General features: G+C 35.7%; 52 protein-coding genes and 4 tRNA genes (2 of these 56 running past the window's edge). 31 read left to right on the top strand and 25 right to left on the bottom strand.

The genetic code is table 11. The features are described 5' to 3' along the window. From ACST15_RS01315 to ACST15_RS01270, 10 genes are all read right to left on the bottom strand, one after another. Positions 1–524 carry the beginning of a hypothetical protein gene (locus tag ACST15_RS01315; protein WP_459452847.1) on the bottom strand. 775 nt of this gene lie to the left of the window's left edge, so 524 of the gene's 1299 nt are visible here — the first part of the coding sequence; the start codon lies at positions 522–524; its stop codon lies off the left edge, out of view. Positions 525–579: 55 nt separating this feature from the next. Then, positions 580–653, bottom strand: a tRNA-Arg gene (locus tag ACST15_RS01310). A gap of 60 nt (positions 654–713) precedes the next feature. Then, positions 714–787 (bottom strand) — tRNA-Pro (locus ACST15_RS01305). An 11-nt stretch (positions 788–798) separates the two neighbouring features. After that, positions 799–885 (bottom strand) — tRNA-Ser (locus tag ACST15_RS01300). A 63-nt stretch (positions 886–948) separates the two neighbouring features. Continuing rightward, positions 949–2445 (bottom strand): glutamate synthase subunit beta, encoded by a 1497-nt coding sequence (locus ACST15_RS01295; RefSeq protein ID WP_459452846.1) that lies wholly within the window; start codon positions 2443–2445, stop codon positions 949–951. 9 nt (positions 2446–2454) lie between these two features. After that, positions 2455–7023, bottom strand: a complete 4569-nt coding sequence (gltB, locus tag ACST15_RS01290; protein ID WP_459452845.1) for a glutamate synthase large subunit — start codon at positions 7021–7023, stop codon at positions 2455–2457. Between the two features lie 202 nt (positions 7024–7225). Continuing rightward, on the bottom strand, positions 7226–7663 hold the full coding sequence (locus ACST15_RS01285) for an STAS domain-containing protein (protein ID WP_459452844.1): 438 nt from the start codon (positions 7661–7663) through the stop codon (positions 7226–7228). Then, positions 7653–8600 carry a phosphoribosylaminoimidazolesuccinocarboxamide synthase gene (locus tag ACST15_RS01280; RefSeq protein ID WP_459452843.1) on the bottom strand — a complete coding sequence of 316 codons (948 nt, stop codon included), beginning with the start codon at positions 8598–8600 and terminating at the stop codon, positions 7653–7655. The genes ACST15_RS01285 and ACST15_RS01280 overlap by 11 nt, the downstream gene beginning before the upstream one ends. A 2-nt stretch (positions 8601–8602) precedes the next feature. Beyond that, positions 8603–9145 (bottom strand): hypothetical protein, encoded by a 543-nt coding sequence (locus ACST15_RS01275; protein ID WP_459452842.1) that lies wholly within the window; start codon positions 9143–9145, stop codon positions 8603–8605. A 1-nt stretch (position 9146) separates the two neighbouring features. After that, complete coding sequence (locus ACST15_RS01270; RefSeq protein WP_459452841.1) at positions 9147–9536, bottom strand: hypothetical protein; 390 nt, start codon at positions 9534–9536, stop codon at positions 9147–9149. Positions 9537–9901: 365 nt separating this feature from the next. On the opposite strand from ACST15_RS01270, the gene ACST15_RS01265 reads away from it, so the two are divergent. Continuing rightward, complete coding sequence (locus ACST15_RS01265) at positions 9902–11113, top strand: pyridoxal phosphate-dependent aminotransferase (protein WP_459452840.1); 1212 nt, start codon at positions 9902–9904, stop codon at positions 11111–11113. Then, positions 11110–11847 carry a queuosine precursor transporter gene (locus ACST15_RS01260; protein ID WP_459452839.1) on the top strand — a complete coding sequence of 246 codons (738 nt, stop codon included), beginning with the start codon at positions 11110–11112 and terminating at the stop codon, positions 11845–11847. Before ACST15_RS01265 ends, ACST15_RS01260 begins: the two co-directional genes overlap by 4 nt. Here ACST15_RS01260 and ACST15_RS01255 read toward each other — a convergent pair. Further along, on the bottom strand, positions 11844–12572 hold the full coding sequence (locus ACST15_RS01255) for a TrmH family RNA methyltransferase (protein WP_459453232.1): 729 nt from the start codon (positions 12570–12572) through the stop codon (positions 11844–11846). The two genes, ACST15_RS01260 and ACST15_RS01255, sit on opposite strands and share 4 nt — an antisense overlap. Positions 12573–12575: 3 nt before the next feature. On the opposite strand from ACST15_RS01255, the gene tamL reads away from it, so the two are divergent. Next, positions 12576–14858 (top strand): translocation and assembly module lipoprotein TamL, encoded by a 2283-nt coding sequence (tamL, locus tag ACST15_RS01250; RefSeq protein WP_459452838.1) that lies wholly within the window; start codon positions 12576–12578, stop codon positions 14856–14858. 1 nt (position 14859) lies between these two features. Here the strand turns inward: tamL and ACST15_RS01245 are convergent, their stop codons facing one another. Genes ACST15_RS01245 through sucC form a run of 5 tightly spaced genes read right to left on the bottom strand, consistent with a single transcriptional unit; the run spans position 14860 to position 18946 of the window. Further along, on the bottom strand, positions 14860–15810 hold the full coding sequence (locus ACST15_RS01245) for a transketolase family protein (RefSeq protein WP_459452837.1): 951 nt from the start codon (positions 15808–15810) through the stop codon (positions 14860–14862). A gap of 9 nt (positions 15811–15819) precedes the next feature. Then, a complete protein-coding gene (locus ACST15_RS01240; RefSeq protein WP_459452836.1) occupies positions 15820–16677 on the bottom strand; it encodes a transketolase in 858 nt (285 codons plus the stop codon). Positions 16678–16686: 9 nt separating this feature from the next. Next, entirely contained in the window at positions 16687–17133 is a 447-nt protein-coding gene (gene bcp, locus ACST15_RS01235) for a thioredoxin-dependent thiol peroxidase (protein ID WP_459452835.1), read from the bottom strand. A 1-nt stretch (position 17134) separates the two neighbouring features. Next, a complete protein-coding gene (locus tag ACST15_RS01230; RefSeq protein WP_459452834.1) occupies positions 17135–17746 on the bottom strand; it encodes a fumarylacetoacetate hydrolase family protein in 612 nt (203 codons plus the stop codon). Between the two features lie 9 nt (positions 17747–17755). Next, positions 17756–18946 carry an ADP-forming succinate--CoA ligase subunit beta gene (gene sucC, locus ACST15_RS01225; protein ID WP_459452833.1) on the bottom strand — a complete coding sequence of 397 codons (1191 nt, stop codon included), beginning with the start codon at positions 18944–18946 and terminating at the stop codon, positions 17756–17758. Positions 18947–19041: 95 nt separating this feature from the next. Between sucC and ACST15_RS01220 the strand changes: the two genes are divergently transcribed. The 11 genes from ACST15_RS01220 to ACST15_RS01170 all read left to right on the top strand — a co-directional run bounded on the left by ACST15_RS01220 (position 19042) and on the right by ACST15_RS01170 (position 29047). Beyond that, a complete protein-coding gene (locus ACST15_RS01220) occupies positions 19042–19695 on the top strand; it encodes an ABC transporter ATP-binding protein (protein ID WP_459452832.1) in 654 nt (217 codons plus the stop codon). 52 nt (positions 19696–19747) lie between these two features. Beyond that, positions 19748–21166 carry a tRNA (N6-isopentenyl adenosine(37)-C2)-methylthiotransferase MiaB gene (gene miaB, locus ACST15_RS01215; protein WP_459452831.1) on the top strand — a complete coding sequence of 473 codons (1419 nt, stop codon included), beginning with the start codon at positions 19748–19750 and terminating at the stop codon, positions 21164–21166. 1 nt (position 21167) lies between these two features. After that, positions 21168–22478: a sigma-54 interaction domain-containing protein gene (locus ACST15_RS01210; protein WP_459452830.1), complete on the top strand. Its 1311-nt coding sequence runs from the start codon at positions 21168–21170 to the stop codon at positions 22476–22478. Then, positions 22456–22962, top strand: coding sequence for an LptE family protein (locus tag ACST15_RS01205; RefSeq protein WP_459452829.1), 507 nt, complete (start codon positions 22456–22458; stop codon positions 22960–22962). The genes ACST15_RS01210 and ACST15_RS01205 overlap by 23 nt, the downstream gene beginning before the upstream one ends. Positions 22963–22965: 3 nt before the next feature. Then, positions 22966–23508 (top strand): hypothetical protein, encoded by a 543-nt coding sequence (locus ACST15_RS01200; RefSeq protein WP_459452828.1) that lies wholly within the window; start codon positions 22966–22968, stop codon positions 23506–23508. A 7-nt stretch (positions 23509–23515) separates the two neighbouring features. Continuing rightward, a complete protein-coding gene (gene secG / locus ACST15_RS01195; protein ID WP_459452827.1) occupies positions 23516–23842 on the top strand; it encodes a preprotein translocase subunit SecG in 327 nt (108 codons plus the stop codon). 134 nt (positions 23843–23976) lie between these two features. Beyond that, entirely contained in the window at positions 23977–24255 is a 279-nt protein-coding gene (locus ACST15_RS01190) for a co-chaperone GroES (protein WP_109322939.1), read from the top strand. 46 nt (positions 24256–24301) lie between these two features. Next, the gene (groL, locus tag ACST15_RS01185) at positions 24302–25933 is read left to right on the top strand and encodes a chaperonin GroEL (protein WP_109322938.1); all 1632 of its coding nucleotides are present in this window, start codon (positions 24302–24304) and stop codon (positions 25931–25933) included. 61 nt (positions 25934–25994) lie between these two features. Next, positions 25995–26519, top strand: coding sequence for a 5' nucleotidase, NT5C type (locus tag ACST15_RS01180; RefSeq protein WP_459452826.1), 525 nt, complete (start codon positions 25995–25997; stop codon positions 26517–26519). 3 nt (positions 26520–26522) lie between these two features. Next, positions 26523–27668, top strand: a complete 1146-nt coding sequence (locus ACST15_RS01175; protein ID WP_459452825.1) for an MFS transporter — start codon at positions 26523–26525, stop codon at positions 27666–27668. A 65-nt stretch (positions 27669–27733) separates the two neighbouring features. Next, positions 27734–29047 carry a sugar porter family MFS transporter gene (locus ACST15_RS01170; protein WP_459453231.1) on the top strand — a complete coding sequence of 438 codons (1314 nt, stop codon included), beginning with the start codon at positions 27734–27736 and terminating at the stop codon, positions 29045–29047. A 13-nt stretch (positions 29048–29060) separates the two neighbouring features. Here the strand turns inward: ACST15_RS01170 and ACST15_RS01165 are convergent, their stop codons facing one another. Both ACST15_RS01165 and ACST15_RS01160 read right to left on the bottom strand, forming a co-directional pair. Then, positions 29061–29519, bottom strand: coding sequence for an N-acetyltransferase family protein (locus ACST15_RS01165; RefSeq protein ID WP_459452824.1), 459 nt, complete (start codon positions 29517–29519; stop codon positions 29061–29063). Further along, positions 29500–30543, bottom strand: coding sequence for an RluA family pseudouridine synthase (locus ACST15_RS01160; protein ID WP_459452823.1), 1044 nt, complete (start codon positions 30541–30543; stop codon positions 29500–29502). The genes ACST15_RS01165 and ACST15_RS01160 overlap by 20 nt, the downstream gene beginning before the upstream one ends. On the opposite strand from ACST15_RS01160, the gene ACST15_RS01155 reads away from it, so the two are divergent. Further along, positions 30536–31405 carry a 1-aminocyclopropane-1-carboxylate deaminase/D-cysteine desulfhydrase gene (locus ACST15_RS01155; protein WP_459452822.1) on the top strand — a complete coding sequence of 290 codons (870 nt, stop codon included), beginning with the start codon at positions 30536–30538 and terminating at the stop codon, positions 31403–31405. The two genes, ACST15_RS01160 and ACST15_RS01155, sit on opposite strands and share 8 nt — an antisense overlap. A gap of 1 nt (position 31406) precedes the next feature. On the opposite strand, the gene sufB is transcribed toward ACST15_RS01155, so the two are convergent. Together sufB and ACST15_RS01145 are read right to left on the bottom strand one after the other, a co-directional pair. Then, complete coding sequence (gene sufB, locus ACST15_RS01150) at positions 31407–32855, bottom strand: Fe-S cluster assembly protein SufB (protein WP_459452821.1); 1449 nt, start codon at positions 32853–32855, stop codon at positions 31407–31409. A gap of 81 nt (positions 32856–32936) precedes the next feature. Then, positions 32937–33401 carry an Lrp/AsnC ligand binding domain-containing protein gene (locus ACST15_RS01145; RefSeq protein WP_459452820.1) on the bottom strand — a complete coding sequence of 155 codons (465 nt, stop codon included), beginning with the start codon at positions 33399–33401 and terminating at the stop codon, positions 32937–32939. Positions 33402–33808: 407 nt separating this feature from the next. Here ACST15_RS01145 and ACST15_RS01140 point away from each other — a divergent pair, with 407 nt between their 5' ends. The 3 genes from ACST15_RS01140 (at position 33809) to pgi (ending at position 36891) form a co-directional block, all read left to right on the top strand. Then, the gene (locus ACST15_RS01140; RefSeq protein WP_459452819.1) at positions 33809–34444 is read left to right on the top strand and encodes a peroxiredoxin; all 636 of its coding nucleotides are present in this window, start codon (positions 33809–33811) and stop codon (positions 34442–34444) included. Between the two features lie 114 nt (positions 34445–34558). Further along, entirely contained in the window at positions 34559–35239 is a 681-nt protein-coding gene (locus tag ACST15_RS01135; RefSeq protein WP_459452818.1) for a glycoside hydrolase family 25 protein, read from the top strand. A gap of 5 nt (positions 35240–35244) precedes the next feature. Then, the gene (gene pgi / locus ACST15_RS01130) at positions 35245–36891 is read left to right on the top strand and encodes a glucose-6-phosphate isomerase (RefSeq protein WP_459452817.1); all 1647 of its coding nucleotides are present in this window, start codon (positions 35245–35247) and stop codon (positions 36889–36891) included. 61 nt (positions 36892–36952) lie between these two features. Here pgi and hisS read toward each other — a convergent pair whose 3' ends face one another. Beyond that, complete coding sequence (gene hisS / locus ACST15_RS01125; RefSeq protein WP_459452816.1) at positions 36953–38308, bottom strand: histidine--tRNA ligase; 1356 nt, start codon at positions 38306–38308, stop codon at positions 36953–36955. Positions 38309–38397: 89 nt separating this feature from the next. Between hisS and ACST15_RS01120 the strand changes: the two genes are divergently transcribed. The 11 genes from ACST15_RS01120 to ACST15_RS01070 all read left to right on the top strand — a co-directional run bounded on the left by ACST15_RS01120 (position 38398) and on the right by ACST15_RS01070 (position 49076). Next, complete coding sequence (locus tag ACST15_RS01120; protein ID WP_193495299.1) at positions 38398–38541, top strand: hypothetical protein; 144 nt, start codon at positions 38398–38400, stop codon at positions 38539–38541. 87 nt (positions 38542–38628) lie between these two features. After that, positions 38629–39384, top strand: coding sequence for a 3-keto-disaccharide hydrolase (locus ACST15_RS01115; RefSeq protein WP_459452815.1), 756 nt, complete (start codon positions 38629–38631; stop codon positions 39382–39384). Between the two features lie 61 nt (positions 39385–39445). After that, positions 39446–40210 carry a class I SAM-dependent methyltransferase gene (locus ACST15_RS01110; protein WP_459452814.1) on the top strand — a complete coding sequence of 255 codons (765 nt, stop codon included), beginning with the start codon at positions 39446–39448 and terminating at the stop codon, positions 40208–40210. Between the two features lie 4 nt (positions 40211–40214). After that, positions 40215–41510 carry an aminopeptidase P N-terminal domain-containing protein gene (locus tag ACST15_RS01105; protein WP_459452813.1) on the top strand — a complete coding sequence of 432 codons (1296 nt, stop codon included), beginning with the start codon at positions 40215–40217 and terminating at the stop codon, positions 41508–41510. A gap of 204 nt (positions 41511–41714) precedes the next feature. After that, a complete protein-coding gene (gene lepA, locus ACST15_RS01100; protein ID WP_459452812.1) occupies positions 41715–43502 on the top strand; it encodes a translation elongation factor 4 in 1788 nt (595 codons plus the stop codon). Positions 43503–43573: 71 nt separating this feature from the next. Continuing rightward, positions 43574–45181 (top strand): 2-oxo acid dehydrogenase subunit E2, encoded by a 1608-nt coding sequence (locus ACST15_RS01095; RefSeq protein ID WP_459452811.1) that lies wholly within the window; start codon positions 43574–43576, stop codon positions 45179–45181. 61 nt (positions 45182–45242) lie between these two features. Then, a complete protein-coding gene (hisG, locus tag ACST15_RS01090) occupies positions 45243–46106 on the top strand; it encodes an ATP phosphoribosyltransferase (RefSeq protein WP_459452810.1) in 864 nt (287 codons plus the stop codon). Between the two features lies 1 nt (position 46107). After that, positions 46108–47379 (top strand): histidinol dehydrogenase, encoded by a 1272-nt coding sequence (gene hisD / locus ACST15_RS01085; protein ID WP_459452809.1) that lies wholly within the window; start codon positions 46108–46110, stop codon positions 47377–47379. Next, positions 47376–48425 (top strand): histidinol-phosphate transaminase, encoded by a 1050-nt coding sequence (gene hisC, locus ACST15_RS01080; RefSeq protein ID WP_459452808.1) that lies wholly within the window; start codon positions 47376–47378, stop codon positions 48423–48425. Before hisD ends, hisC begins: the two co-directional genes overlap by 4 nt. Positions 48426–48429: 4 nt before the next feature. Next, positions 48430–48951 (top strand): hypothetical protein, encoded by a 522-nt coding sequence (locus ACST15_RS01075; RefSeq protein ID WP_459452807.1) that lies wholly within the window; start codon positions 48430–48432, stop codon positions 48949–48951. A gap of 48 nt (positions 48952–48999) precedes the next feature. After that, positions 49000–49076, top strand: a tRNA-Ala gene (locus ACST15_RS01070). A 140-nt stretch (positions 49077–49216) separates the two neighbouring features. Here the strand turns inward: ACST15_RS01070 and nspC are convergent. The 4 genes from nspC to ACST15_RS01050 all read right to left on the bottom strand — a co-directional run bounded on the left by nspC (position 49217) and on the right by ACST15_RS01050 (position 55465). Continuing rightward, complete coding sequence (gene nspC / locus ACST15_RS01065; protein ID WP_459452806.1) at positions 49217–50365, bottom strand: carboxynorspermidine decarboxylase; 1149 nt, start codon at positions 50363–50365, stop codon at positions 49217–49219. After that, positions 50355–51569, bottom strand: coding sequence for a saccharopine dehydrogenase family protein (locus tag ACST15_RS01060; RefSeq protein WP_459452805.1), 1215 nt, complete (start codon positions 51567–51569; stop codon positions 50355–50357). The genes nspC and ACST15_RS01060 overlap by 11 nt, the downstream gene beginning before the upstream one ends. Positions 51570–51630: 61 nt before the next feature. Beyond that, positions 51631–52146: a C40 family peptidase gene (locus ACST15_RS01055; RefSeq protein ID WP_459452804.1), complete on the bottom strand. Its 516-nt coding sequence runs from the start codon at positions 52144–52146 to the stop codon at positions 51631–51633. Then, on the bottom strand, positions 52139–55465 hold the full coding sequence (locus ACST15_RS01050; RefSeq protein WP_459452803.1) for a UvrD-helicase domain-containing protein: 3327 nt from the start codon (positions 55463–55465) through the stop codon (positions 52139–52141). The genes ACST15_RS01055 and ACST15_RS01050 overlap by 8 nt, the downstream gene beginning before the upstream one ends. Positions 55466–55566: 101 nt before the next feature. Here ACST15_RS01050 and ACST15_RS01045 point away from each other — a divergent pair, with 101 nt between their 5' ends. Continuing rightward, entirely contained in the window at positions 55567–57216 is a 1650-nt protein-coding gene (locus ACST15_RS01045; protein ID WP_459452802.1) for a CTP synthase, read from the top strand. A gap of 16 nt (positions 57217–57232) precedes the next feature. Next, positions 57233–57671: the 5' end (the start) of a membrane protein insertase YidC gene (gene yidC, locus ACST15_RS01040; protein ID WP_459452801.1), read on the top strand. It continues 1382 nt past the right edge of the window; only the first 439 of its 1821 coding nucleotides appear in the window; it begins with the start codon at positions 57233–57235; its stop codon lies beyond the right edge, outside the window.

The following is a 57671-nucleotide window of genomic DNA, read 5'->3' as shown; positions in this document are numbered from 1 at the left end:
CCATTTCTACTGTAGATATAGGGATTCCCTGTAAAGTTTTCGGTTGTTTTACTCGTGTATTGTACGGTAGCGCGCGTACCAAATACGTAATTGGGATTTGTAGCTACGGAGTAAATTAAGGCACAGCTCGTTAAAAAGGTAATCATTAGAATAAGCACAGGTAAATACTTTTGCACTTGATTATCAACCCTTAATAAAGAAAAAAGAAAACCAAAAATTAAGGCAAAATTAATGAGGTCGGTATTGAACATGGTCATTTCTTTATTCATTAAAAAGAAATAAATCATGGCTACACTAAAAAATGTTCCTCCTAGTAATAATAGAAAGGTATTGGGTCTATGCCCGACTTTGGCATGAAAATGATTGAGCATTAAAATCAAGCCAAAAACATATACAGCTCCAGTGAATACAGATCCACCGCCGAAGCCTAGCGTTTCTTTGAAAAAATAAATTAATGGAGGAGCAATCCAGAATATCAATATTCCTATCGCATTTTTAACCAAGGTGATTTGCTTAATGGTCAACGCTTTGAAGGAAGGCTAGAAATGATTGATACGATTTGAAAGTCTAAGACTTTTGTGATTCCGTTTGGATTCGAACCAAAGACCTACTGCTTAGAAGGCAGTTGCTCTATCCAACTGAGCTACGGAACCTAAAAATAAATAGTCAATTTATTCTTGGTGCAAGCACTGTTAAATAAATTGACTATGTTGTCGGGGTGGCAGGATTCGAACCTACGACCTCTTGGTCCCAAACCAAGCGCGATACCGGGCTACGCTACACCCCGAAAAAACACTGCGGAGAGAGAGGGATTCGAACCCTCGGTACCGTTACCAGTACGACAGTTTAGCAAACTGTTCCTTTCGGCCTCTCAGGCATCTCTCCTAGCATTTAAGAGAGCACAAATGTAGTAATTTTTTTTGAATATCGAAATTCAAAAATGAAATTTTATTTAAAAATATCGAAACTTGAAACACTTTTTCCTTCCAAGCTAGTTTGACCCATTAAAAACTGATCGATATTTCTTGCAGCTTCTCTTCCTTCTGAAATAGCCCATACTACAAGTGATTGTCCACGTCTAGCATCACCTGCCACAAATATCTTTTCTTGAGCAGATTGATAGTTTCCATTGGCTACAATATTTCCTCTTTCGTCAGCCGAAATTCCAGCTTCAGTTAATTCCTGAAATAAATTACCATGGTCAGTGTGTAAAAATCCAGCTGCAATTAAAGCTAAATCACAAGGGATTTCACGGATATTTTCTACTTTTTGTTCCATCTTTCCCTGGGACATATCGTAGGTGATATCACCAATTTTGAGGGCAACTAATTCATTTTTATCATTGGTGATAAATTCTTGTAAAGATATAGACCAAAGACGATTAGCTCCTTCTTCATGTGAAGTAGAAGTACGTAACATATTGGGCCAATTTGGCCAAGGTGTATTTTCTGCTCTATCCACAGGCGGTTTTGGCATTACTTCAATTTGAGTAATAGAGGCAGCTTTATGGCGATTAGATGTACCGACACAGTCAGACCCTGTATCTCCTCCCCCAATAACCACCACATGTTTGCCTGTGGCCATAATATTATGGTTGGTATAAGGTTCTCCTTTATGATTTACCTCAAGGGCAAGTTGAGCATTACGCTTATTTTGTTGAGATAAAAATTCCATGGCTGGATAAATACCAGAGGCATCACTTCCTTTTGTTGAAATTAAACGTGGTGTTGTAGACCCCGTTGCAATCAAAATGGCATCAAATTCACTGATAAGCTTGGAAACTTTATAATTTACTCCAATATGAACATTGGTCTTAAATTCTATTCCTTCCTTTTCCATAACCGCTACACGGCGGTCAACCACAGATTTATCTAATTTAAAATCAGGAATACCGTAGCGTAATAATCCTCCTATACGGTCCGCTCTTTCGAATACCGTTACCGAGTGTCCTACTTTATTCAGTTGAGCAGCGCCTGCTAGACCAGCTGGACCAGAACCTACAATGGCAATTTTCTTTCCTGTCCTTTTTGTAGGAACAAATGGAACTACCCAACCTTCAGAATACGCTTTTTCAATAATTGATTTTTCAATCAATTCAATTGTTACCGGAGGTTTATTGATGCCTAATACACATGCAGATTCACAAGGTGCTGGACAAATACGCCCTGTAAACTCTGGGAAATTATTGGTCGAACTCAAAATTTCGTAAGCATATTTCCAATTTTGCTCATAAACTGCATCATTGAATTCAGGTATAATATTACCTAAAGGACACCCGCTATGACAAAAAGGCGTTCCGCAGTCCATGCAACGGCTTGCCTGCTTTTCAGTCTCTTCGGATGAATTTATTAATTCAATTTCTTTATAGTCATTGATACGCTCTGAAACATCTCTCTTCGCAGAGGTTTTTCTATCAACTTCTAAAAAACCTGTTGGCTTCCCCATTTTCAATAATTAGTTTAATTCTACTTTAATATTTTGATATACTTTGTCTTTATCATTCAACACATCTGTGATACTTAAGTGTCTACTAGATAAGGCATTTCGGTAATCGATTGGTAATACTTTTTTGAACAAACTGGTCATAGACTTGAAGTTGTCCATGACATATTTGCCTTTCACCGATCCCGTTAACTCCACATGTTTTGCCAAATACATTGAAACAATTTGAACATCCTCTTGATTTAAGTCTGATATTTCAACCATTTCACGGTTTACTTTAGCTTCAAAGTCATTCTTTTCATCTAAAATGTAGGCAACTCCTCCGGACATTCCTGCCCCAAAGTTTCTTCCAGTGGATCCTAAAATTAATACAAGTCCACCAGTCATATATTCGCATCCGTGATCACCTATTCCTTCCACCACGACTTTAGCTCCAGAATTCCTAACACAGAATCGTTCACCTGCCATACCAGCTAAATAAGCTTCTCCTGATGTTGCACCATAAAATGAAACGTTTCCTACAATGGAATTCTCAGCTGCAATAAATTTAGCTGCCGGAGAAGGGTATGCAATTAAAGTTGCGCCGCAAAGACCTTTTCCTATGTAATCATTGGCATCGCCTTCAATTTCAAATTTTAAACCTTTGACAGAAAATGCACCAAAAGACTGACCAGCAGTTCCTTTAAACTTAATATGAATTAAGCCCTCTGGCAATGCTTTATCACCATATTTTTTAGTGATTTCATTGGAAAGAATAGTTCCTACCGAACGATTGACATTAATGATGTTAAATTCACCATTAACTTGCTTTTTCGAATCGATGGCCGCTTGAGCGATTTTTAAAATTTCCCAATCCAATTGATCCGCCAATCCATGATCTTGCTCTTCAGATTTATATACGGCTACTCCTTCGCCTGGATTGGATGGTTTTAAAATGGGTGATAAATCCACATGTTTGAATTTCCAGTGCGAGGAAACGTCTGCCATGCTTAAATAATCTACCCGACCAATCATATCTTCAATCTTACGGAAACCTAATTCAGCCATAATTTCACGTAGTTCTTGCGCCAAGAAATGGAATAAATTAACTACGTGTTCTGGTTTTCCTGTATATAATGCCCTCAATTCTGGATTTTGCGTGGCAACTCCAACTGGGCAGGTATTCAAGTGACATTTACGCATCATAATACAACCCGCAGTAACCAAAGCAGCTGTGGCTACTCCAAATTCTTCAGCACCTAATAAAGCCGCAATGGCTATATCACGCCCAGTTTTTATTTGACCATCGGTTTGAATAGTAACACGTCCTCTCAACTTATTTTTCACTAAAGTTTGATGTGTTTCTGCTAAACCTAATTCCCAAGGTAAACCTGCATGACGAATAGATGATAATGGTGAAGCACCTGTTCCTCCATCGTATCCAGCAATCAAAATATGGTCAGCATGAGCTTTGGCAACACCCGCAGCAATCGTACCCACACCAGCTTCTGAAACTAATTTAACCGAAATACGAGCAGCTCTATTGGCATTTTTTAAATCAAAGATCAGCTGAGCTAGATCCTCAATTGAATAAATATCATGGTGAGGCGGAGGTGATATTAAACCAACACCTGGCGTCGAATGACGGGTTTTACCAATCCAATCATCAACTTTATGACCTGGTAATTGTCCACCTTCTCCCGGTTTAGCTCCTTGAGCCATCTTAATCTGAAGTTCAACGGCATTGGTTAGATAATTGGCTGTAACACCAAATCGACCAGATGCGACTTGCTTAATGGCGGAATTCATAGAATCCCCATTCTTCATTTTTTCGAAACGAATTGGATCTTCTCCTCCCTCTCCAGTATTTGATTTTCCTCCAATACGATTCATCGCTATGGCCAAGGTAGTATGGGCCTCATAAGAAATTGAACCAAATGACATAGCTCCTGTTGCAAAGCGCTTCAAGATATTTTCGATCGGTTCAACCTCATCAATTGAAATTGATTGGGTGTTTTTGAAACGTAACAAACCTCTTAAAGTAATTGACTTCCTACTTTGGTCATCAATTAACTTGGAATATTTCTTGTAAGTAGCATAGTCGTTCACCTTGGTTGACTGTTGCAACAAGTGAATTGTTTGTGGATTAAATAAATGCTCTTCTCCACGTTGCTTCCATTGGTAAATACCACCCACTTCTAATTTTGGGTGATCTGATTTCAGCAAAGCAAAACCCGACTGATGCTTGATTAGGGCTTCTTTCGCAATGGTATCTAAATCTACCCCATTAATTCTGGAGATAGAACCACTGAAATAATTATCTACAACATCTTTTCCAAGGCCCAATATTTCAAATATTTGAGCTCCTTGATACGATTGTAATGTAGAAATACCCATTTTAGAGAAAATCTTTAATAATTCCCCATTAACGGCTTTTATGTAATTGTATTCTAGCTTTTCGTATGATAAACTTTGGTCTACTAGGCGATTATCCTTCATAGCCTTAATGGTCTCAAATGCCATGTAAGGGTTTATAGCTGAAGCGCCATATCCAATTAAAGTTGCAAAATGATGCGTTTCCCAAACATCTCCCGCTTCAATAATGATACCAACTTTAGCTCTTTTTTTAGTACGTATCAAATGGTTATGTACTGCTCCCAAGGCTAAAAGTGAAGGGATTGGCGCATGTGAAGAATCAATACCTCGGTCGGTTAATAAAATGATGGAATAGCCATCATCCACAGCATCCTCAGCATATTGACAAATTCTATTTAACGCCTTTTTCAATACACCAGTTTCTTCCGAGGCACGGAATGTCATGTGTATGGATTTAGTTTGAAAATTAGCGTGATCAATCCAACGAATCTTTTCAACCTCTTTGTTACGCAATACAGGTTGTTGTATTTCAATTTGTCTACAATGACTCGGAGTTTCATCCAATAGGTTTGAAAGCCCGCCAATGTCTGTCAATAAAGACATAACCATTCTTTCACGAATAGGGTCAATTGGTGGATTGGTTACTTGAGCAAATAGTTGTTTGAAATAACTAGATAAATGCTGTGCCTTATCTGATAAAACAGCTAAAGGCGTATCAATACCCATGGAACCCAAGGCTTCCTTACCTGTTTCAGCCATTTGAGCTAAAACCACCCGGATATCTTCCGTAGTAAATCCAAAAATTTGTTGGCGAGAAATTAACTCTACCGGCTTAGGCTGGCGGTATTCACTTCCTGCCTCTGGTAAATCTTCTACGCGTATTTTATTTTCACGCAACCATTGACCATAAGGTTGTTGCTGACAAATCTTCTCCTTTAATTCTTCATCCGGAATAATTCTCCCCTGCTCCATATCCACGACAAACATCTTTCCAGGTTGTAAACGACCTTTTGAAACAATGGTAGCTGGATCCAAATCCAATACACCTGCTTCAGAAGCCATTATCACATGGTCATCTTCCGTTACCCAATACCTAGATGGTCTTAATCCATTTCTATCTAAGGTTGCTCCAATCATTTTACCATCTGTAAATGAAATAGAAGCTGGACCATCCCATGGCTCCATCATGGCAGCATGATACTCATAGAAATCTTTCTTATAGCTTTCCATGGATTCATTGCCATCCCATGCCTCAGGGATCAACATCATCATAACATGAGGCAAACTACGACCACTCAGGTATAAAATCTCAATAGCATTATCTAAAATAGCTGAATCGGACTGCCCCAAGCTACATACTGGCAAAATCATGTCTAATTCTTCTTGAGTAAAGTACTTACTCGAGAATAAAGCTGATTGTGCTTGCATCCATGAAGAGTTTCCTTTTACGGTATTAATTTCTCCATTATGAGCAATGTAACGGAATGGTTGAGCTAATCTCCATTCTGGGAATGTATTGGTAGAAAAACGAGAGTGAACAATAGCCAAAGCTGATGTAAAATTCTCTTGGAATAAATCTTCAAAATACCCTGGAACTTGCATGGTTGTCAACATACCTTTATAAATAATGGTACGACAAGACAAGGAAGCAAAATAAAACTTGCCGTTTAATTGAACAATTGTCTCATTCAATAAACGAGTCACATATTGACGGAAAACATAAAGTTTTCTCTCAAAATCAATTTCACTTAAACAAGATTCTGGTCTTTCTATAAATAATTGTTGAATAGAAGGCTCCTCATTTCCAGAATCAGCCCCTAATATTTCAGCATTGTTTACAGGAACTTGTCGGTAACCAAGGATGCGTAGGCTTAATTTCTTGGCTTTTCTTTCAATAATCTCTTTACACTCTTTAATAAGCGTCTCATCCTTTGGAAAGAATACCATACCTACACCATATTGGCCTAAGGATGGTAAAGCAAAACCTAATTTGGCTGTTTCTTCAAAAAAGAATTCATGGGGCAATTGAACCAATACACCAGCTCCATCACCCGAGTTCGGATCACAACCACAAGCACCACGGTGGTCCATGCGAATCAACATCTTGATTGAATCCTGTACAATTCGATGCGATTTAATGCCTTTCATACTAGCTACAAAACCAATACCACAAGCATCGTGCTCAAATTCTTTCCGATACAATCCCTCTTCATTCATGACTTCCATAAGAAACTATTAATATTCTAATAATAAACTAAAAATTCTTAACAAAATTAAATATCAGTAATGCTTAACATTTTGATATTTATATAGGCAATATCAAATTTAATCAAAAATATATTTGGCAATTCATTGAATAAACAAAATATAATATTGTTATTAAAATATCACTAAACAAGTATAAATTATCTTGTTAGAGTGCAATTATTTAATAATCATCACCGTAATCTGAGGAATCTCCACCAAATTCATTATCCTCTTCACCGTCTTCATCGCCAAAATCATTTTCCAAATCATTTAGATAAATGGCATCAACTCCTTCTCTTACTGTATTCAGAATCGTTAGATTTTCAATTTTCGCTTGATCCAAGCGATCTACAACTGATTCTTCTTTCGTCACTACCACAAATAAACCTGATTCATTAGAACAAATTTTGGTTCCTTTTCGAATAGCCGATACGCCATATCCATCCAATTCGCTTACCTTGGAGATATTCAATATCATATTGGTGTATTCTTTCTTGAAAAGCAATCGAACGACATTTTCTAATTCTTCATAATTGCTTTGAACTAAGGTTTCTCCTTTCCAATCAATTAAAGCATAACTTTCGTTTTGATCTAGTTGAAATAAAGCATTAGTTGACATTTTCTAAATATTGGTTTACGTGATTAAATATACGTTCTTCTAAATTTTCTTGTGGTTCCTTTTTGAATTTTTGACCAGTTATCTCTTCAAATAGCAAGATATATCGCTGGGAAATTTCTTCAACAAAGGCATCCGTAATGGTCGGAACTTGTTGACCTTCTTTTCCTTGAAATCCGTTAGCAATTAGCCATTCTCTGACAAATTCCTTGGAAAGTTGTTTTTGTGCCAAGCCCTTTTCTAGTAATTCTTGGTAGGTATTCGCATAAAAATAGCGGGATGAATCTGGCGTGTGGATTTCATCCATCAGCATAATTTCTCCGTTTAGCATACCAAATTCATATTTGGTATCAACCAAAATCAATCCCTTTTCCTTGGCCATTTGGGTTCCACGTTCAAATAATGCTAAGGCCTTTTGACTTAACTGATTCATGATATCAGGAGAAACTATTCCTAATTCTAATATTTTCTCAATTGAAATATCCTCATCATGACCTTCACTGGCTTTCGTAGTAGGAGTAATAATTGGATTAGGTAAACGGTCGTTTTCTTTTAACCCTTCAGGTAGTGATACACCGCAAACTTCTCTTTTTCCTGCTTTATATTCTCTCCATAAATGACCCGCTACATATCCACGAACTACCATTTCAATAGGAATGGGCGTGCATTTATATCCATAGGCTGCATTTGGATCTGGAGTATCAATTAACCAATTGGGAATAATATCTCTAGTTTTATTTAAAAAATAGGTTGCTATTTGATTTAAAACTTGACCCTTGAAAGGAATAGTTCTAGGTAAAATAACATCGAAGGCAGAAATACGATCCGAAGTTATCATCAATAAACGATCATCTCCGATGCTGTATACATCCCTTACTTTACCGCGATAAAAAGCCGTTTGGTTTTTAAAATTAAACTGACCTTGAGCCTTATTTTCCATGCTTAATATGTTAAAATTCGTTCCTTCTTTTTCATTAAATCCAATAAACCCAAGGCTTCCTTGGTATTTACCCGATTCATATTTTGTTGTTCTTGCAACAATTGATTTTGCTTAGCCATTTTTAAAATGGGAAGTAGCTTCCTCCATTTGTAGGCATAAATTTCAAATTGTTTAATGAGGGTATCTGAAACTGGGTTTTCTTTAATTCCATTTTCAATCAAAGTAATAGCCTGGTCAATATTCCCTTGTTTTTCTAATATAGCAGCCTGAATTAATAATTCATTTGAATCTGTACTAGAAAAACGAATCCTGTTTTCTACCGTTTGATTCAAGCGAATATTTAATAAAGCCTGCGTTTTCTCTAATTCTTTGTTGATGAAAATATCTTTACCCTTAGCTTTTTTAATCCAATACAATGCTTCTGCATTTCGTTTGTTTTTGATTAAATAATTAACCTGTTGTATGTCTTTATTGTATACGCTCGCTCTATTGGAGAATAAGCCTTGATAAATCAACAAGAAAATGTACAAATAAGATGTAAACAAACTATATCTTAATTATATGCAGAATAAAGAGTAAATCCGTTGTGATTAAAATCAATAACAAAATTAATAAATATACCTTCATATCGACTAATTCAGTCCAATTATTCGAGCTAAGAAAAGTAAAATAAGATGTTTCTTGATTACTTAAGATGAATTCTTTACTATCCTTTCCAATTTGGACCTTTTTGCTAATGGGTCTAAAAACCTGATTCCCCCTACCCTCTGTTTTGTTTCTTTTCATTTCAGCATGGTGATGAAAATTCAATACTTCAGGATTTTCTATTAAACCTAAAAAGGATTCGATGGGAGTATTGGGAATCAAAGTCTCTTTAGCGTCCAATTGAGCAGAAATTATTTCCAAGGATACAAAGGCTGCCGTGTTCCTTTTCAAATCTTCACTTATTAAATTTTGGGCTTCTTGCCAGCGGTCTTTTGATTGAGTATAATTTTCAGGTACCCAATAACTTACTTTGACCGGTTCTGATAAGGAGATTGAAGTATTGGAAGGTTCCAAAAAGTATATGAATAGCCAGAAAAAGAGCAGAAATATACTTAACCTAGCCAATAATTTAAAAATAAATATTCCCGAAATGCGAAAAATACCTCGTGAATTACGCCAATACTTCCATAGTATTAATAGGTAAATACTTGAAAATAAACTCAATAGAATGATAAAAAGCTGGGTGAAATTCATTGAGTGTGCTTAAAAACAATTCAAAAGTAAATTACTATTTTTACAATTCTTATTTTTTTTCAATGGATATATTAAAAAGTAGCAGGTTAGAGCATTTGAAGTATGAAATCAGGGGGCCTGTTTATGACAAAGCTTTGGCACTTCAGAATCAGGGTTATAAAATTACTTCCCTCAATATAGGCAATCCTGCTGCATTTGGTTTTGAAACACCCGATGAAATAGTTCATGATATCATTGTTAATATCCGTAATGCACAAGGATATACTGATTCTCGAGGTTTATTTGCTGCCCGAAAGGCAGTTATGCAATATTACCAGAACAAGGGCGTCAAAAATATCCTAATTGAAGATATTTATATAGGAAATGGGGTTAGTGAATTAATTTCTTTGGTCATGATGGCATTATTGAACCCTGATGATGAAGTTTTAATTCCATCGCCTGATTATCCATTATGGACTACCGTAGTAGGCTTAGCTGGTGGTAATTCCATACATTATGTATGTGATGAAACTTCAGATTGGCAGCCCGATTTAGCTGACATGGAAGCTAAAATTACAGATAAGTGCAGAGCCATTGTTTTGATTAACCCTAATAATCCTACAGGCGCTGTTTACTCTAAAGATACAGTAGATAAAATTGTTCAATTGGCGATTAAACATAAGTTAATCCTATTTTCTGATGAAATATATGATAAGATTTTGTTTGATCAACATGAACACTATTCCGCCGCAGGATTAAGTGACGAAATCTTAATTGTTACCATGGGTGGCTTATCTAAAAACTACCGGGCTGCCGGATTTCGTGGTGGATGGATGATATTAACAGGTGCAAAACATAAAGCCAAATCATACATTGAAGGACTTAATTTTTTGTTTAGTACTCGTTTATGCGCCAATGTAATTACTCAATTTGGCATTCAAACTGCTTTGGGTGGTTATCAATCCATTAATGATTTAGTTGCACCGGGTGGTAGGTTGTATAAACAAATGCAATTAGCTTACGAAAAATTAAATGCCATTGATGGTGTTTCTTGTGTCAAACCTAAAGGGGCATTATACCTCTTTCCCAAAATCGATTTAGGCAAATTCACCTTTGAGGATGATGAACACTTTGTGATGTCTTTATTGGAAGAGCAAAAAATCCTTGTGGTAGCTGGCCGAGGCTTTAATTTCAAACAAAGAGATCATTTTAGGATTGTGTTTTTACCTCATGTAGAGCAGCTTTCTTTAGCATTAGATAAGATTGCCTTGCATTTTGACAATTATAGAAGATGATTTTTAACCAATTTTCTCGAAAACAAAAGTTATTTATTTTCCTATTCGGAATATTTTTAACCAATGCTATTATAGCCGAGATTATTGGAGTTAAAATTGTCAGCATAGAAAAATCTTTAGGTTTCTCCCCATTGGGATTATTAACTCCTTGGGGTGACAAGTGGGATTTTAATCAAACGGCTGGTGCATTAAATTGGCCAATTGTATTTATTACGTCTGATATAATCAATGATTATTTTGGAAAAAAAGGAGTTCGTTTCATATCCTATACGACTGCCCTATTTATTGCTTATTCATTCCTAATTATCTATTGGGCCACATTATTAGTTCCAGCCGATTTCTGGCTACAAGTAAACAATTCCAATGGATTTAATATCAATGATTCATTTGCTAGAATATTCAGGCAAGGTTTAGGCATTATAACAGGTTCATTGACTGCCTTTTTAGTTAGTCAAATGCTGGATGCCTTAGTATTTGAAAAAATTAAATCCAGAACAGGCCAAAAACACATTTGGCTGAGAGCAACAGGATCTACCCTAATCTCTCAGTTGATTGATAGTGTATTAGTTATTGGAATCGCCTTTTATTTCTTTGGAAATTGGAGTTTTGGTCAGTGGATGAATGTATCATTCAATAATTACCTCTACAAATTCATTATAGCCATTCTTTTTACTCCAATGCTATACTTGGCACACTACTTCATTGAATTATATTTACGACCTGAAAAAGATTAAAATCGTCTTAGTTGGTCTAATATAATACCTGTCGAAATAGCCACATTTAGAGATTCTGCTTCGCCAAAGCGAGGAATTGTGATTTTTTGCTGAATACTTGCACTAATTTCTGGTCTAATACCATGCGATTCACTTCCCATCACAATAAAAGCTTTGTTAGGGAATTGGAAGTGATGTAGATTTTCCCCAGATAAATCCGCAGCAATTACCTTATGATTAGGATGAGATCTAAAGAATTCCAGTAAATCTACATAAATGCATTTTACCCGTTTAAATGAACCCATTGTGGCCGAAATAACCTTTGGATTGTAAAACTCTGTACAATCATTAGAACAAACGATTTGTTTCACACCATACCAATCACATATCCGAATGATGGTACCTAAATTTCCTGGGTCCCTAACACCATCTAAAACCAATACAATATCATCTAATGTATTGAATTTAAGAGCTGATTTACTTTGAACTACCGCTAATCCGAATTGATTAATGGTTAAGGTACTTAACTTGGTTATATCCTCTTTAGGTACAAAATATATAGGAATCGATGTATTAGAAAATAGATGTTGATATTCGACGTTAACTACTAGAAATTCTACCTTAAAATCAGAATCCATTACTTCTTGTATACCTTTCTCTCCTTCCACCAAAAATAGTTCGTTCTCTGATCGTCCTTTTTTAGAATGTAGAGAATTAATTAACTTTATTTGTTTATTCGTTAGCATCATTTGAAATCTAGAAATATACTTATTGGATTAATACTCACTCAGGCACTATTTTATTCCTGCACGGGTTATCGCCAATTCAAATTTTCGGAGTACAAAGTAAACCGAATCGACATTCAAGGTAATAAGTTAATCTCGAAAGAAGATTTAAGAACAAATATACTTGGTTTAAAGGAATCCTACGCTAGAATATTTTCACCGAAAGTATATGGATATTTTGAAGTTAAAAGGAAATTAAAGGATTCTTTAGGTAAATCTCCCGCCTTTATACAATTTTTCAATACCCCCAATCCTAGCTTAAATAAAGCCTATATAGAAGTTACCAAAGAGGCCATATATAAATATTATCGAAATAATGGTTTTTTAAGAAATCGAGTCACTTTGGATGTTGATACGATTAAAAAATCCGAAAAATTGGTCAACGTAACTTTTCACATTGATGAAAATGCCCTCAGCACCTTTTCTAAAAAAGATTCATTTTTAGTAGACAATCCTCAGTTAGGAAAGAAAATTGATGCCTATTATGCCAATGAAAGTGTTATTTCTAATAATGATCGACTAAACCTTGATTTATTAAAAAAGGAGAAAGAAAATATTACCCATTATTTAAAGAATCAGGGTTATTTTTATTTTTCCAATGAAGCTGTAGGCTTAAAGCTCAATGACTTACAGGATTCTAGCTTATTACGGGTGGGGATTATATATAAAATACCAGATTTTAAAGAAGTCAACACCAATCGCCAATATGATCGCTTATTTCGTTTTGGAAAGGCTAGTTTTGTCAACAATCAATATACTGATTCCAGTAATTTGGGCATTTTAAATACAACTGCACTAAGTAGACTGGTTACCTTTAAGGAGGGTGATTTATATTCCGTAGATCAATTAAATCAAAGCCTTCAAAATATCTATGCATCTGATCAATTTAAATCAGTTTCTATCAAATTTGATACCTCCTCTACCCGTGTATTTCCTAAAGTAGAATTAGTTCCCAATGAAAAGTTTAATTTCTCATCTGAATTAGGTGGAAGTGTTTTTCGAGGAATTCCAGGTCCCTTTCTAACTAATTCATTTAAAGTTCGACGCGTCTTTTCTAGTTTGGATTATTTAGATTTTTCCGCGCGCATAGGTTTTGAAGCTCAGGCAGGATTCATCAATACTGATCAGGCAAGAAAAAACCTAGAAGTTAATCTTAGTACCACATTGAATTTCCCTAGATTGTTTTTACCAAGCAATATAAAACAACAATTGGGACCATTGTATGCTTCACAAACGCAAATTGGCTTTGGCTATGACTATATCAATCGACCGGAATATTTAAGAACTAATTTTAAAATATTTCAGCGATATCAATGGCGAAAATCCCCTTTTAAAACTTTTCAATTTTCTTTGGTAGACCTCAATATATTAAACACCAATTATCCAGAAACCTCCACTGCAAGTGCCTTTAAAAGTTATTTGGAGGAATTACGCTTACAAGGAAACAATTTGTACCGAAGTTTTAATCCTAGTTTTGTCTCCAGTATACATTTTACTTATGCCTACCGCAGTTTCTTACCCAGTAATGAATTACAAACTGGAGAATCCTTTCAATTGGGGCTTGAATCTGGAGGAAGTACTTTGAACTTAATTGGATCCAAGAGAATTGCTTTTATTGAAAATATCTTGGGTAGTAATCAAAATATTCAATTTTATCGATTTGTACGATTTAATTTCGACTACAGGAAATATAAGATGTTAGGCATGAATCGAAAATCCCAATTAGCCTTTAAATTCATCGGTGGATTAGCGTATTCATATGGAGAAGAAAATGATTTTCAATTACCCTATGAGAAAAACTTCTTCATTGGTGGCCCTAGTAGTTTACGCGCATGGAAACCTCGTCGATTAGGTCCAGGTGCCTATAATGCCATTAGTAATTTAATTGAACAACCAGGTAGTATTTTATTGGAATCTTCAGTAGAATACCGTTTTAGGATGTTCCAGTTGTTTGGTACTATGAATGGTGCATTCTTTATTGACGCAGGAAATATCTGGACTTTTGCCAATTCTAAAGGTGAAAAAGATGGATACTTTGCCTTAGATAATTTTTATAATCAAATAGCGGTGGGTACAGGTTTTGGATTACGATGGGATTTCTCGTATTTTCTATTAAGATTAGATTTAGCCACCAAAGTAATCAATCCAGCAAAACCCCTAAATGAAAAATGGGTTCTCTCCAAGACTTCGTTCAGCAGTGGAGAAAACCCAATTGAATTCAATATAGGAATTGGTTATCCTTTTTAATTTATTTTCTTGCAATTGCTTTGATGGATTTCTCCACAATAGCCGCCGCATTTAAACCATATTTTTCCATTAGATCAGCAGGCTTACCTGATTCACCAAAAGAATCATTTACCCCTACAAATTCTTGAGGTGTAGGGTGATTTTGAGATAAAAATTGTGCAACAGAATCACCTAAACCACCATTTATTTGATGTTCTTCAGCCGTTACCACACAACCTGTTTTACTTATAGAGGCTAAAATAGCTGCTGTATCTAAAGGCTTAATGGTATGTAAGTTCAAGACATCAGCTTTTATACCTTTTTCTTCTAGAATTTCAGCTGCCTGAATAGCTTCCCAGACAAGGTGTCCAGTAGCTAGAATAGTTACGTCAGTTCCTTCGATTAGATGAATGGCTTTACCAATTTCAAATTTTTGATCTTCAGGAGTAAATACTGGCACCACTGGACGGCCAAAACGTAAATAAACAGGACCTTCATATTCTGCAATGGCGATAGTAGCTGCTTTTGTCTGATTGTAATCACAAGGATTAATAACAACCATACCTGGCAACATCTTCATTAAGCCGATATCCTCTAATATTTGGTGAGTAGCACCATCCTCTCCTAGTGTTAGACCTGCATGTGAACAGCAAATTTTAACATTTTTACCTGAATAGGCTACCGACTGACGAATTTGATCATATACACGACCCGTTCCGAAATTGGCAAATGTAGTAGCAAAAGGAATGTATCCACCAATAGCTAAACCAGCTGAAATACCAATCATGTTAGCTTCAGCAATTCCTGTTTGGAAAAAACGCTCTGGACTATTTTTAATAAAAGCTTCCAATTTTAAAGAGCCAATTAAATCGGCACATAAAGCCACAACCTTAGGATTGTTTTGACTTAAATATTCCATTCCAGCTCCAAAGCCTGAACGAGTATCTTTTTTTGTTTCGTAAGTAAACTTCATTGTAAATTATTAATAGTCGCCTAAAGTTTCATTTAATTGTGCCAATGCATCAGCTAATTGCTGATCATTTGGAGCCACTCCGTGCCATTTATGACTGCCCATCATAAAATCAACCCCTGCTCCCATTTCAGTTTTCATCAATATCATGATTGGAGATCCTTGACCTAATAATGATTTAGCATGCGCCAAGGTATTGATAACCTCTTCCATGTCATTACCATCCATGCGCAATACCTGCCAACCAAAAGCCTTATATTTTGCTTCTAAATCACGGTTACTCATGACTTTCTCAGTAGGTCCGTCAATCTGTTGACCATTTTCATCAATAAAAGCGATTAGATTATCCACTTTATGATGTGGGGCATACATGGCTGCTTCCCAAACTTGACCTTCATTTTGTTCCCCATCTCCCATCAAGCAATAAACCGTTGAAGTGTCATTGGATAATTTTTTAGCCTGAGCAGTACCTATGGCCACACTTAAACCTTGTCCTAAGGAACCTGAAGCAATTCTAATTCCTTCTAAATGTTCATGTGGGGTTGGATGACCTTGCAATCTAGAATTTAATTGTCTGAATGTAGCCAGTTCTTTTACAGGAAAATAACCTCTTCTAGCTAAAACACTGTACATAACGGGAGAAATATGTCCATTGGAAAGGTAAAAGACATCTTCTTGATTACCTGACATATTGAAAACAACATTTCCATTGGCATCTTGAGCCAATTTCATGGCATTAAAATATAATCCTACCAATAAATCTGTACAACCTAATGACCCACCAGGGTGGCCTGACTGACAAGCATGAACCTGACGAAGAATATCTCGACGTACTTGGCTAGCTACATTTTTTAATTCTTGTGTTTGCATAAAAATATATTAGTGGATCTGTGACGTATGATTTTTGGTATCCACCTTGGCTATAATATCTGTAATAATTCCGTTTTCATCAATTAAAAAAGTAGTTCTGGCTGTTCCCATGTAAGATTTGCCATACATAGACTTTTCTACCCAAACTCCATATTTATTGACTAATTCATGCTCAGTATCTGCTAAAAGAGAAAAATTTAACTGATACTTTTTCTTAAACTTAGTATGTGCAGCATTAGAATCAACACTAACACCAATCACGCGGTATCCTTTAGAGGATAAATAATCTAAATTTTCATTTAAATTACATGCTTGGGCAGTACATCCTGGAGTGTCATCTTTTGGATAAAAATATAAAACTACTTTTGTCCCTTTTAAGGCTGCTAAATCAACTAAATTACCATCAGAATCGATCATGCTGAATGCAGGAGCTGATTCACCTATTTGTAAACTCATATTAAGAGATGTTTAAATCAAATATTTTTTCGTCATACAAGAAGCCTCTCAATTTGTCTCCTATTTTCACAGGCCCTACCCCAGCAGGTGTTCCAGTAAAGATGTAATCACCTGTTTTAAGAGTAAAATATTGAGAAATATCGGCAATTAATTCACTAATATTCCAAATCATCAGATTGCTTTCACCTGATTGCACTGTACTACCATTGATGTCCAATCGGAAAGGGATAGATTGCTCTAATTCTCCTTCTCTCAATGGACGAATAGCTGAAACAAAGGCAGAACCATTAAAAGCTTTGGATTTCTCCCAAGGTAAGCCCTTTTCTTTTAGTTTAGCTTGTAAATCACGTGCTGTAAAATCAATGCCTAAACCAATGCCATCAATGTACTTGTAGGCAAATTTGGATTCAATATTCTTGCCCACTTTAGAAATACGAAATACCAATTCGATTTCATGGTGGACATCTTGTGAAAAACTCGGATAATAAAAATCCGAGTTTTGATCTAATAGCGCCGTGTCTGGCTTAAGAAATATGACAGGATCCTTCGGTTTCTCGTTAGATAATTCCTTGATATGATCTACATAATTTCTTCCTACACAGATAATTTTCATGTGAAAAAATTATTTCAATACTTCTGAAACCAATTTTGCTGCATCTTTTAATAATACCGCCGAAAATACTTTCAAGCCTGAATTATTGATAATGGCAGCACCTTCTTCTGCATTAGTACCTTGTAAACGTACAATGATAGGCACATTGATTTCTCCTATATTTTTATATGCTTCAACCACACCATTGGCAACACGGTCACAACGTACTATACCACCAAAAATGTTAATCAAAATGGCTTTTACATTCGGATCTTGTAAAATGATGCGGAAACCAGCTTCTACAGTTTTGGCATTCGCTCCACCCCCTACGTCAAGGAAGTTAGCGGGCTCACCACCAGATAATTTAATAATATCCATGGTCGCCATGGCTAAACCAGCACCGTTAACCATACAGCCAACGTTTCCGTCTAATTTAACGTAGTTTAAATCATTTTCAGATGCTTCAACTTCCAAAGGATCTTCTTCAGAAATATCGCGCAATACAGCTAAATCCTTATGACGATACAAAGCATTATCATCTAAATTAACCTTAGCATCAACTGCTAAAATTTTATCATCAGAGGTCTTTAGCACCGGGTTAATTTCAAACATGGAAGAATCTGTTTCCACATACGCTTTGTAAAGCGATTGAATAAATTTCACCATTTCTTTTAATGCTTGACCACTTAAGCCTAACATAAAAGCAATTTTACGTGCTTGAAAATCTTGTAAACCTACACGTGGGTCAATCCACTCTTTAATGATTTTTTCAGGACTATGCTCAGCAACCTCCTCTATATCCATTCCACCTTCTGTAGATGCCATGATAACATTGCATGCACGTCCACGATCTAATAAAATCGATAAATAGTATTCCTTAGGTTCTGAATCGCCAGGATAGTATACATCCTCACTAATTAAAACCTTGTTTACCTTTTTACCTTCAGGACCTGTTTGGTGTGTAATTAATTGCATTCCCAAAATTTGAGAAACGCGCTCTTTTACTTCATCCATGTTCTTGGCAAGTTTTACTCCTCCCCCTTTTCCACGACCACCCGCATGAATCTGAGCCTTAACTACAAACCAACCTGTGCCAGTTTGTGCCTTTAAAGCTTCAGCTGCTGAAGTAGCATCTTCTAACTTGTCAACAACAATACCCTCTTGAATCCTTACCCCGTAACTTTTTAAAATTTCTTTTGCTTGGTATTCGTGAATATTCATTTATCAAAATTTTTATTTCGTGAAATTACTATTTATTTGCCAAACTTTTAAAATCTTATTGTATCAAACGTATTTTCTAAAAAAAAGACAAAAAAATGTTAGAATTAAAAAATATTTCCAAATCCTATGGGACTCAATTAATTCTGGACAACATATCTTTTACCATCAACAACAATGAATTAATTTCCATTTTAGGTCCTTCTGGCTCAGGTAAAAGTACCTTACTTCAAATCATTGGTTTACTTACAAACTACAATTCAGGTGAAATCTACTTAGATGGAATTTCATATACTAGTTTAAATGAACAAGAACAAAGTTTCTTCCGAAACAAAAAAATGGGATTCGTATTTCAATTTCACCATTTGTTAGGTGAATTCACCTGTGAAGAAAACATAAAATTCCCTCTTTACATTCGAGGTGGACAATTGACTGAAGAGGATGAAGAGTTCTATCAAAAGATTGTTCAAAAATTGGGGATCACTTCTATATTAAAAAAATTTCCAGGACAAATTTCAGGTGGAGAACAGCAACGGGTAGCTGTGGCAAGAGCCTTGATCAATCGCCCGAGCCTGTTATTGGCAGATGAACCAACGGGAAATCTGGATAAAAATAATGCTGAGAATCTCTATGATTTGTTTTTAGAATTAAAGCAGGATTGGAATCAACGTATTATCATGGTTACGCATAACGAAGCCCTTACCTATCAATCAGATCAGGTAATTATTTTAAATTCTGGCAAGATTCAATAGGCATTGTCTGACAAAATGTCATAAATTTGTGAATTAATTCAATTATTAATTCATGCAAGATTTAAAAGTACTCTCACCAGAGGAGATAAAAGGATTGGATGAACCAAGAATTTCACCCAGCCAGCAGCAGACGGATTATTCGAAAAAAATCTATTTAGAGAGCTATGGCTGTCAAATGAATTTTGCTGATTCAGAAGTGGTGACGTCCATTTTAATGGAACAAGGTTATTCTACAACGTCTAATATTCAAGAAGCTGATACTATTTTATTAAATACCTGTGCCATTCGTGAAAACGCGGAACAGAAAATCCGTCATCGTTTACAAAGTTTTAAACCACTAAAGGCTAAGAATCCTCATCTAACAGTGGGTATTTTAGGGTGTATGGCGGAGCGTTTAAAAACAAAATTACTAGAGGAAGAAAAAATAGTTGATTTAGTGGCAGGGCCTGATGCATATCGAGATCTCCCTCGTTTATTAGAGGAAATTGAGGATGGCAATAAAGCAGTTAATGTATTTTTATCCAGAGAAGAAACCTATGGTAATATTGAACCTGTAAGACTACATACCAATGGAGTAACGGCATTAGTTAGCATCATGCGTGGATGTAACAATATGTGTTCATTTTGTGTGGTTCCTTATACTAGAGGGCGAGAAAGATCTAGGGATTTACATTCAATTTTGAAAGAATGCTCCAATTTATTTGATTCTGGCTATCGAGAAGTAACACTTTTGGGGCAAAATGTAGATTCCTATCACTGGCAAAATCCTGATACAAAAGAGACCATTAACTTTGCTCAACTATTAGAAAAAGTAGCTCAATTAACCCCTGAACTCCGCGTTAGGTTCTCTACCTCGCATCCCAAAGACATTACTGACGAGGTATTACATACCATGGCAGCCTATGATAATATTTGTAAAAATATTCATCTTCCGGCGCAAAGTGGAAATAATAGAATTTTAGAATTAATGAACCGTACCTATACCCGCGAATGGTATTTGGATCGAATTAAAGCTATAAAGCGAATTTTAGGTGAATCATGTGGTATATCACATGACTTAATTGCCGGTTTCTGTTCTGAAACCGAAGAAGAGCATCAAGATACTTTAAGTTTATTAGAAGAGGTAAAATATGACTTTGGTTATATGTTTTCCTATTCAGAAAGACCAGGAACGCCGGCGGAAAAGAAATTGGTCGATGATGTTCCTGAAGAAATAAAAAAAAGAAGGTTACAAGAAATCATTGATTTACAAAGAATCCACTCTGCTTATAGAAATCAATTGATGTTAGGGACCATTCAACGTGTTTTGGTAGAAGGTGATTCAAAAAAATCAGCTGCTCATCATTTTGGAAGAACTGATAACAATAAAGTGGTTGTTTTTCCAAAAAAAGAAGAAATGAAAGGGAAATTTGTGGATGTTAAAATTACTCATTGTACCTCAGGAACCCTATTAGGTGAATTAATCAATTAATATGGAATCAAATCATCTGAATGCGATCAAAGCCCGTTTTGGGATAATAGGAAACTCCTCTGCCCTATTAAGAGCCATTTCTGTTGCTGAGCAAGTAGCTCCAACGGATATGACGGTATTAATCACGGGTGAAAGTGGATCAGGAAAAGAATCATTTTCAAAAATTATTCATTCCTTGTCGAAAAGAAAACATGGTCAATTCATTGCTGTTAACTGTGGAGCCATCCCAGAGGGGACTATTGATTCAGAATTGTTTGGTCATGAAAAAGGTTCATTTACAGGTGCCATTGAAGCTAGAAAGGGTTATTTTGAGGTAACTGATGGAGGCACTATTTTTTTAGATGAAATAGCTGAAATGCCTTTAGGTACACAAGCTAGGTTGTTGCGTGTCTTAGAAAATGGTGAATTTTATCGAGTGGGTTCTTCTAAAGTACAACGAACCAACACACGTGTGGTAGCTGCCACCAACGTTAACCTTCAGGATGCTATTTCCAGCGGTAAATTTAGAGAAGATTTATATTATAGACTTTGTACTGTGCCTATCTACGTGCCACCTTTAAGAGAGCGTGGCGACGATATTGAATTGTTGTTTAGGAAATTCACCACAGATTTTTCTGAATTGCACCGAGTGAAACCAATTATGCTAACTCGAGAGGCAAAGGATTTACTCCAAAAACAGCGTTTTCCTGGAAATATTAGACAGTTGAAAAATCTAGCTGAACAAATTTCTGTATTAGAGGTCGGTGATCGGATTGTAGATGATTCCAAGCTTCAGTATTATTTGGAATTTAATGAGCCTAAAATCAACTCTTCGGTGATTAAAGGAGACTTTTTTACCAGTCCGGAAGGAATTAATGAAAGAGAAATTCTTTATAAAATTCTATTTGATTTAAAAAGAGACGTCACTGAATTAAAAAAAATATTGTTGAAAGTTATTGAATCTGGCAATGCTAATGCCTACGATATTATTTCAAACAATATGTCTATTTTTGAAGACATCAAACCTGAATTTACTGACCTACAAAAGAATTTAGCGCTTCCTTCTACCCCAAGTGCGGTTGAAGTAAGTCCTAACCCCATTGAAATACATCCTATTAGTAATTCCACACTAGAGGAAGATGTTAATTTCGAAGATGTCAGTGCGCAAGTACAGGATGTAACTTTATCTTTGGAGAAGCAAGAAAAGGAAATTATTATTCGTGCTTTGAAGAAAAATAGAAATAAGCGTAAATATGCGGCTAAAGATTTAGGGATTTCAGAAAGAACCTTATATCGAAAAATTAAACAATATGATTTGGAAGATATTGCCTAAATTGGCTTGGATACTATGTTGCGTGCCTTTATTGAGTGGATGTTATAGTTTCAAAGGAGCTAGTCTTTCTCCAGAACTTAAAACGATTCAAATAAGTAACATTCGCATGGAAACGGCCGGTGGTCCTGCCAATTTAAGTTTGGATGTAAATGAGCGTTTAAAGGAATATTTTCAACGAAATACTTCATTAAAATTAACCAGTCAAGCACCCGATTTATTACTAGAAGGAACTATTGTAGGCTATGAATTAAGTCCTCAAGCACCTACTTCTGATGATAAGGCCGGATTAAACCGATTAACATTAAGAATTCAATTTAGATTGACCAATCGTTTGGATGAGAATAAAAATTTCGATCAAGAGTTTTCATTTTATCAGGACTTTCCTCAGAATCAGACTCTGAATCAAGTTGAAAAGACATTGATTCCCAAACTATTGGATCAAATAATCTTAGATTTATTTAACAAAATAGCGGGAGATTGGTAAGCGATGGAAAATAAGGCACAGGATTTATGGTTTCTCTTAAATAAAATTGATCGAAGCAATTCGAGTCTTCAGCATTCATTTGATGGGGATAAAGAAGCATTCCCCTATTTTTATTTATTGTTTTGGAATGAAAAATTCAATCCTAATCACCAAAAGAAAATTGCCTTAATGTCTTCTTCGAGAAAGCAATATTTTGAATCCATTTTTGACATAGAGGAATTGGCTTCTCCTTATTTTGAAAAAGATAATTTTAAAACGGCCATACCAGATGTCAAGGAGCAATTACAAGTAATCGATGACTTTTTACAAAATCTACCTAGCATTGCTCGTCCTAAAAAGAATTCAAATGATACAGATACTGACATATTGGATTTAGCAGAACTAAAAAATGCCACCCCTATTTCAGAAACTTTTGCCAAAATTCTCGAAAGACAAGAGAAATACGAAAGAGCGATTGAGATGTATGAAAAATTAAGTTTGATTAAACCTGAAAAAAGCCCTTACTTTGCAGCTCGAATTTCCGAATTGAAACATAAATTAAATTAAATAAACAATGTTCACCGTATTAATTTCACTTATAGTATTATTTTCTGCACTTTTAATCATCTTGATTTTGGTTCAAAATCCAAAAGGTGGTGGTATTAGTGGGGAGTTTTCATCTGCAGGTGCCACTCAAATGTTTGGTGTTCAAAAAACAGGTGATTTAGTAGAACAATTAACTTGGGGATTTTCAATTGGTATTTTGGTATTAGTTTTATTGACCAATTTTACTCTATCCTCAGGTACTACCGATGCTACACAGTCAGTTAACGTAGAAAAAGCTGCCGGTAAAACTTTACCAGCTGCCCCTGCTCCTAGCCCTGCTGCACCAGCAAAATAAGTATACTGACAAGAATTGTCGACATACTGACAATTTTACAGCTTATATTTTTTGGCACACATCATGCTGATAAATGGAAAGTCCTTAGATGATAAGGACTTTTTATATGTTAATAACTTAAAATCTATATTATTATGTCAAAATTAAGTATCAAGCCCTTAGCAGATCGGGTTGTTGTTGAGCCTGCTCAAGCTGAAGAAAAAACTGCTTTTGGTATCATTATTCCAGATACTGCTAAAGAGAAACCACAAAAAGGAACGATTGTTGCCGTAGGAAATGGCAAAAAAGATGAGCCTATCACTGTCAATGTAGGTGATTCTGTTTTGTATGGTAAATATTCTGGAACCGAAATTACTATTGACGGTAAAGATTATTTAATCATGCGTGAATCTGACATTTTTGCAGTTTTATAGTTTTCATACTTTAAAATATTTCAACCAGTAAAATTTATTTAACAAAATGGCAAAAGAACTATATTTTGACACCGAGGCGAGAGAAAAAATGAAAAGAGGGGTTGATACCCTTGCAAACGCCGTAAAAGTAACATTAGGACCTAAGGGACGTAATGTTATCATTGATAAAAAATTCGGATCTCCTTCTATTACCAAAGATGGTGTATCTGTAGCAAAAGAAATTGAATTAGAGGACGCTGTTGAAAACATGGGTGCTCAATTGGTGAAGGAAGTAGCATCTAAAACGGCTGACCAAGCTGGAGATGGTACTACTACGGCAACGGTATTGGCTCAATCTATTTACACGATTGGTTCTAAAAACGTAGCTGCAGGTGCTAACCCAATGGATTTGAAGCGTGGTATCGAAAAGGCGGTTGAAGCTATCGTAGGAAACTTGAGAACTCAATCTCGTCCTATCACTACTTCTACTGAGATTGCACAAGTGGCAACTATTTCAGCGAATAACGATGTTGAAATCGGTCAAATGATTTCTTCAGCCATGGAGAAAGTTGGTCGTGAAGGCGTAATTACTGTTGAAGAGGCGCGTGGTACTGAAACTGAAGTAAAAACAGTAGAGGGTATGCAATTCGATCGTGGATATTTATCTGCCTACTTTGTAACTAATACAGACAAAATGGAGGTTGAATTAGAAAAACCTTTCATTTTAATTTCTGAGAAGAAAGTATCTTCTATGAAAGAATTACTTCCTGTATTGGAAGCAGTAGCTCAAACTGGTCGTCCTTTGTTAATCATTTCTGAAGATGTGGATGGTGAGGCATTGGCTACTTTGGTAGTTAATAAAATCCGCGGTGCGCTGAAAGTAGCTGCTGTAAAAGCTCCAGGTTTTGGTGATCGTAGAAAAGCTATGTTAGAAGACATTGCTATCTTAACAGGTGGTACTGTTATCGCTGAAGAAAGAGGTTTCAAATTAGAAAATGCTACTTTGGAATACCTTGGACAAGCTGAGAAGGTAATCATTGACAAAGACAACACTACTGTTGTTAATGGAAATGGTTCTAAAGATGATATCGAAAATCGTGTTAACCAAATCAAAGCTCAAATTGAAAACACGACTTCAGATTATGATCGTGAGAAATTACAAGAGCGTTTAGCTAAGCTTTCTGGTGGTGTGGCTATCCTTTACATTGGTGCTGCTACGGAAGTGGAGATGAAAGAGAAGAAAGACCGCGTAGATGATGCTTTGCATGCTACTAGAGCTGCTGTAGAAGAAGGTATTGTAGCTGGTGGAGGTGTAGCCTTAATTCGTGCTATTAGTGCTTTAGATACGCTTACTGGTGAGAACGAAGACCAAAATACAGGTATCAATATCATTCGTCAAGCGGTAGAATCTCCATTGCGTACTATTGTTTCTAACGCAGGTGGTGAAGGTTCGGTTGTTATCAATGCTGTTAAAGCAGGTAAGGATGACTTCGGATACAATGCACGCGAAGATAAATATGAAAATATGATTGCTGCGGGTATTATTGACCCAACGAAAGTGACTCGTTTAGCTTTAGAAAATGCTGCATCTATCGCAGGATTATTATTAACTACAGAATGCGTTATTGCTGATAAACCAGCAGCTGAACCTGCACATGGTCACGGACCAGGTGGCGGCGGAATGGGCGGCATGATGTAATTTAATTAGATTTTTTAGTGAAAACTCCCCATCTTTGGGGAGTTTTTTTATTACCCAAACTATGAAAAGAATTGCCATTGATATGGATGATGTGCTAGCAGATACATCCTTAAAAATCATTGATCAAATAAATCTACGCCTCCATAAAAATTATAATCATGCTGATTTATTGGAAAGTGATGCCTTAAAATTAGCTTTTTACCAAGATTATCAATCCAATAACCAATTTCTATGGGAACCAGGATTTTTCTTGGACATTGAGGTAAAAGAAGATGCTATCGAAGTTGTCAAACATTTGCAAAAGAAATATGAAATTTTTATCGTTTCGGCGGCTACTGAATTTCCTGAATCCATGAAGGAAAAGTTAATTTGGTTGGATAAACATTTCCCTTTTATTGGCTGGCAACATACGGTATTCTGTGGGCATAAGCACCTTATTCAGGCCGATTATTTAATAGATGATCATGAAAAGAATTTGGTTAGCTTCACAGGAAAACCCATACTCTATTCAGCCTTACATAATCTTCATATACACGAGTACGAACGTGTCAATACTTGGAAGGAAGTGGGTCAAATGTTTTTGTAGTTTATGAATTCTATGCTTCAAGCTAGACTTGCCATTAGTGTTTTATTTTTACTGTGCGGATTAAATTTTGCTTCTTGGGCAATTAGAATTCCCGATTTTAAAGAATTCTTATCCATGTCAGATGCGGAATTAGGTAGTATTCTCATGGGATTACCAATTGGTTCCATGGTTTCTCTTCCAATTGCAGGTTTGTTAATTGCGCGCTTTAATTCCAAGGTAATTTGTCTTTTGGCTGTTATACTTTATGTTATCATTATACCAGCCCTAACGTTTATTTCAAGTTCTTTATTTCTGTTTATTGGTTTATTCGCTTTTGGAATGGCTGGTGATATTTTAAATATTTCCATGAATACCCAAGTGGTTAGTTTAGAGAAAATAACCAATAAAAAAGTCATGTCTTCCTCTCACGCTATTTTTTCGATAGGCCTGATGTTAGGCTCGATAGTAGGAGGATATTTAATTAAATATGATATCACATTAAAGCAACATTACTATTTAATTGCACTCTGTAATTTGTTTTCTATTTTGGCTATTTATCGATATTTATTAACTGATTCTACACAAAATGATGAAGAAAATGTAGAAGTAAAAGCCAAATTTAAATTAAACAAATACCTTATAATCCTCTCCTTTGTGGCCTTTTGTGGCATGCTTTGTGAAGGAGCTATGGCTGATTGGATCAGTTTGTATTTCAAATCATTACCTGATTTATCTGGTTTCCCATTTACCATCGGTTTTTCTTCGTTCGCATTCTCCATGGTTATAGGTAGATTATTGGGCGACTGGGCTGCCAAACATGTATCAGTACGCAATATCTTACTGATTAATGGTCTGTTAATTGCTCTTGGAATGACTATAACGGTCCTATTTTCCCAAGTATTTATTTTAATATTTGGATGTTTTATCACAGGTCTAGGAATCTCTACCATTGTTCCCATGATTTACTCTCAAGCAGGGAATACTCGTGACACCTCTCCTGCCATGGCTATTGCAGCCGTCTCCACCATAGCCTATGTAGGCTTCATGTTAGGCCCGGTTGTCATTGGTTTTTTATCTGAATATTATGGTCTCAATCGAGCATTGATCCTCTTAATAATCCTAGGAGTGTTAGCAAGCGGTATCAGTAAGTTTGCTTTAAGTAAGGAATAGCTTGCCTTCTAATTGAATAATTTATATATTTAATTATCTTTAATTAATAATCAATTTATTATTTCATTGATATGAATAAACACGTCATATTCTGGTCTATAACTGTAGGTTTGGGAGGAATGTTATTTGGTCTAGATGTAGCAGTCATTTCTGGCGCAGAATTAGCTATTCAAAAATTGTGGCACTTAGATAGTTGGACCCACGGTTTAGCGGTGGCTACGGCTTTATACGGTACAGTAGTTGGAGCTGCTTTAGGTGGAATACCTGCCGATCGATATGGTAGAAAACAAACACTTTTGTGGATAGGCATTAGTTTCTTTGTATCATCTCTTGGCGCAGCTTTAGCTACAGACGTGAATCTTTTTATGTTATTTAGATTTTTAGGGGGCCTAGGAATTGGTGCCTCGTCGGTGGTTGCCCCTATTTATATATCTGAAATTGCTCCCCCACAGCATCGTGGAAAATTGGTTATTTCATTTCAGTTAAATGTGGTTTTGGGTATATTATTGGCCTATATTTCCAATTATTTACTTCAAGGTGGTGATGACGATTGGCGCTATATGTTAGGTATGGTGGCTATACCAAGTTTATTATTTTCATTTTTGATACTATTTACTCCAGAAACACCTCAATTCTTATTACTGAAACGAAATGATGAAGTCGGAGCATTAAAGGTGTTGACATTGGCTGATCCAGATCCTGAGGGAACATTGAAACGCATTATGGATAATGCCAAAGCACAAATTAAAAAAGAGCATTTATTCTCAAAAAAGTTTTTTACTCCTTTGCTCCTATCCTTTCTATTTGCCTTTTTTAACCAGATGTCGGGCATAAATGCCATTATCTATTATGCTCCTAGGATTTATGAATTAACAGGTTTGGGAAAAGAAAGTGCTTTGCTTTCAACCGCTGGAATCGGTGTTGCTAACCTATTATTTACGCTCATGGGATGGTATTTTATTGATAAAATCGGAAGAAGAATATTGATGTATATTGGCTCGGTTGGTTACATAGTTTCATTAGGCTTAATCGCCTATTCATTTTATCAAGAATCCTATGCCTTAGTTCCAATCTATATCTTTATGTTCATTGCTTCACACGCCATTGGTCAGGGATCGGTAATTTGGGTCTTTATATCTGAAATCTTCCCCAATTCGGTACGGGCATCAGGCATGGCATGGGGTTCTTTGACCCATTGGTTATTAGCTGCATTAGTTGCTAATTTCTTCCCAATTTTAACCGAAAATTTTGGAGGTACATTTATATTTAGTCTTTTCGGAATTATGATGGTTGGGCAATTCTTTTACGTCATGTTTATGATGCCTGAGACAAAAGGTGCATCCTTAGAAGATATCGAAAAGCAAATCATTGTTCATTAAATGAAATGTGCATTTAGACGGATAAGTCTAGATGAACATTTAACCAACCAGCATCAAATTTGACTCCATATTTGTTGTAAAATTGAATAGCAGGTTCATTCCAGTCCAAAACTTGCCACATCATACCAGTGCATTTTGTGCGTTTGGCTTCGAGAATAGCTTCGTCTAATAACATTTTTCCTAAACCCAAAGAACGAAATTCTTCTTTGATGAATAAATCCTCTAGATAAAATCTCTTTCCTTTCCAGGTCGAAAAACGAAAATACCAAAGGGAAAAACCTGCTAATTTCCCGTCGTAATAAATCAAATTTGAAGCAAAAATGGGATTTTCTTTAAATCCATTTTCCACATAATCTTGCCAAGTGGAACTTACTTCCTCCGGTGCCTTTTCAAATAAAGCTAATTCTTTAACTAAACCATAAATAGCAGGAACATCATCTATTCCAGCCTTTCTAATTTCTATTTGCGCCATGATTGGTTACTTCTCTTAATCGATATAAAACTTCCCGGATATCTTCAGGAAAATCTTGCTCAAAATAAATTCGTTCATTCTTTTTAGGATGATCAAATCCTAATGAAAAAGCATGTAAAGCTTGACGAGAACAAAGCTTCATGATATTGGCTGCAAAGGTTTTAAAATTAGCTATAGAACTCATATAACGAATTTTATCACCACCATAGGCAGCATCTGATAATAAAGGATGTCCAATTGACGCAGCATGAGCCCTAATTTGATGTGTTCTACCTGTTTCTAAATTAAATCTAACTAAAGAACAGAAAACAAAAGATTCCATTACCTCATAATGTGTAATGGCTAATTTACCATGCTCCGCATCTTCAGGAAACATCATCATTACCTTTCGATCTCGTGGACTACGATCTATTTTACCCCGTAGAGTTGCTTTGCTTTCTTTGGGTACACCCCAACAAATTGCATAATAGGTTCTGTCAATGGTATGGTCAAAAAACTGCCTAGCTAAATGATTTAACGAAAACTCAGATTTTGCTACTACCAAAATCCCTGATGTATCCTTGTCAATTCGATGAACTAAACCTGGACGAATATCCCCTTTTCCTGGTAAATTTTGGCAATGGTACAATAAAGCATTAACCAAAGTACCTTCCCAATTGCCATGAGCGGGATGAACAACCATACCAGAAGGCTTATTGATCAATATTAGCTCTTCATCTTCATAAATAATATCTAAGGGAATATTTTCAGCAATAATGTCTTTATCTCTTGGCGGATGAGAAAAAGACACGACAATTTCATCCAAAGGCTTGACCTTGTAATTGGATTTGATTTGCAAACCATTAACTTTTACTGAACCAGATTCAATACCGGCTTGTATTTTGGACCTGGTAGCATTCGAAATTTTTAGAAGTAGGTATTTATCTATTCTAAGTAATTGTTGACCTTTGTCCACCGTGAAATTGAAATGTTCGAACAAATCATCTTCACTCTCAATGGGATCTATTTCATTATCTATGGACATATCTGTTTTTGAAAATTCATATTTGCTATTACCCTCACCTATTATTGAATTATTCCATCCATTATGGACAGAACAAGAAATCAGGCTTTTTATGAAGCGAGATGATTTGATTCACCCCACGGTTTCAGGCAATAAGTGGCGCAAATTAAAGGAATATATTCGTATCGCCCAAGATAATCCCAAAAAGGGAATTATTAGTTTCGGTGGAGCCTATTCCAACCATTTATATGCCTTGGCCTTTGTTTGCCATAAATTAAAAATTCCATGTATAGGAATAATTAGAGGTGAGGAATTAAATGCCTCAAGTAATACCTATTTAACACAAATAGAAGCATGGGGAATGATTTTACACTTTGTGGATAGAAGTGATTATCGAGAAAAAATTATCCCTAATCAAATACAAAAAGAAGACTATTGGATAATTCCTGAGGGAGGATATTCAAAAGAAGGCATCATGGGGCTTAAAGATTTGGTGGACGAAATTCATGCAAGTTTAAAACCTGATTATTTAATTAGTGCCGTTGGAACAGGAACCACAATTTTAGGCCTAGCCCAATATTCAAACCTGAATACCATTGGTATTCTTTGTTTAAACAATGAGGAAGAAATTAAAAATCATATACTTGAACAAGAACTCATACTTCCCAAGCTTCAGTTAAACAAGGAATATGTTTTTGGTAAATATGCCTCTATGCCTCCCGAATTATTAGAATTTTGTCAGTATTTCCAAGATCAATTTCAGATACCAATAGAACCAACATACACTGGTAAAATGATGTTTGGAATTTTTGATATGCTCAAAAAAAAGTACTTCCCGGCAGGAAGTACTCTCGTTTGTTTACATACTGGAGGAATCAAATAAATTATCCAACAGATCCTTCTAAGGAAATAGCTAATAATTTCTGAGCCTCAACAGCAAATTCCATGGGTAATTGGTTTAACACTTCTTTGGCATAACCATTTACGATTAAAGCTATGGCTGTTTCAGTAGATAAACCTCGTTGATTACAATAGAAAATTTGGTCTTCACCAATTTTTGATGTTGTCGCCTCATGTTCTACCGAAGCCGTATTATTTTTAACTTCCAAATAAGGGAAAGTATGAGCACCACAACGATCACCTAATAATAGTGAATCACATTGTGAATAATTTTTAGCTGAATCAGCTCTTTTCGCCACTTGAACTAAACCACGATAGGAGTTTTGAGAGACACCGGCTGAAATACCTTTAGATACGATTCGAGATTTGGTATGCTTTCCTAGGTGAATCATTTTGGTTCCTGTATCAGCTTGCTGGTGATTATTAGTCACTGCCACGGAATAAAACTCCCCAATAGAGTAATCTCCTTTAAGTATGACCGACGGATATTTCCAAGTAACGGCTGAACCAGTTTCAACCTGTGTCCAAGATAATTTAGCATGTGCACCATCACAGATGCCACGTTTAGTTACAAAATTATAAATACCACCTTTGCCCTCTTTATCTCCTGGATACCAGTTTTGAACGGTAGAATATTTCACTTCTGCTCCAGCATGAACAAATATTTCAACAACTGCAGCATGCAATTGGTTTTCATCGCGCATAGGTGCGGTGCATCCCTCTAAATAACTAACATAAGAATCCTCATCTGCTACAATCAACGTGCGCTCAAATTGACCAGTACCTGCAGCATTAATACGGAAATAGGTAGAAAGCTCCATAGGGCAACGAACGCCCTTTGGTATATAACAGAAAGAGCCATCTGAAAACACAGCGGCATTTAGAGCGGCGAAGTAATTATCCTTAACCGGAACTACACTACCTAAATATTTCTTAATTAAATCAGGATGCTCGCGTACTGCTTCTGAAATAGAGCAAAAAATAATTCCTTTTTCTGCTAATGTTTCTTTAAAGGTAGTAGCAACGGACACTGAATCAATAACTGCATCAACTGCTACATTGGATAAACGTTTTTGTTCATCCAGTGAAATCCCTAATTTTTCAAAAGTCCGTCGAAGTTCGGGATCTATTTCATCTAAGGAATTTAACTGCTTTTTTGGCTTAGGTGCCGAATAATATTTCAAGCTTTGGTAATCCGTTGGGGTATAAGTCACATTGGCCCAAGTTGGCTCTTGTATGGTCTTCCAATAACGAAAGGCCGCCAATCTCCATTCAAACATCCATTCAGGTTCATTCTTCTTATCAGAAATAAATCGAATGGTGCTCTCATCTAAACCAATAGGAGCTTCATCTGTGTCAAAATGAGATTCAAATCCGTATTTGTAATCGGAACTTGTTACTTCTTGTAAAATGTCATCTACCTTTTCTGCCATAACCATTGTTTCTTAAGAAGCACAAAATTACAAAGCAAAATTTAGTTATGTAAGCATTTAATTAGAACTATTCTAAATAAGTTAAAATAATGGTGTATTTCTAATCAAACTTTCTTCCAATGAAATAAAGGTTTCAGTCCGTTGAATTCCAGTTACACGCTGAATCTTATCATGTAACACTTCCCTTAAATGCTGGGTATCTCGACAAATTATCTTAGCAAATATGGAATAAATACCTGTCGTATAGTGAATATTAACCACTTCTGGTATCTTTTCTAATTGTTTAGCTACATCTTCATACAGGGAACTTTTATCTAAATATATACCTAAAAAGGCAGTGATGTCCCAGCCAATTTTTGAATAATCTATTAATAGTTGGGCTCCTTTTACTATACCTAAGGCCTCCATTTTTTTCATTCTGACATGTACTGTACCGCCAGAAACGTCTAAACGCTGTCCGATTTCAGTATAAGGTAGATTGGAGTCTCTCACTAAAATTTCTAAAATCTTATAATCCAAAGGATCTAAATCGAATTTCTTATCCATAATATTTTCAACAAATTGATATTATTTTTAAAAATTACTCAAAAAAATTAGAATTTCTTTAAATAATTTTGAAAAATTAAAAATGATTTATAATTTTGTAGTGTAATAATTACAAAGGTAAATATTATTTCACTGTAGGGTGATGAAATTGGCAGACGTGCCCTCCTGTCTCGGGGGTGGTGAGTTCGGGATAAACGTAGCGTAATGGGTTGACCACTAAATCACTTCTGCGATATGGCTAACCGCACCTTGGAGGTTCGAATCCTTCTCCTACAGCATTTTTATTATTTGGTTTTTAGTTTGTTGATGAAGTGTAATGTTAAAAGCAATTCTATTTTAGAATTGCTTTTTTATTTGAATAATAGTCTATAAATTTGGTAGATAATTCACCTTAAACCCCTATCGCTATGTCATTAAGATTAGGAGATATTGCGCCAGATTTCAGCGCTGAAACAACCCAAGGACCTATAAATTTTCACGAATGGATTGGAAATTCATGGGTATTGTTTTTTAGTCACCCAGCTGACTTCACTCCTGTTTGTACAACTGAACTAGGAAAAACAGCATTATTAAATGGAGAATTTAGTAAAAGAGGTGTTAAGGCCATTGCCATTTCGGTTGATAGTCTTGATTCTCACAACAAGTGGGTACCGGATATTGAGGAAGTAAATCATGTACAGGTTAACTTTCCGATTATTGCAGACCCAGAGAAAAAGGTAGCACTTTTATATGACATGATACATCCAAATGCATCTGAAAAAGCTACAGTTCGTTCGGTATTTATTATTGGGCCAGATAAAAAGATTAAATTAACTTTAACCTATCCGGCTTCTACAGGTAGAAATTTCACTGAAATTTTGCGCGTGATAGATTCTTTACAATTAACGGCAAACTATCAAGTTGCTACACCAGCAGACTGGGTTAATGGCGAAGATGTTATCATTACTCCTGCTGTTTCTAACGAAGAAGCGGTTAGCAAATTTCCAAAAGGATTTACGACCGTAAAACCATATTTGAGAAAAACACCACAGCCAAATCTATAAGATTTTGTAAATTTGGTGCTCAATCCAACTACATTGAAGAAAAGAACTCAGCTTATTGTTAGTCTATTTATTGTACTAATATTTTGTTGGGTTCTTTTTTTTATTTTAAATGCTTTGACCAAAGATGAAGGGCATCAGTTTTCGTACAGTGATGCCGTTCAAATAGAAGTTCCTCAAAAACACCCCATTCATGGAATCGATGTTTCCCATCACAATGGTAATGTACCTTGGAACCATTTGAGTGAATTGGACTTATTTGACACAGTTTCCTTAAAATTTGTATTTATTAAAGCTACCGAAGGTAGAAGTTTACAGGATCCAAATTTTGAAGTAAACTGGCAAAAAGCCAAGCAAAAGGGATTAATTGCAGGAGCTTATCATTTTTATATTCCTACTCGAGACCCCATTCAGCAAGCTAAGAATTTTTGTAAAATGGTTCAATTGGAAGAAGGAGACTTACCCCCTGTTTGTGATATTGAGGTTACCAATCAGGTGAATCATCAAAAACTTAGAAAAGATATTAAAGCTTTTTTAGATTATTTGAGCGAACATTATCATACCAAACCTATATTATATACCAATGTAAGAATGTACTCCGATTTATTTAAAAATGAGGAGTTTACCGACTTCCCTTTGTGGTTAGCCAGCTATGAATCGAATACGATTGTAGAGGCAGATAATCTGCGTTTTTGGCAATATAGCAAGCAAGGGAAGCTTGAAGGAAATTCCAAATCTTGGGATTATAATGTATTTTTGGGCGATCATTCAGATTTTGCTTCCATGCTAATTAAATAAATAATATGCTTTCTACCATTAATTTCACCCAAACCACTGCCTACCAAAAGTTATTAACTGACAAAAAAAGATTAGAAACTCATTCTATTTCAAGCCTATTTCAGTCAGATAAGGAAAGACAAAAAAAGTATAGTTTATACTTTAACGATATATTCATTGACTATTCGAAAAACATCCTCGATGAGGAAACCTTTGAACACCTAATTAAATTGGCCAAGGAATGTCAATTAGAATCTGCTATTCAAGCCCAATTAAGTGGCGATATCATCAATCAAACGGAAGGAAGAGCCGTTTTGCATACAGCACTTAGGAAACCCAAGGGTCAAGCTCAATATTTACAGGGAGTTGATATCAATGCTGATATCCATCAAGTTAGGGCTCATATGAAAGAATTTTCAGAACAAGTTATTTCGGGTTCTTGGAAAGGATTTACAAATAAAAGCATTACAGATGTCGTAAATATTGGAATTGGGGGCTCAGATCTTGGTCCAGTGATGGTCACTGAAGCATTAAAGCCTTACAAAACGCATTTAAATGTTCATTTTGTAAGTAATGTAGATGGGACGCACATCGCTGAAACATTAAAAAAAGTAAATCCAGAGACAACTTTATTTTTAATTGCTTCCAAAACATTTACCACACAAGAAACCATGGCTAATGCCTTTACGGCGAGAGATTGGTTTTTAAAAACAGCCCAAGATGAGCAAGCTGTATCGAAGCATTTTGTCGCTTTGTCTACCAATAAAACCCAAGTTGAAAAGTTTGGCATTGATTCTGCCAATATGTTCGCATTTTGGGATTGGGTAGGTGGTCGATATTCACTTTGGTCTGCCATTGGTTTATCCATCTGCCTTTCCATAGGTTATGATAATTTTGAAGCATTATTGGATGGAGCATATGAAATGGATTTGCACTTAGCTAATTCCCCATTGGAATCAAATGCTCCGGTCATTTTGGCTTTATTGGGAATTTGGTATGTCAATTTTTGGAATGCCCCTACCCAGGCTATATTACCTTACGACCAATACATGCATCGATTTGCGGCCTATTTCCAGCAAGGAGATATGGAATCTAATGGAAAAACCGTAGATAGAACAGGTAAAAGAGTTACTTATGCTACGGGGCCTGTAATTTGGGGAGAGCCTGGTACCAATGGACAACATGCATTTTATCAGTTGATTCATCAAGGTACGCAGATGATTCCGGCAGATTTTATTGCTCCAGCCAAAACCCATAATCCTATTGGCAATCATCATACTCTATTAATGTCTAATTTCTTTGCACAAACAGAGGCGTTAATGAATGGTAAATCCTTGGAGGTAGTTAAATCTGAATTATCAAAAGCAGGATTAGACGATTCCGCTATTGAAAAATTAGCTCCATTTAAAGTATTTGAAGGGAATAAACCTACTAATTCCATCCTTGCTAAAGAAATTAACCCTAAAACATTAGGCGCCTTAATAGCCATGTACGAGCATAAAATATTTGTCCAGGGCGTTATTTGGAATATATTTAGTTATGATCAATGGGGTGTAGAGCTAGGAAAACAATTAGCTAATTCCATTTTACCTGAACTAGAAAATGATAGTCAAATCGTAAGCCATGATAGTTCTACCAACGGATTAATCAATCAATTTAAGGCTTGGAAGTAAGACTAATTTGAATCGTGATTTTAAAAAGCCAGGATTGAATTCCTGGCTTTTTTTATTGGACCTATAATTTTTGAATCAATTCCTGCAAAGAAAGCAATTCTTGCTCTCCACTTTCCATATTTTTCAGATTCAATTTATTTTGCAATAATTCTTGTTCTCCAAGAACCGCCACGTAGGGAATCTTCTTTTTGTCAGCAAATTCAAAGGGCTTTTTAATTTTTCCCATTTCAGGATAAATTTCAGATGGAATACCTTGCCTACGAAGTTCATTGACGTATTGAAAGGCTTGAGTTTGCCCTTCTTCATCAAAATAGGCGAATAATACCTTAGAACCACTGACGGGGATATTGGGAAAAAGATTCAAAGCGTCCATGACATCTATCATACGCTCAATACCAAATGATAAACCTACTCCTGACATATTAGGTAAACCAAAATCAGTAGTAAGGTTGTCATATCGACCTCCACCAGCTATGGATCCAAAAGGAATATCAATAGCCTTTCCTTCAAATATTAAGCCAGTATAATAACTTAAGCCACGAGCAAGGCGATAGTCAAACACAATATTGGTATTATCAAAGCCATTCTGTTGGATAAACTTCAATACATCCTCAATTTCTTTGATACCGGCTAGACCTAAATCATTGCCATTAAAAAATGCTCTAAGTCTATCTATTTTAGCTAAATTATTTCCTTCAAATACGATCAAATCAGCAAGAACCTGGCACTGATCTAATGAAAATCCTTTATCGGCTAATTCCTTTGATACGGCCTCCCAACCAATTTTATCTAATTTATCAATGGCCACAGCAAAATCCATAAAATGATCGGTCATGCCAATAACGTCGACCACCCCAGCTAGCACTTTTCGTGAATTGATTACAAGATTTGCTTTCAGATGAAGAGAACTAAATATAGCTTGGAATAATGTGATTAATTCCGCTTCATTTAATAAAGAATTAGACCCAATGATATCGGCATCGCATTGGTAAAACTCCCGATAACGACCTTTTTGTGGTCTGTCTGCTCTCCACACGGGTTGGATTTGATAGCGTCTAAAAGGAAAAGCCAAATCATTACGATTCATGGATACAAAGCGAGCAAAGGGAACGGTTAAGTCGTAACGTAAGCCTTTTTCACTGACCTTATATGTAAACTTTTTACTTCCTTCTTGGAAATCTTGCTCACTTAATTTGGAAAGATAGTCTCCGGAATTAAGAATTTTAAATAACAATTGATCACCTTCATCACCGTATTTACCAGTCAAGGTAGACAAATTCTCTATGGCAGGTGTTTCAATGGATTGAAAACCAAATTGTTCAAAATGCTTCCTAATGATATTGAAAACATAGTTTCTCTTGGCCATTTCTTTGGGACCAAAATCTCTTGTACCTCTTGCGTTACTGGGCTTTTGCATAATTTCAAAAAACAAATTTAATTAATCGAGCCTTATTATTTGATTAATAAACGATATTTCGTATTTTTGCACACCAAATTTATCAAGACATGGCCGTAACTAGACTAAAACGTAAAGACAGAAGAAATCACGCAGTAGCGAATAATAAAGTATCTGCTATCAAAATTTTAAAGCAGAGACCGATTATCAAATTGGTAGATGTAGAAGAAATCAAAGCAAGTTTCGCTAAATAAGCATTATTTCAGTAAAGAGAAACCGGTATATACCGGTTTTTTTTTATCCAAAAATTGCTGTAATTTGATTTTCTAAATCCATTATACATGAAAAAAATTACTCTTTTTTGCACAGCTATCTTAGCAGCAGGTGCATTTAGCTTACAAGCACAAGATCATCGTTTTATCGAAGAAAATCCAACCAAACCAGACAAAACCGAATTTTGGGATCCTGAAGTTCGTGTAGTTAATCCTGGTAAAATACCTTCAGATGCCATCGTTTTATTTGATGGTAAGAATTTAGATAATTGGGAAACCGTTAAAGATGGCAGCCCTGCTAAATGGAAAGTTGAAGATGGTGCCATGACCGTTGTTAAAGGTGCTGGTAATATTTCAACCAAGCAAAAATTCACAAATTATCAGTTACATATTGAATGGCGCTCCCCTATTGAACCTGAAACGTTGAAAAGTCAAGGAAAAGGAAATAGTGGTATTTTCATGCAAGGAATGTATGAGGTTCAAGTTTTGAATTCTTATCAAAATAGAAGTTACCGAAATGGGCAAGCTGGTAGTATTTATAAACAATCTGCTCCGTTGGTGAATGCGACTTCACCTATGGGAGAATGGAACACGTACGATATCATTTATACAGCCCCAAAATTTACCATCAACGGAGGAATTGATACTCCTGCTTACGTAACTGTCATACATAATGGCATTGTAGTACAAAATCATACTAAAATTCAAGGTACAACTGAGTACATTGGACAGCCTAAAAATCCAGTGCATGGTGCAGGACCAATCAGTTTACAAGACCATGGAAATCCAGTTAGTTTCCGCAACATTTGGATTCGTGAAATGTAATTTTTAATTCATTCTTTCGGGGAAGGTTTTTCTTAGAAAATACCTTCCCTTTTTTTATCCTATGAAATATTTCATTAGTTGGATTTTACGTAATATTCCCAGAAAATACATTCAGTTGGTCGCTCACCAATTATTAAAAATATACAGTATTTTTCTAAAAGGAAATAAAGTCCACTGCCCAATCTGCCAAGAAAATTTCTCAAAATTCCTTCCCTATGGAAGGTTACAACCCAGGGAAAATGCACTTTGTCCGTCTTGCCTAAGTCTAGAAAGACATCGTTTGATGTATCTATTTTTACAAAAGGAAACCAGTTTTTTTCAAAGTCAACCTAAGTTATTGCACATAGCACCCGAATATTGCTTCATTGATCGTTTTGAAAAGCTTTTAGGGGATAATTACATTACAGCTGATATTGAGTCTCCCTTAGCTAAAGTTAAGATGGATTTACATCATATACCCTTTGAGGACAACAGTTTTGATGCTGTCTTTTGTAACCACGTATTAGAACATGTTAAAGATGATGTACGTTGTATGCAAGAAATTCGTCGCGTTTTAAAACCTGATGGATTTGCCTTATGTCAAAGTCCGCAACGCTTAGATTTACCTACAACGTATGAAGATGCCAGCATTACGGATCCCAAAGAAAGAGAAATTCACTTTTTGCAAGATGACCATTTACGGATTTACGGTCGGGACTACGGCACGCAATTAGAAAAATCTGGATTTCAGGTAAATCCAATCAATATGATTGAAAAAATAGGTTTAGAGGAAAGTAAAAAAATGGCCTTGCCTTTAGGAGAAATCATTTATTTATGTCGTAAATAATTATATGAGATACGAAGCACTTCCAGCCCAGCTGTACATCAACAACCGTCAAAAATTAATCAAACAACTAGCACCAAAATCCATGGTGCTTATATTCTCTAACGATATCATGCCCACCAATGCGGATGGCAGCATGGGATTTAAGCAAAACTCTGATTTACTGTATTTATCTGGATTAGATCAAGAAGAGACTATTCTATTATTATATCCAGATGCACCAGAAGAGCATTTAAAAGAAATTGCTTTTGTTAGAGAAACCTCTGAATTGATATCCATTTGGGAAGGACATAAATTCACTAAAGAAGAAGCCGCGTCGATTTCAGGAATTAAGAATATACAATGGAATCAACAATTTGAGGCTATTTTACAAACTTTGGTATATACAGCTGAAAACATCTATTTGATTGACAATGAACACATTAGAAATAGTTCAGTCGTAGAAACCCAAAATGCACGTTATACTAAAAGCCTTCAAGCAAAATATCCAACCCATAGCTTTAAGCGATTAGCTCCCATTACGAATACCATTCGTATGAAGAAAGAGCCCGAAGAGCTACAAGCCATGCAAAAGGCCATAGATATCACGGAATCTGCTTTTAGAAGGGTATTGAATTTCACCAAACCGGGTGTAGGAGAATATGAAATTGAAGCCGAATTTATTCATGAGTTTATACGACTTAAGGGGGATGGATTTGCCTACACGCCGATTATTGCATCTGGAGCCAATGCTTGTGTTTTACATTATATTGAAAACAAGGAGATTTGCCATGACGGAGATTTAATTCTTTTAGATGTGGGTGCTGCATACGGAAATTACAATGCCGATATGACCAGAACAATACCTGTCAATGGTCGATTTAGTCCACGTCAAAAGGAGGTTTACTTAGCTGTTCATGATGTATTAAATTTTGCAAGTCAACTGATGCGTCCCACTATTTATTGGGTTGATTATCAAAAAGAAGTAGAAAGGTATATGGAGGGAAAATTGATTGATTTAGGTCTATTTTCCAGAGCTGACGTTGAAAAACAAGATAAAAATGCCCCATTATTCAAAAAGTATTTCATGCACGGAGTAGCCCATCATTTGGGTTTAGATGTGCATGATGTTTGGGATAAGTATAAACCTTTTGAAGCTGGCATGGTTTTAACTTGTGAGCCAGGTATATATATTCGTGAGGAGGGATTGGGAATAAGACTTGAAAACAATCTACTGATTACTGAGAACGGGACAGACAATTTGATGAAACACATTCCGATAGAATGGGATGAAATTGAAACCATCATGCATTCAGGAAAATAATCAGGCAATTTGCCATTTAATTAGCTAATAAATAGCTTTTCATGTGGATAGCCAAGTGGTCTTAGCTATATTTGTAAGATGGAAATATACTTTCCATTTTATTGAAATTTAAAATAATTAGTTTGTCTTCTAGACACATTGAATATACCCTTTGCTTTTGGTAGGTAATCTAACCATGACCTAGGTAAAACATAGATTAAATAAATGAAAAACCTTCGTAATTTTTGCATCATCGCCCATATTGACCACGGAAAAAGCACCTTGGCAGATCGATTGATTGAATTCACGAATACAGTACAAAAGCGAGATATGATGAATCAGCTTTTGGATGATATGGATTTGGAGAGGGAACGAGGAATAACCATTAAGTCTCATGCTATTCAAATGCAATATCCCAAAGATGGCGAGGTTTATACATTTAATTTAATTGATACCCCAGGCCACGTGGACTTCTCCTATGAAGTATCTCGTTCCATTGCTGCTTGTGAAGGCGCTTTATTAATTGTTGATGCTTCGCAAGGAATTGAAGCTCAGACTATTTCTAATTTGTATTTGGCCATCAATCATGATTTAGAAATTATCCCTGTTTTAAATAAGATTGATTTACCAGGCGCCATGCCAGAGGAGGTATCAGATCAAATTATTGATTTAATTGGTTGCAAAAAAGAGGATATCATTCATGCTTCTGGTAAAGAAGGAATAGGTATACAAGACATTTTGGATGCAGTAGTAACACGCATTCCAGCACCAAAAGGAAATCCAGAAGAACCATTACAAGCTTTAATTTTTGATTCAACTTTCAATTCCTATCGTGGTATTGAAGTTATTTTCCGTGTTTACAACGGTGAAATTCGAAAAGGAGATCGAGTTAAATTCATGAATACTGGAAAAGAGTATTATGCCGATGAAATTGGAACATTAGGTCTAGAGCAGGAACCAAAATCTATTATTAAAACAGGTGATGTAGGTTATTTAATTTCTGGTATTAAAGAAGCTAAAGAAGTCAAGGTTGGAGATACGATTACCCACGTAGCGAATCCATGTAAATCGGCCATTCAAGGTTTTGAAGAAGTAAAACCCATGGTTTTTGCGGGTATTTATCCCGTAGAAACCTCAGAATTTGAGGATTTGCGCGATGCCATGGAGAAATTGCAATTAAATGATGCTTCATTGGTTTGGGAACCTGAAACTTCCATGGCATTAGGCTTTGGTTTTCGTTGTGGTTTCCTAGGCATGTTGCACATGGAAATTGTCCAGGAGCGCTTAGAACGTGAATTTGATATGACCGTAATAACGACGGTGCCATCTGTAAAATTCAAAGTATTAACTACCGCCAATGAAGAATTATGGGTCTCTGCTCCTAGCGATTTACCTGAACCTAATTTAATTAACATCATTGAGGAGCCTTACATTAAGGCTCAAATTATTACCAAATCAGAATACACAGGAGTTATTATGAGCTTGTGTATGGATAAACGTGGTATTTTAATTAATCAAATATATTTAACCACGGATCGAGTAGAATTAACTTTTGATATGCCTTTGTCAGAAGTAGTATTCGACTTCTTTGATCGTTTAAAGACTATTTCTAGAGGATATGCCTCTTTAGATTACGAATACAAAGGTTATGAACCTGGAAACATGGTTAAATTAGACATCATGTTAAATGGGGAAAAAGTAGATGCTTTATCGGCCATTGTTCATCGTGATAAGGCTTATGATTGGGGAAAAAGATTATGTGAAAAATTACGTGAATTATTACCAAGACAACAATTTGAAATAGCGATACAAGCTGCTATTGGTCAAAAGATTATAGCTCGTGAAACAGTAAAAGCATTACGCAAAGACGTATTAGCTAAATGCTACGGAGGAGATATTTCACGTAAAAGAAAATTATTGGAAAAACAGAAAAAGGGTAAAAAGAGAATGCGTCAAGTGGGTAATGTAGAAATTCCTCAAGAGGCATTTATGGCAGTTTTAAAATTAGATTAATCAAATATTTTTACATAATAGTTTTCGAAACAGGCTTGTAAAGCTTAATTTTGAATTTTAAAAATAAGATAATGGCTGAAGTAATTAGAATGCCCAAGATGAGCGATACCATGATTGAAGGTGTGATCGCGAATTGGCTAAAGAAAGAGGGTGATGTAATCAAGTCTGGTGACATTATTGCTGAGGTGGAAACCGATAAGGCAACCATGGAATTGGAAAATTATGAGGATGGAACATTATTATATATTGGAGTCAAAGTAGGCGAAGCTGTTCCTGTAGATGGAATCATTGCTATTGTGGGTACTCCAGGAGAAGATTATTCAAGTTTATTAGCTGGCGCACCAGCTGCTCCTGTGGTTGTGGAAGCGAGTCCGGCACCCTTAGCAGAAGCAGCACCTGCTGCGCCAATCGCACCGGTAGTTGATCTTAGTGCTATCCCGGCAAAAGCTGTGAGGATGCCAAAAATGAGTGATACCATGGTGGAAGGTGTCATTGCTAAATGGTTAAAGAAAGTTGGCGATGTAGTTAAATCAGGTGATATTATTGCTGAGGTTGAAACTGACAAAGCTACCATGGAATTAGAAAACTATGAAGATGGTACTATCTTATACATTGGAGCAAAAGAAGGCGAAGGTGTTATAGTGGATGGTATCATCATGATTGTTGGTGAGCCAGGAACTGATTTCCAGCCATTATTACAACAAGCATCTGCCCCAGTAGCTTCGGCTCCAGCGCCAGTTGTAGTATCAGCTCCAGCTCCAGTAAAAGAAGCACCTAAAGCTGTAGAAACAAAAGCGACAGCATCATCTGGTATTCAAGCTGATTCAAAAGGTGGAATTATTAAAGCATCCCCCTTAGCTAAAGCCTTGGCTAAGGAAAAAAATATCAATTTAAATTGGTTGCAAGGAACAGGTGAAGGTGGAAGAATTACTAAATCGGATGTAGAAAACTATAAACCAAGTGCTGGAGGCGCCACAGGTAATTTCATCTCAGGGGAAGAAAGTTTTGAAGATATTCCAAATAGTCAAATGAGAAAGACAATCGCTCGTCGTTTGTCAGAATCTAAATTCAGTGCTCCTGAGTTTTATTTAACCATGGAAATTAACATGGATAAAGCGATGGAAGCACGTGTAAGTATGAATGAAGTTTTACCTGTTAAAATTTCATTTAACGACATGGTTATCAAAGCTGTTGCTTTATCCCTAGTAAAACATCCGAAAGTTAACTCCTATTGGATGGAAGATAGAATCCGTGTAAATAAACATGTTCACATTGGTATGGCAGTAGCAGTAGAAGATGGACTTTTAGTACCGGTTATTCGTTTTGCTAGTGAAAAATCCATTGCTCAAATCTCTGCAGAAGCTAAAGATTTAGGAGGAAAAGCAAAGAACAAACAATTACAACCTAAAGATTGGGAAGGTAATACATTTACTGTCAGCAATTTAGGCATGTTTGGTATCGACCAATTTACGTCTATCATTAACTCACCAGAATCATGTATTTTGGCTGTAGGTGGAATTAAAGAAACAGTAGGTGTAAAGAATGGACAGTTCTACGCTACCAATATTATGAAGTTAACTTTAACTTGTGATCATCGTGTGGTAGATGGTGCAACGGGTGCTGCGTTTTTATTAACTTTAAAACAGTATCTAGAGGATCCCATTAAGATGTTTATCTAAACAGAAATAATGGCAAGCCTCGAAAATTTCGGGGCTTGTCTATTTTAGGAAAATGACAAATATGAGCAATACAAATATTAGAATCGCAGTACAGAAATCAGGTAGACTGAGTGACGATTCATTGAAGTTATTTAAGGAATGTGGAATTAAATTTGAATCTGGCGGCTCTAAGTTGCGCTCTATTTCAAGTAATTTTCCTATTGAGTTTTTGTTTTTACGCGATGACGATATCCCAGGATATGTGGAAGATGGTGTGGCAGATTTGGGCGTTATTGGCTTAAACGTTTTGGAAGAGAATCGGAAGGATGTAGAAATTGTCAAAGAATTAGGATTTTCTAAGTGTCGTTTATCATTGGCCATTCCTCGAAATGAAGTTTATACTGACTTAAGCTATTTTGAAGGAAAAAATATAGCTACCTCCTACCCAAATTTGACGAATTCATTTCTGAAATCTCAAGGGGTTTCTGCTCATACTCATGAGATTTCTGGTTCCGTAGAAATTGCGCCGAGTATTGGTTTGGCTGAAGGAATCTGTGATATTGTATCAACTGGTGGAACGTTATTAAGTAATGGTTTAAAAGAAGTAGCCGAAGTGTTTAAAAGTCAGGCGGTACTAATTGCTAATAAATCATTAACTACAGAGAAGAAAAGTATTTTAGACAAACTTACATTTCGCATTGATTCAGTACAAAGAGGTCAAAATGCCAAATATGTTGTTTTAAATGCCGAAGAAAAGAATTTAGATAAAATTATAGCTTTGTTACCAGGAATGAAATCACCTTCTCGAGTGCCATTAGCAGAAAAAGGTTGGTATTCGTTGCACTCGGTAATTTCTGAAAATGATTTTTGGGAAATCATTGAGTCTCTACGGGAGGCGGGTGCACAAGGTATCTTAGTTTTACCTATTGAGAAAATGATTCTTTAGTATGATTCCTTTCATCAAATATCCCCCACTTGAAAACTTTGCAGAAATATGTCAAAGACCTAGCCTTGATGCTCAGTCCTTGGATCAAATTATTGCAGACATATATACTCAGGTTGGCACTTCAAGAGATCAAGCATTAAGAGATTTAACCTTAAAGTTTGAAAAAAGAGAAATACAAGACATACTTTATAGTTCCGCTGAAATTAACGAACTAGCTAATTTGGTACCTGAATCGCTTAAAAAAGCCATTCAACAAGCTTATGCTAATATTCATGCATTTCATGAGTCACAACAGTTCGTACCACAAAAAATAGAAACTAGTCCAGGTGTTTTATGCTGGCAAAAGGCAAGTCCTATTGAAAAAGTAGGTATTTATATACCGGGAGGAACTGCTCCCCTATTTTCAACCATATTAATGCTGGCAATACCAGCCAAAATAGCGGGTTGTAAAGAAATTGTATTATGTACACCTGCAGTACACCCAGCTATATTTTACACGGCTCAATTATGTGGTGTAACCAAAATGGCTAAAGTAGGTGGAGCTCAGGCAATTGCGGCTATGGCATTAGGAACAGAAAGTATTCCTAAAGTTTTTAAAATATTTGGGCCAGGTAATCAATATGTGACTGCAGCAAAGATGTTTGCAAATCACAAAGGAATTGCCATCGACATGCCAGCCGGTCCATCGGAAGTAGCCATCTATGCTGATTCTACTGCCAATCCAGCTTATGTTGCGGCAGATTTATTGTCGCAAGCTGAACACGGAGTTGATTCTCAAGTATTTTTAGTTGCCTTAGAGGAATCGTTTATTGAACAAACCCAGGTTGAACTTGAAAAACAAGTCAATGTATTAGAAAGAAGAGATTTAGCTTTAAAAGCTTTATTGAATTCAAAGGCAATTATGGTAAAAAATAGAGAAGAAGCTATACAATTATTGAATGAATACGCGGCTGAGCATTTGATTTTAGCTTGTGATGAAGCAGAAGATTTTGCAAATCACATATTCAATGCCGGCTCCATCTTTTTAGGTAATTACACACCAGAAGCTGCGGGCGATTACGCTTCCGGGACAAACCATACATTACCAACCAATGGATTTGCGAAAGCCTATTCAGGGGTAAATTTGGAAAGTTTTCAGAAAAAAATCACACTTCAGAGTATCAGTCAAGCTGGATTAGAGGGATTAGGTCAAAGTATCATAGCAATGGCAGAAGCTGAATCTTTGAAAGCACATGCTAATGCCGTGGCAATTCGATTAAATACACGTTCATGAATTTTCAGTCTATAATTTTACCACATATTTGGAATTTGAAACCTTATTCATCGGCTAGAGATGAATTTAAAGGTAAAGAAGGTATTTTTTTAGATGCCAACGAAAACCCCTTAGGATCTCCTCTTCCCGTTAATTGGAATCGATATCCTGACCCTATGCAATGGGATATAAAGCATGAATTGGCAGACATTAAACATATTCCTGTTGAACAAATATTTATTGGTAATGGATCTGATGAAGCGATTGATTTAATCATGCGAATGACCTGTGCAGGACAGGAAAATTCGATTATTTTATGCCCTCCAACTTACGGAATGTATGAGGTGAGTGCTTCTATCAATCATGTGAAAATTATTTCTGTTCCTTTAACAAAAGAATATCAATTAAATGTAAGTCAAATTTTATCATCTGTTCAGGCAGATACAAGAATAATCTTTATTTGTTCCCCAAATAATCCGACTGGTAATAAGATTAATCGAACTGATATTTATAAAATAATAGATAGCTTTCAACAAGGATTTGTTTTGATTGATGAGGCCTATATTGATTTTTCAGATGAACCTAGTTTCATACATGAATTAGATAAATATCCGAATGTCATAGTGATGCAAACGCTATCAAAGGCCTACGGATTGGCTTCATTGCGTTTGGGGATGGCATTTGCCAATCCACAAATTATTCAAATTTTAAACAAAATAAAGCCCCCATATAATATCAGTGGAGCAACACAAGCCCTAGTTTTAGAAGCATTAAAGAATAGAGAATTTTTATTTAATTCCATCCAACAAATAAATCATGCAAAAAATACGTTAATTTCAAAGTTGGAAGCAATGCCTCAGGTAGTCAAGGTTTACCCATCTCAAGCTAATTTTATATTAGTTAAGATGGAAAGAGCGCAGGAATTATTTAATTATTTGATTTCTCAAAAAGTTATTACAAGAAGTCGAACCAATGTCGCTTTATGTGAGGATTCCATTCGAATTACTGTTGGTTTGCCTGAAGAGAACCAAATTTTAATTCAAAAAATACAAGAATTTTATTCTTAACAATATGTTAAAAAAGAGCCTTTTCATCTTTTTATTTACTTGTTTATCCACGTTTGCTTTTGGTCAAATTCAAGAGTGGGCATCTGGATTCAGAATTGGAGAACCAGGAGGCTTTATGGCTCGTAGATACCTAAGTAATGGGATAAATGCTATAGAAGTCAATGTTGGTGCTTATGGTGGTTTATGGGGAACTGACCGTAATTACAAAGATGGCACTTTTAAAAATATTGGATTTACCATGAATGCTTTGTATTTGTGGCATCATCCTACCCTAGTTAATTCAGATATACATACTTATTATGGATTTGGTCCACAATATACTTCTAGGGACTTATATGCAAAGGGAAGTACAACACCAACCAACAATGGAGGGTTTGGAGCAGCAGCCGTTGGTGGAATTGAATTTTATCCAGTAGATGCGCCAAATTTATCCTTTTTTGGAGAAGTAGGTTTTTATAATGAAATAGCTCCCAACCCGTTCTTTTTTCATCTTCAAGGGGGTATAGGTGTACGGGTAAATTTCTAAGTAATATTGTAAATTCCCTAAAAAATCATGACATTTGCAGTCTAGCATGGGGATGTAGCTCAGTTGGCTAGAGCGCTTGCATGGCATGCAAGAGGTCGTCGGTTCGAGCCCGATCTTCTCCACCAAGAGATTTGTCAAATTTTGAAAATTTGACAAATCTTCTAATCGGGTAGTCTATTTTAAATCACCACCTAGTACAAACGTACTCTCTATCAGTCTAATTTTTGCTAATTAAACTGATAATTAAATGAAACAATCTGATAATTTATAGACGATCTTTGAAAGATTCGTAACCAAAACTTTTGTACAAGACAAAGTTTTGATTCGTATCAATTTTACCAATACTAGGTAAATTTACGCCATTGAAGGTGGTGGTTTTAACCATGGTATAGTGAATCATATCTTCCAAAATGATTTCATCCCCTATTTTCAAGGGTTCTTCAAAAGAATAATCACCATAATAATCACCAGCTAGGCAGGTCATTCCACCAAATCGGTAGGTAGGTTTTCCTAACTGTGGCTCAGAATTTGCAAACCGAATTCGAGGTTTATAAGGCATTTCTAAAGTATCAGGCATATGGGCGGCAAATGATACATCTATAATAGCCACATCAATACCTGCAGAATGTACAATATCTAACACGGTAGATTTCAAAAACCCTGTTTGCCAACCTACAGCAGAACCAGGTTCTAAAATGATGGATAAATTGGGGTATTTAGCTTTAAACCTTTTTAATAATTGAATTAAGTGGTCGACTTGATAATCTGCACGGGTAATTAAATGCCCGCCCCCCAGGTTTAACCACTTGATCTTTGGCAATAAATCACCAAATTTTTCATCAATAACAGCTAATGTTCTTTCTAAAACAAAAGAATCATTTTCACATAAGGTGTGTGAATGTAAACCTTCTATTCCCTCAGGTAAAGAATCACCTAAATCAGATCGACGAATACCCAATCTTGAACCTGGTACGCATGGATTATACATGTCCGTTTCAACCTCCGCATATTCAGGATTGATTCGTATACCACATGAAATACCTTTTTGGGCAGCTCTGGAATAAAACTGATGATATTGATTTAAAGAATTAAATGAAAGGTGACTCGTATAAGATGTCAATTCTTCAAATTCTTTTTCTAAGTAAGCGGGTGAATAAACATGGCACTTAACCTTCATTTCTTCATGGGCCAACCTTGCCTCATGCAGGGAGCTTGCTGTGGCCCCTGCTAAATATTGCCTAACTAAAGGGAATTCATGATAAAAAGAAAACCCCTTTAAAGCACAGATAATCTCAATATCAGCTTCTTTCTGTACTTTTTGTAAAAGCTTGAGATTATTCAGCAATAAATTCTCCTCCAATACAAAGCAAGGTGAAGGTATAGAAGCATAAACTTCTCTCGGTCTAGTACTCATGAGGAAGTGTGATATTATGCAACTCATGCCAAGGTAATCCATGAATTTGCAACATTTCCATAAAAGGATCTGGATTAAACTCTTCTACGTTAAATACACCTGGTTTCATCCATTCTCCCTGTATCATCAGGCTTGCACCAATCATGGCTGGTACGCCAGTCGTATAACTAACGCCTTGTGCCTGAACTTCTTTGTAACATTCTGCATGGTGACAGTTATTGTATACGTAGTATGTAGCATCTTGGCCATCTTTAACACCTTTAATTTGGCATCCAATGGAAGTTTGACCCGAATAGTTTTCACCCAAGGTACCCGGTTCCGGAAGAACAGCTTTTAAAAATTCCAAAGGAACAATATCCATTCCATTGAATTTAATTGGTTGTATGGAAGTCATACCTACGTTTTGCAATACCTCCAAGTGGGTTAAATAAGCCTGACCAAAAGTCATCCAAAAACGAGCACGCTTCAAAGTTGGGAAATTTTTAGTCAAAGATTCTAACTCCTCATGGTATAATAAATACGACTCCTTAGGGCCAATATTAGGATATTCAATAGGCTTATGTATGGACATAGCATCTATTTCAACCCACTGACCATTTTCCCAATATTTCCCTTTTTGCGTGATCTCACGGATATTAATTTCAGGATTAAAATTAGTAGCAAAGGCCTTGCCATGGTCTCCAGCATTACAATCAATAATATCCAAATAGTGCATTTCATCAAAGTAATGCTTGTTGGCATAAGCGGTATAAACACCTGTTACACCAGGGTCAAAACCACAACCCAGCAATGCCATTAATCCAGCTTCCTTAAATCGCTCTTGATATGCCCATTGCCAAGAATACTCAAATTTGGCTTCATCTTTGGGTTCATAATTAGCCGTATCTAAATAATGAACACCCGTTGCTAAACAGGCATCCATGATGGTTAAATCTTGATATGGTAAAGCCACATTGATTACCATGTAAGGCTTTTCTTCAGTAAACAATTGAATAAGCTCTGGAACTGAATCTGCATCCACTTTTCGAGTTTTGATGGCAATAGGTAAACCTATCTCCTTGGCTTCTTGAGCGATAGCATCGCATTTTGATAATGTTCTAGAAGCTAAGACCACTTCAGAAAAAAACTGGGGATTCATTGCGCATTTTTTCGCTACCACGTTTCCTACTCCACCTGCACCAATTACAATTACCTTTTTCGACATAGTTTTATTTAAAAAGAATGCAAAAATACATCAAGCATTGCTTTTATCCTTCAAGCTTGCATTAATTTTTAAATGGTCGAATAATTTTTACAAAACTTTTAAGCCAATAAGATGAATATAAATTATCTTCCCTCACTCCTTTGGAGGTACTAGCATGTAGAAAATATACCTCATTAGCCGATTTAATTTGGGAAATAATACCAGAATGATTGATGATATTTTTTTGACTGGTGGCAAAAAATATCCAATCCCCGACTTGAGCTTGCTGAATTGAAACAGGTAAGCCAAACTGAGATTGATCTTTTGACAATCTAGGTATCTGAAAATTTTGATCTGAATACATTCGAAATAACAAACCAGAACAATCCATACCTTTTTTATCCGTCCCTCCCGTACGATACGGAATACCTCGATAAGTTAAACCAGATTGTATGATTTGATCAATTTCTCTTAAACTAAAATTGTTTTCTATGGCTTCTTTCCTAGATATGCCTAAAAATTGAATTGTTTTTTTCCAAAGTGAGCAGGAAGATAAAATCAGGATACTACAAATTACATAAGCAAATCTTTTATACATAATTAACTTCTTTATCCTCCGTGTAGATAATTACTCCCTTGACATCACTATGGCCCATTTTCCTCAAAGCTTCACAATAAGTATTAACTTGTTCAATATGTTTCACATCTTTTTTACCCGTTTTATAATCTACCACCATCAATGCATCGTTTCTTTTAACCACTCGGTCAGGACGAATAACATTTCCATCAGGTAATAAAATATCCTCCTCAGAAAAATATAGTTCATCCGGTTTAAAAAACTGCTTTATCTCATCAATTTTAAGCAAATCAATCACTTCAGGTAAGAGAGTATTTTCATCTATTTCTTCATAAGATTTCAATTTTTCTAATTGCTCATGAATGATTTTACCTTTTTCTCTTTTTTCTTTTGCTAAGGTATATAAATCGGTTTGTGAAGATTTAACTCGCAACAATGGTTTATTAAAGGTTTGAGCTTGTAGAATTACATTCACTTGTTGGTCCTTTTCTAAACCAGAATGTTTTCTTACAAAGGAAGCAGATTGACGAATTAAATAATAAGAACTACTTTCTTGAAAGGCAGGATCGGCATGGCTTGGATAGGTATTTGGATTAATTTGATGAGATTTTAGGTAATCTACCAAGATTTGACCTATTGATTGTTTAAAAGTAGTTTTTGTTCTTGAATGGGCTTCCGAATGAGGCTCTGATAATAAAATATGCAAATGCTGCTTGGCTCTAGTACTAGCTACATACATCATATTTAAAGAATCTAGGAAAATAGCATCTAATTCTTTCTTTTTTTGTTCGGCTAAAAAAGGAAAATGGTCTAGGTCACTGGCATTTGCCCTTGCATAAAAGTAAGGTAAATTGCCTTTTTCCTCTACATAAAATTCATCATCCGTTTCATCTAATTTTAACCATATCTTATCTCGTTCACTGACTTGATGGGACCAAGTCGCAAAAGGAAGTATCACTACAGGATATTCAAGCCCCTTTGACTTGTGAATACTGGTAATGGTGATAGCATCTACATTTTCTGGACAAGAAATACTGAAACTATGTTTATTTAAATCAAAATAGTTGATAAATTCTTCAATGGATGAAGTGTTTTTCAGAGAAAACTCATGAATAATATCCAAGAATTTTAACAGGTATTCAACTCCTTCGCCTTGATTGAACAAATCAAAAATTCCCAAAATTTGATAAACAGTATCAAATAAATCATCTCCTTCCCACACCTTATCCAAAGAAATACCCCAATAATCTTGTACATACTGATGAAGATTTTTTTGGTGGTTGGCATTTTTAATATTTCGATTTTGTAGAAAATCCAAGGCTTCTAAAGATATAGGTTTACCCAAGGCATCTGCTAAGGCATAAGCAGCCTCAAAAAGTAATACTTGTTTCGATGAATCAACTTTAATTTTTAGCAAGGCCATGATAAAGGACACTTGAGAAGAATAATACACCAATAAAGAGTCTGCAGAAATTACTGGATACCCTGCCTCCTTTAGCTGAATAGCTAAAAATTGTGCTTGCTTGTTTTTACGGGTCAATATTGAAATATCGCCTAATTGAAAACCAAGAGACAAATTGTGTTCAATTAAATGAATTACTTGTTGAAACATCCATTCAGATTCACAATCTTGATTTTCTTTTGTGTTCAAAGGTTTATGATACAAATAAAAATCCACCAAACCTGACATTTTTTGAGAGGAAATCTTAGGTTCCTGAACCATATTTTGACCATACACAGGTTCCAACAAAGCACTAAAATTTTGATATTCAGCTTGTTGGGATATCCACGTAAACAAGTCATTATTAAATTCCACTATTTCGGGAGCACTACGGTAATTACTTTCTAATTGATTTAAATTGATTTGATTCATCAAATATTCAAAACGCCCCTGGTCTAATTCAGACTCATTTATTTTATTTCCTAATAAAACAGGATTTTGAGTAGACAATGAAGCTATCAAACCAACTTCACCTCCTCTAAATTTATAAATGGATTGTTTGGCGTCTCCGACTAATAAATTTCTTTTACCCAATGAAACCGTATTTTCCAGCAAGGGCATAAAGTTTTTCCATTGTAAAATAGAGGTATCTTGAAACTCGTCTATCAAAATATGGAAATATCGATCACCTAACTTTTCATATATAAATGGCACTGGATCTTGTGAAATTATTTCGTTGATTCTACGCGCAAATTCTGAAATAGAAACACTGGATTGTTCTTTTTGATAAACTTGATATTCTTCATTTATGGATGAAATCAAGGCTATTTTTTTTAAATCTTTGGCTACTAATTTATAAAGTAGATAGCGCCTAATCTCATCATCATATAATTGAATAAATTCCTGTGCTAAATCGGATAACCTATCTGAAATACCCTCGATTCGAATTTTATTCATTGGGGCTGCTTTAGCTGCATACCATTTGTTTTGTTCAAAAGCTTTTCTGATCGATGAATAATTTTCCATTTTAAAACCTCGGGCCAGCACAACTTTTCTAAATGAATTGATTGGTCCTTTGGTGCCAAGGGCAAATTCTGTTTCAGGAACAGCAATTGAATCAGCTAAATCAATAATTTGCTTGGCCAAAACAACTAATTGATTTTCAACTAATTGAATTTTATTAGTTAATTGATTTTCAATAAGTAAAAAGTCGGACATAGCAAAAGCATCCATACTGGGTTTGATGGAAAAATATTGCTCATCGAAAGATATTCGCAAAAAATCGATCAAACTTTGCCTAATCCGATTCCAATTTCTGCCATCCAATACCTCTTGACGAGCAAATGATAGCACCAAGGCCGTCAACTCAGAATCACCCGCATGATTTACCTTATCAAGTAATTGATCCATTAAATCATTCATTAATGAATTAATATCTAAAATCACTTCAAATTGACTGGGCAAGTTTAGTTCCTCAACGAAGGAACTACTGAGCCTTTGCACAAAGGCATCAATCGTCATTACAGAAAATAGCCCATAATCTTGTAATATTTGTTGTAAGGTAACCGATGCCCTTATCGACAACTCTTCTAAACTCACTATGATTCCCTCATTAGCCAAATCATCTTGAATACGTTGCAATAACTGCAAAGATTCTTGCTGAGCTTTTTCAGCCATATCCAGAAAATTTGGATAGGCTGCTATTCCCGATAAGGCCTTGATTATTCTAGAACGCATTTCCTCTGCCGCCTTAATGGTAAAGGTAACAGCTAGAATTCTACGGAAATAACCACGAGATTCTACTTCGCGCAAAGATAATTTCAGGTATTCCAATGTTAGCGTATAGGTTTTACCGGACCCGGCAGAAGCAGAAAAAAGTTGTAATGGGGAGGCTAACATGAAAAAACTGTTTAGAATGCAAGATAAAATAAAAATAGGATTAATTCGGTGTGCCTTTTATTGCTATCTTTGTTTCCCGTAACCAAACAAACAAATTCCCAATGTCAGGTAAAGGGACCACAAAGAAATCAAAGTACATTTTCGTTACGGGTGGAGTAACTTCTTCATTAGGTAAAGGCATCATAGCGTCTTCTTTAGCCAAGCTTTTGCAGGCCAGAGGATTAAGCTGTACCATTCAAAAATTCGATCCATATATTAATATTGATCCAGGAACATTAAATCCTTATGAACATGGGGAATGTTATGTTACGAATGATGGCGCTGAAACCGACCTAGATTTAGGCCATTACGAGCGATTCTTAAATACGCCCACTAGTCAGGCAAACAATATTACCACCGGTAGAATTTATCACAATGTAATTACCAAAGAAAGAAGGGGTGATTATTTAGGTAAAACGGTTCAAGTAGTGCCTCATATTACTGACGAAATCAAACGAAACATTTTACTCTTAGGTGAGACTGGTAAATTTGATATAGTTATTACTGAAATCGGAGGTTGTGTCGGAGATATTGAATCCTTACCTTTCATTGAAGCTGCTCGACAGTTAAAATGGGATTTAGGAGAGAAAAATACCTTATTTATACATCTGACGCTTATCCCCTATTTAAGTTCTGCAGGTGAATTAAAAACTAAACCTACTCAACACTCGGTTAAGACTTTATCTGAATCAGGAATACAACCCGACATTTTAGTTTGTAGAACAGAGCATCCTTTACCTCAAGAGATGAAGCGTAAAATTGGCCTATTCTGTAACGTAACCGAACAGGATGTTATAGAAGCCATGGATGCTGAGACCATTTATGATGTTCCATTATTAATGAAAGAGGAACGTTTGGATAGTCGAGTATTATACAAATTAGATATTTACAACGATAAAGATTCTAATTTAGTCAATTGGAAAAACTTTTTAACCAAATTAAAAAATCCAAAATTCGAAATATCCATTGGATTAATTGGAAAGTATGTTGAACTAAAAGATTCATATAAGTCCATTGCAGAGGCATTTATACATGCTGGTGTAGCCAACGAAATTAAAGTAAATGTTAAGTGGATTTCGTCTGAAACGATGGATGATGAAAACATTCAAGAAACCTTAGCTGGATTGGATGGAATCTTAGTAGCTCCAGGATTTGGAGAAAGGGGTATTCAAGGTAAAATCAATGCGGTGAAATTTGCTCGTGAAAACAAAATTCCATTTTTAGGGATATGTTTAGGAATGCAATGTGCGGTGATTGAATTTGCGCGTAATGTCATCGGATTAGAAGATGCGCATTCTTTTGAAATGAATCCTGAGACTCCTTATCCAGTAATTGATATCATGGAGGATCAGAAAAAAGTTTCTGAAAAAGGTGGTACAATGCGTTTAGGAGCTTATCCTTGTAAAATTGAAAAAGGTACATTAGCTCATAAAATTTATGGTAAAACAGCCATTCAAGAGCGCCATAGGCATCGTTATGAATTTAACAATACTTTTTTAGATCAGTTTCATCAAGCAGGTATGCTTACCTCAGGTTTAAACCCTGATAGTAATTTGGTTGAAATCGTGGAATTACCGAATCATCCATTTTTTGTGGGTGTTCAATTTCACCCAGAATATAAGTCGACAGTAGAAGCTCCATCGCCTCTGTTTGTTCATTTTGTTAAAGCAGCATACCAACATGCTGTTCCTTTTATAAAAAATTCAAAATAGTATTTAGATATATCTTATGGATAGGAATTCAGTTACCGGTATTGTATTGATTTTAGCCATGTTATTAGGCTATCAATACTTCTTTGCACCCAAAGAACCGATTAAGAGTGAAACAAGTACCAAAACCGTAGCAAGTAACAAAAAGATAGATTCTTTAAAAGCTCCTCTTTCTCCTGCGGTAAGTCCAACATTGGATTCCTCAGCTTTAGTTGTTAAGGAGGAAATTTTTGTCCTAGAAAACAAGGATATTCAAGTTCAGCTAAGCAATTACGGAGGTAAAATTGTTTCAGTTACCCTAAAGAATTATGAATCATACAAAAACTATAATCAAGGCATTAAAGCAGGATTAAAGTTGTTTGATTCAAAAAAGGATCAATTCGATGTAGAGCTTCCAATCTCTGGCAAAAAAATAAAGTTGAATGATCTAGCTTATCAGGCAAAATCAAGTGCACAAA

The sequence above is a fragment of the Aquirufa sp. Wall-65K1 genome, assembly GCF_054558475.1.
The sequence above is the reverse complement of the archived record's forward strand: the minus strand, read 5'-3'. Positions and strand labels throughout refer to the sequence as shown.

What these genes read in the sequence shown, in the direction of transcription:
- ACST15_RS01295 (WP_459452846.1), bottom strand. Translation starts at nt 2,445, where the DNA reads ATGGGGAAGCCAACAGGTTTTTTAGAAGTTGATAGAAAAACCTCTGCG.
- gltB (WP_459452845.1), bottom strand. Translation starts at nt 7,023, where the DNA reads ATGGAAGTCATGAATGAAGAGGGATTGTATCGGAAAGAATTTGAGCAC.
- ACST15_RS01285 (WP_459452844.1), bottom strand. Translation starts at nt 7,663, where the DNA reads ATGTCAACTAATGCTTTATTTCAACTAGATCAAAACGAAAGTTATGCT.
- ACST15_RS01280 (WP_459452843.1), bottom strand. Translation starts at nt 8,600, where the DNA reads ATGGAAAATAAGGCTCAAGGTCAGTTTAATTTTAAAAACCAAACGGCT.
- ACST15_RS01265 (WP_459452840.1), top strand. Translation starts at nt 9,902, where the DNA reads ATGGATATATTAAAAAGTAGCAGGTTAGAGCATTTGAAGTATGAAATC.
- ACST15_RS01260 (WP_459452839.1), top strand. Translation starts at nt 11,110, where the DNA reads ATGATTTTTAACCAATTTTCTCGAAAACAAAAGTTATTTATTTTCCTA.
- ACST15_RS01255 (WP_459453232.1), bottom strand. Translation starts at nt 12,572, where the DNA reads ATGCTAACGAATAAACAAATAAAGTTAATTAATTCTCTACATTCTAAA.
- ACST15_RS01245 (WP_459452837.1), bottom strand. Translation starts at nt 15,810, where the DNA reads ATGAAGTTTACTTACGAAACAAAAAAAGATACTCGTTCAGGCTTTGGA.
- ACST15_RS01240 (WP_459452836.1), bottom strand. Translation starts at nt 16,677, where the DNA reads ATGCAAACACAAGAATTAAAAAATGTAGCTAGCCAAGTACGTCGAGAT.
- bcp (WP_459452835.1), bottom strand. Translation starts at nt 17,133, where the DNA reads ATGAGTTTACAAATAGGTGAATCAGCTCCTGCATTCAGCATGATCGAT.
- ACST15_RS01230 (WP_459452834.1), bottom strand. Translation starts at nt 17,746, where the DNA reads ATGAAAATTATCTGTGTAGGAAGAAATTATGTAGATCATATCAAGGAA.
- sucC (WP_459452833.1), bottom strand. Translation starts at nt 18,946, where the DNA reads ATGAATATTCACGAATACCAAGCAAAAGAAATTTTAAAAAGTTACGGG.
- ACST15_RS01220 (WP_459452832.1), top strand. Translation starts at nt 19,042, where the DNA reads ATGTTAGAATTAAAAAATATTTCCAAATCCTATGGGACTCAATTAATT.
- miaB (WP_459452831.1), top strand. Translation starts at nt 19,748, where the DNA reads ATGCAAGATTTAAAAGTACTCTCACCAGAGGAGATAAAAGGATTGGAT.
- ACST15_RS01210 (WP_459452830.1), top strand. Translation starts at nt 21,168, where the DNA reads ATGGAATCAAATCATCTGAATGCGATCAAAGCCCGTTTTGGGATAATA.
- ACST15_RS01205 (WP_459452829.1), top strand. Translation starts at nt 22,456, where the DNA reads ATGATTTGGAAGATATTGCCTAAATTGGCTTGGATACTATGTTGCGTG.
- ACST15_RS01200 (WP_459452828.1), top strand. Translation starts at nt 22,966, where the DNA reads ATGGAAAATAAGGCACAGGATTTATGGTTTCTCTTAAATAAAATTGAT.
- secG (WP_459452827.1), top strand. Translation starts at nt 23,516, where the DNA reads ATGTTCACCGTATTAATTTCACTTATAGTATTATTTTCTGCACTTTTA.
- ACST15_RS01190 (WP_109322939.1), top strand. Translation starts at nt 23,977, where the DNA reads ATGTCAAAATTAAGTATCAAGCCCTTAGCAGATCGGGTTGTTGTTGAG.
- groL (WP_109322938.1), top strand. Translation starts at nt 24,302, where the DNA reads ATGGCAAAAGAACTATATTTTGACACCGAGGCGAGAGAAAAAATGAAA.
- ACST15_RS01180 (WP_459452826.1), top strand. Translation starts at nt 25,995, where the DNA reads ATGAAAAGAATTGCCATTGATATGGATGATGTGCTAGCAGATACATCC.
- ACST15_RS01175 (WP_459452825.1), top strand. Translation starts at nt 26,523, where the DNA reads ATGAATTCTATGCTTCAAGCTAGACTTGCCATTAGTGTTTTATTTTTA.
- ACST15_RS01165 (WP_459452824.1), bottom strand. Translation starts at nt 29,519, where the DNA reads ATGGCGCAAATAGAAATTAGAAAGGCTGGAATAGATGATGTTCCTGCT.
- ACST15_RS01155 (WP_459452822.1), top strand. Translation starts at nt 30,536, where the DNA reads ATGGACATATCTGTTTTTGAAAATTCATATTTGCTATTACCCTCACCT.
- ACST15_RS01160 (WP_459452823.1), bottom strand. Translation starts at nt 30,543, where the DNA reads ATGTCCATAGATAATGAAATAGATCCCATTGAGAGTGAAGATGATTTG.
- sufB (WP_459452821.1), bottom strand. Translation starts at nt 32,855, where the DNA reads ATGGCAGAAAAGGTAGATGACATTTTACAAGAAGTAACAAGTTCCGAT.
- ACST15_RS01145 (WP_459452820.1), bottom strand. Translation starts at nt 33,401, where the DNA reads ATGGATAAGAAATTCGATTTAGATCCTTTGGATTATAAGATTTTAGAA.
- ACST15_RS01140 (WP_459452819.1), top strand. Translation starts at nt 33,809, where the DNA reads ATGTCATTAAGATTAGGAGATATTGCGCCAGATTTCAGCGCTGAAACA.
- pgi (WP_459452817.1), top strand. Translation starts at nt 35,245, where the DNA reads ATGCTTTCTACCATTAATTTCACCCAAACCACTGCCTACCAAAAGTTA.
- hisS (WP_459452816.1), bottom strand. Translation starts at nt 38,308, where the DNA reads ATGCAAAAGCCCAGTAACGCAAGAGGTACAAGAGATTTTGGTCCCAAA.
- ACST15_RS01120 (WP_193495299.1), top strand. Translation starts at nt 38,398, where the DNA reads ATGGCCGTAACTAGACTAAAACGTAAAGACAGAAGAAATCACGCAGTA.
- ACST15_RS01115 (WP_459452815.1), top strand. Translation starts at nt 38,629, where the DNA reads ATGAAAAAAATTACTCTTTTTTGCACAGCTATCTTAGCAGCAGGTGCA.
- ACST15_RS01110 (WP_459452814.1), top strand. Translation starts at nt 39,446, where the DNA reads ATGAAATATTTCATTAGTTGGATTTTACGTAATATTCCCAGAAAATAC.
- ACST15_RS01105 (WP_459452813.1), top strand. Translation starts at nt 40,215, where the DNA reads ATGAGATACGAAGCACTTCCAGCCCAGCTGTACATCAACAACCGTCAA.
- lepA (WP_459452812.1), top strand. Translation starts at nt 41,715, where the DNA reads ATGAAAAACCTTCGTAATTTTTGCATCATCGCCCATATTGACCACGGA.
- ACST15_RS01095 (WP_459452811.1), top strand. Translation starts at nt 43,574, where the DNA reads ATGGCTGAAGTAATTAGAATGCCCAAGATGAGCGATACCATGATTGAA.
- hisG (WP_459452810.1), top strand. Translation starts at nt 45,243, where the DNA reads ATGAGCAATACAAATATTAGAATCGCAGTACAGAAATCAGGTAGACTG.
- hisD (WP_459452809.1), top strand. Translation starts at nt 46,108, where the DNA reads ATGATTCCTTTCATCAAATATCCCCCACTTGAAAACTTTGCAGAAATA.
- hisC (WP_459452808.1), top strand. Translation starts at nt 47,376, where the DNA reads ATGAATTTTCAGTCTATAATTTTACCACATATTTGGAATTTGAAACCT.
- ACST15_RS01075 (WP_459452807.1), top strand. Translation starts at nt 48,430, where the DNA reads ATGTTAAAAAAGAGCCTTTTCATCTTTTTATTTACTTGTTTATCCACG.
- nspC (WP_459452806.1), bottom strand. Translation starts at nt 50,365, where the DNA reads ATGAGTACTAGACCGAGAGAAGTTTATGCTTCTATACCTTCACCTTGC.
- ACST15_RS01060 (WP_459452805.1), bottom strand. Translation starts at nt 51,569, where the DNA reads ATGTCGAAAAAGGTAATTGTAATTGGTGCAGGTGGAGTAGGAAACGTG.
- ACST15_RS01055 (WP_459452804.1), bottom strand. Translation starts at nt 52,146, where the DNA reads ATGTATAAAAGATTTGCTTATGTAATTTGTAGTATCCTGATTTTATCT.
- ACST15_RS01050 (WP_459452803.1), bottom strand. Translation starts at nt 55,465, where the DNA reads ATGTTAGCCTCCCCATTACAACTTTTTTCTGCTTCTGCCGGGTCCGGT.
- ACST15_RS01045 (WP_459452802.1), top strand. Translation starts at nt 55,567, where the DNA reads ATGTCAGGTAAAGGGACCACAAAGAAATCAAAGTACATTTTCGTTACG.